The following is a 54000-nucleotide window of genomic DNA, read 5'->3' on the forward strand; positions in this document are numbered from 1 at the left end:
AACTTCGCCCCGGCGAAGCCGTCCAGCAACAGATCCGGGACGCGGTGGGGCGGCCCGGCGCGGACGGGCCCGAGCTGGTGCGCCCGATGCTCGACGCGTTCATGCGCGCGCTGCCCCACACGCTGCGAGACGTGGTTCGCCCGGAGGGCACCGTGGTGCGGGTCGTCCTCCACGACGGCGGGACGTGGCACGCCCGGTCGGACGGGCAGCGCTGGCGGATGGCCACCAGGGGCGAACCAGCCGCCAGTGTCACCATGCGGCCTGGCGACTTCTGGCGCCTGGCCACGCGGGGCATCTCCGTCGACGAGGCACGCCGTCGCGCGGACCTCGACGGCGACCGCGAACTCGCCGAGGCGGTGACCACCCTGCTGGCCGTGGTCGCCTGACCTCAGCGCAGCACGAGGCAGTCGTCGAGGTCGTCGAGCCAGTCCGGGGTCTCCAGCCACCGGTTCCAGCGCAGGTCGAGCTTCACCAGCGGCAACGCGGCGAGCCCGGCCGGCAGCGTGCGCAGCTCGTTCTCCCGCAGATCCAGGTACCGCAGGTCGTGCAGCTTGCCGATGGACGCGGGCAGCTCCGTGAGGTGGTTGCCGCGCAGGTGCAGCTCCCGCAGCTTGCTCAGCTCGCCGATGCTGTCCGGCAGCTCGTGCAGGTCGTTGCGGTACAGGCGCAGTTCGCGCAGCTCACGCAGGCCCGACAGGTCCGAGGGCAGCGACTTCAGCCCGTTGTCCGTCGCGCTCAGGTAGCGCAGCCGGCCGAGCCTGGTCATCGAGTCCGGCAGGGTCGTCAGGCGGTTGTCCGAGAGGTACAGGTACTCGGTCAGGTTCGGCAGGTCGCCCAGCTCGGCGGGCAGTTCGGTGAGCTGGTTGTGGCCGAGGTCGAGGGTGTGCAGCGAGGTCAGCCGCGCGATGCCGGCCGGGATCGAGGTCAACCGGTTCGCGGCCAGGTTCAGGACGGCCAGCCGGTCGAGGTCCCACAGCTCGTCCGGCAGCTCGGTCAGCTCGTTGTCGTAGGCGCTCAGGTACTTCAGACCGGCGGGCAGCTCGGGCAGCCGGGTGAGGCCCTGGTGGTCGAGGTCCATCGGGGGAACATACCGGCGCGATCACTCCGCGCACGTTCCGATACCCTCCGTCACCGTTCTCGAGAGAGGGAGGATCCCCGTGAAGAAGTCCCTGGTCATGCTGGCGGCGGCCGCGGCGGTGGTGGTGCTGCCCGGGACGGCCACGGCCGCGGAGGGCGAGCCGGCCCTGGTGCACGCCTCGCCGCAGAACGGCTGCAAGCTGAACGTCCGGGCGGCCGCGGACGTCGGATCGGCGCTGCTGCACACGCTGACCTGCACGAACTACACGACCTGCGTGCACGCGCCGGAGCGGGACCTGCCGTGCGGGCAGGTCGTCACGGGCGGGCAGTACACCTGCGTCGGAGCCGACGGCAAGCAGCTGACCGACAACCGGTGGGCCGAGGTGCTGTGGCGCTCGCCCCAGCAGTCGTTCGTGGCCGTCGGCTGCGCCGCGTTCCGGTCCTGAACGCGAACGTGCCCGGGAAGGCGGACCTTCCCGGGCACCACGTCCGGATGCGTTACCTGGTCAGTTTCCGTCGGCCGTACATCCCGCTGACCAGCGAGACCCCGATCGCCGCGATGACCACCTGCGTGATCAGCTCCAGCCAGTCGAAGCCCTCGGTGTCCGCGTAGCCGATGCCACGCGCGATCGCGGTGCCGATGAACGCCGCGACGATACCGACGATGATCGTGAGCCAGATCGGAATCCCCTGCTTGCCGGGTGCGATCAGCCGACCGAGCGCGCCGATGATCAAACCAACGACGATCGCGCTGATGATTCCACCGATTGTCATCGCAACTCCTTCAGCTTCGGTGTGCTTCCGGGGTACCTTCCCGCGCCGCGTTCAAACCCGCATATTTGCTAGCGCTTATATACGTCTTGTGTAATACTTCGCGGGTGGACGTCTTCGAAGCGGTGGCCGAGCCCAGCAGGCGCACCCTGCTGGACCTTCTGGCCCAGGGCGAGCTTCCCGCGGGTGATCTGGTCGCGGCGCTGCCCGGCCTCACCCAACCGGCGGTGTCCCGCCACCTGCGGATCCTGCGGGAGGTCGGGCTGGTCGAAGTTCGCCCGGACGGGCAACGCCGGATCTACGCGTTGCGCCCGGACGGCTTGGCCGAGATCGACAAGTGGCTCGGCCGGTACCGCCGCTACTGGGCGCGCCACCTCGATTCCCTCGAGCGCCACCTGGCGCGCAACCAGGAAGGACACCAGAAGTGAGCTCCGAGAACGGCACGATCGAAACCGACGGTGAGGCGGCGGTCATCCGCTTCGAGCGCCACCTGCCCTTCCCGATCGAGACGGTGTGGGCCGCGATCACCGATCCCGCGCAGCGGCGGGCGTGGTTCGGCGAAACGGTCCTGGACACCGAGACGGGCACCATCGAGATGCTGCCCGAGGACCCGCCCGCGCCCGACGACGCCAAGCGCATGACCGGGCGCATCCTCGTGTGGCAGCCGCCGCACGTGTTCGAGCACGAGTGGCGCCAGCGCATTGTCGAGGACGGAGTGGTCCGCTACGAGCTGAGCGAGACGCCCGACGGCACCCTGCTGAAGTTCACCCACCGGGGCCTGTCGGTGCGCAACGCCCGGGGCTTCATCCCGGGCACGCACGCCTTCTTCGACCGGCTGGCCGCCCACCTGGCCGGCGCCGAGCTGCCGGCCTGGGGGCAGCGCTACGCCGCCGTCGCCCCGGCCTACCCGTCCTGGACCTGACGCTCCGTCAGCGATCATTCGTGGCAGTGGGCCACGTCGGGCGGCGGGGCCAGGAAGGGGCGCAGCTCGAGCCATTCGTGGATCGGCTTCCCGCCCGCCCCGGGCGCGGCCGACAGTTCCCCGGCCAGCTCGACCGCACGCTCGTGGCTGTCCACGTCGATCACCATCCAGCCGGCGATCAGGTCCTTGGTCTCCGGGAACGGCCCATCGGTCACCGGCGGACGCCCCTCCCCGTCGTAGCGCACCCACGTCCCCTCCGGCGCCAGCGCCTGACCGTCGACGAACTCACCGGTCTCCTCCAACCGGGCCGCGAAATCCCGCATGTACTGCACGTGCGCGGTGACCTCCTCCGGCGTCCACTGATCCATCGGCACGTCGTTGACCGCCGCCGGAGCGCCCCGGTAGTGCTTGAGCAGCAGGTACTTGGCCATGATCTTCTCCTCGGTGTGGTGCGGCCCATTCTGGCCGCGTTCGCACCGGAGACGGAGCCGATCACGGGTTCTCGACACCGACGCGCGATTTTTTTTCCGGCGAACACGCGGAAGGCCCCCTCGCGCTGGCGAGAGGGCCTTCCGTGGGGGATCTACGGGGAGATCAGAACGCCGACTCGGGGACCTCCATGAGGTCGTTGTCGGCGGCCTCGACGACCGCGCGGCGCGCGGTCAGCTCGGGCAGCACCTGCTTGGCGAAGAACGACGCCACCGCGATCTTGCCCTGGTAGAACGCCTGGTCCTTGGCCGATGCGCCGTCCAGCTTGGTCAGCGCGATCTCGGCCTGGCGCAGCAGCTGCCAGCCCACCAGCAGGTCGCCCGCCGACATCAGGAACCGGACGGTGTGCTGGCCGACCTTGTACAGGTTCTTGACGTCCTCCTGCGACGAGGTCAGGTAGCCGATCATCGCGCCGAGCATGCCCTGCACGTCCTCCAGGGCGCGCTTGAGCAGCTCACGCTCGTTCTTCAGCCGGCCGTTGCCCGCCTCGGAGTCGATGAACTTGGTGATCTCGTTCGCGATGTAGCCCAGCGCCTGGCCCTTGTCGCGGACGATCTTCCGGAAGAAGAAGTCCTGCGACTGGATGGCCGTGGTGCCCTCGTACAGCGAGTCGATCTTCGCGTCGCGGATGTACTGCTCGATCGGGTAGTCCTGCAGGAAGCCGGAGCCGCCCAGGGTCTGCAGCGACTGCACGAGCTGCTCGGTGGCGCGCTCGGAGCCGACGCCCTTGACGATCGGCAGCAGCAGGTCGTTGACCCGCTCGGCCAGCTTCAGCGACTCCTCGTCACCCTCACCGGTCCACACCTGGTCCTGGAAGGACGCCGTATAGAGGTACACGGCGCGCAGGCCCTCGGCGTAGGCCTTCTGCAGCATCAGCGAGCGGCGCACGTCCGGGTGGTGCGTGATGGTGACCCGTGGCGCGGTCTTGTCGGTCATCTGGGTCAGGTCGGCGCCCTGCACGCGCTCCTTGGCGAACTCCAGCGCGTTGAGGTAGCCGGTGGACAGCGTGGCGATGGCCTTGGTGCCGACCATCATCCGGGCGTACTCGATGACCTGGAACATCTGCGCGATGCCGTCGTGCACCTCGCCGAGCAGCCAGCCCTTGGCCGGGATGCCGTGCTGGCCGAAGGTCAGCTCACAGGTGGTCGAGACCTTCAGGCCCATCTTGTGCTCGACGTTGGTGACGAACGCGCCGTTCCGCTCGCCCAGCTCACCGGTGTTGGTGTCGAAGTGGAACTTCGGCACGAGGAACAGCGACAGGCCCTTGGTGCCCGGCTTGGCCTCGATGCCCGGACCCTCGGGACGGGCCAGCACCAGGTGCATGATGTTCTCGGTCATGTCCTGGTCGGCGGAGGTGATGAACCGCTTCACGCCGTCCAGGTGCCAGCTGCCGTCCTCCTGCAGGACGGCCTTGGTACGGCCGGCGCCGACGTCCGAGCCCGCGTCCGGCTCGGTGAGGACCATCGTGGCGCCCCACGCGCGGTCGATCATGATCCGCGCCCAGCGCTTCTGCTCCTCGGTGCCGTTGCGGTCGAGGATCATCGCGAAGTTCGGGCCCGCCATGTACATGAACAGGGCCGGGTTGGCGCCGAGGATCAGCTCGGCCGCCGCCCACTGCACGGTCGGGGGCAGGCCGAGGCCGCCGAGGTCGTTGGTGAGGCCCAGCCGCCACCACTCGCCGTCCCAGAGCTGCTGGTAGCTCTTCTTGAACGACTCGGGCAGGGTGGCCGAGAACGTCTTCGGGTCGTACACCGGCGGGTTGCGGTCGGCGTCGGCGAAGGACTCGGCCAGCGGGCCTACCGCGAGGTTGTTGAGCTCCTGCAGCGCGCCGCGCGCGGTCTCCTCGTCGGAGTCCGCGAGGACTCCCTTGCCGAGGCGCTCCTGGACGTTCAGGACCTCGAACAGGTTGAACTCGAGGTCTCGCACGTTGGACTTGTAGTGGCCCATGTCGTCGCTCCGTTGTCGATCGGGTTTCCGGCTGGGCGCATGCTGGTCCCCTACTGGCCGGTAACATCAGGATATTACCTGTGGGTAACCGCGGCAAGCGAAACCAGCCTGTTGTGACGCACGGATCCGCTACCGGGAGCGGTACTCGACCACCCCGGGAGCCGTCGAACCGGGCGAAACCCGCTGTTCCGGGCCGTCGTCGGGCTGGGCCACCAGGATCCCGGCGCGGAAGGCGATCGTCACGGCGTGCGTCCGGTCACGGGCGGAGAGCTTGCGCAGGATGCTCTTCACATGCGTGCGCACGGTCTCCACGGAGAGGTAGAGGACCTTCGCGATACCCGCGTTCTCCAGTCCCTCGGCGACGAGCTGCAGCACCTGGTACTCGCGGCGGGACAACGGCATCTGGGCGCGGCGCACCGCGGCGGCGCTGGCGGACTGGCGCGCCGCGGACACGAGGTTGGCCAGGGACGGATCGACGTAGCGGCGGTCGAGGTAGGCGCGGCGGATGCCCTCGACCAGGCGGCGTGACTCGGCCGAGCGCGGGATGGCGGCGTGCACACCGGCCGCGATGGCGTCGTGCAGGAACGCGGGGGTGCGGTTGGCCTCCCGGACCAGCGCGATCACGATCAACGCCGGGTCGCCGGCGATCAGCAGCTTGCTGAGGTGCCCGTGGGGGTCGAGGCCGGAGTCCACGAGGATGACGTCGGGATGGATCTGCTCGGCGAGCTGCAGCGCGCCGTGCGGGTTGATGGCCTGGCCCGCCCAGTGCATCCCCTGCGTGCGCTGCACGAGCCCGGACAGGCCCTCGCGGTAGATGGGCACCGGGTCCACAGCGGCGACACCCACGCTGCGGCCGGCCGGCGGTCCCTGCGGCACCCTGCCGGGGTCGTTACTGCGCGTCATCACGAAAAGAACCTCGTCTCGGCAAGGCCGGCCGTGGGAGCAGCACCGCCCGGACGGTCCGCCCCCCTCGACGTCCGCCCGGGCTACCGTGGCGCCTTGACCCGATCCTCCCTGCTGGAACCGGCCACGACCGACACCCGTCAATTGTCTGACCCGTCAGGGCCGTCCGCGTGACGCGGGTTCACCCGCTTGTGTCGCGCACTACTCTGAGTAAACCGAGTTCCGCAGGTCGGCGAATGCTTCCGCGAGTGTTGTCGGAGTCCAGTGTGCGTTGAGTCCACTCGGATTGGGCAGTACCCACACGCGTGTTTCACCGAGCGGATCCGGCTGGCGCCCGACGGTCGCCTTCGGACGGTCGAACGCCGTCCGGAACGCGGTGATGCCGACGACCGCGAGCCAGCACGGCCGGTACTCCGCGACCTTCGCGGCGAGCCGGACGCCGCCGGCGCGGAGTTCGTCGTCGGTCAGCTCGTCGGCCCGCGCGGTGGCGCGGTTGACGACGTTGGTGATGCCGAGGCCGAGGTCGAGCAGTTCGTCCTGCTCACTGGGGTCGAACCGGCGCGGGGTGAAGCCGGACGCGTGCAGCGCGGGCCAGAAGCGGTTACCGGGGCGGGCGAAGTGGTAACCGGTGGCGCCGGAGTAGAGGCCGGGATTGATCCCGCAGAACAACACGTCCAGGCCGGGCCGGAGGACGTCCGGGATGGTCGTCCCCGCCGCTGCGGCGAGCTGTTCTCTGGTGGGTCGGGAGGAAGCCATGCGAAGCCGGATATTAGCCGTCGCCGTCGACTGCCACGACGCCGAAGCGCTCGCGCGGTTCTGGTCGCGCGCGCTCGGCTACCAGGAGATCCGGCGCTGGCGGGACGACAAGGGCGTCGAGTACGTCGACATCGGCTCCGACGACCAGGAGATGGTGGTGTTCCAGCCGGTCGGCGAGGACAAGGTCGTCAAGAACCGCCTGCACCTGGACCTGGTGCCGGAGGGAGGCAGCCAGGCCGACGAGGTCGCGCGGCTGGTCGAACTGGGCGCGCGGGTGCTGTCGGACGACGACGACCTGCCGTGGGTGGTGCTGGCGGACCCGGAGGGCAACGAATTCTGCGTGCTCCCGCCACGCCAGGCGGGCTAGGCTGTCCGGGTGTTCTGCGTGTGCGTGGCCTTGGACTGGTGGGCGCCGTCCGTGTGACGGCCGTTGTGACACCCACATCGAGCCGTCTTCGGACGGCCGTGCCCCCGAAGGCGGCTCCCTGCCCTGGAGCCTTCCGTGGAACCCCCGATCGAAGTCGGCGCCGACCTGCGCCCTGAAGTAGCCGTCCGGCTGGCGTCGCAAGGCGTCCGCCTGCTGTGGCGCGACGATTTCCCGGCCGCCCGCCGCCTGCTCGCCGCCATGGGCAAGCGCTTGCCCACGCGCTCGGCGGACTTCTACCGCTACCGCCAGTCCAGGCGGAACCGGGCCCGGGTGCTCGGCATGCTGCTGGTCGAACTCGGCCCCGACCTGCGGATCGACCTGCCGCGCGCACCGGACGTGCGCGACGCGGTCCAGGCGGCGGGTGGCGCGCCGGGACTGGTGCCGCTGACCGAGCTGCTGGGCATGCTGAGCGCGCACGAGTGGCGGGTGAAGGGTGTGCCCGTGGCGGCGCTGGGCGCGCGGATCCACCCGTACTACGGCGTGTTCTCGCCGACCCGCCAGGACTACGTCTCGCTGGTGGCCAGCGCGCCGCTGCCGGTGGTCCGGACCGCGTTCGACATCGGCACGGGCACCGGGGTGCTGGCGGCGGTCCTGGCGCGCCGCGGGGTGCCGGAGGTGGTGGCGACGGACATCTCGCCGGTCGCCGTGGCGTGCGCCAGAGAAAACGTGCGGCGGCTCGGGCTGCCCCAGGTCCGTGTGGCGGAGGCGGACCTGTTCCCGGCCGGCCGCGCGGACCTCGTCGTGTGCAACCCGCCCTGGCTGCCCGGCGCCGCGCACTCCCCGCTGGACGCCGCCGTGTTCGACCCCGGATCGCGGATGCTGACGGGTTTCCTCGGCGGCGTGGCCGCGCACTTGGCGCCCGGTGGCGAGGCCTGGCTGGTCCTGTCCGACCTGGCGGAGCTGGTCGGCCTGCGCACCCGCGCCGAGCTGCTGGCTGGGTTCGCAGCCGCGGGCCTCACCGTGGTGGACCGGCTGGACGCCCCGCGCCGGCGGTACCCCGGCCGGGACCCGCTCGCGGAGGCCCGATCGCGGGAGGTGGTGTCCCTCTGGCGCCTGCGGCCCTGACCAGCTGACACTGGCCGGATGGACGCCACCACCGCCGACGGCTGCCCGGTCGAGGTCTACCGCCTGCTGCCCCCGTCAGGCGAAGCGGAGATCGTGCACCGGGCGGCCCCATCGGGCGCCGCGGTGCTCGACCTGGGCTGCGGCACCGGCCGCATCGCGCACCGGCTGATCGAGCTGGGCCACCCGGTCACCGCGGTCGACGACTCGCCCGAGATGCTGGCGCACGTCCGCGGCGCCGAAGCGGTCCAGGCACGCATCGAGGGCCTCGACCTCGGGCGGCGCTTCCCGGTCGTCCTGCTGGCCAGCCACCTCGTGAACCAGCCGGACAGCGGCGCCCTGCTCGCCACGGTGGCGCGGCACCTCGCCGGCGACGGCGTCGCGCTCGTCGAGTGGCACCCGCCGTCCTGGTTCGACACGGTCACCGAGGGCGGCGGCCGGCTCGGCGAGGTACTGGTCAGTCTCTCCGGCATCAGCCGCGACGGGCCGCTCCTGAGCGCGACCGTCCGCTACCAGGCGCGCGGGCGGTCGTGGGAGCAGCCGTTCACCGCCCGCCGGCTGGCCGAGTCCGAGCTGCGGGTCCGCCTCGCCGAAGCCGGTCTCCGCTTCTCCCACTGGTGCAGCCCGGACCACCGCTGGTTCGCCGCGAAACGGACGGAGGTGGCGGATTCACCACGACGCGAGTACGGTATGTGATCTGCCACACAAGCACGACGCCAAAGGAGGCGGCGTGGAGTTCGCGATCGTCCTCGGGCTCGTAGTCCTGGTCTTCCTGGCGGCCGGCGTGGTCGTCACCTGGGAGGACAGGCGCGCGGCCAGGCGCAAGGCCCACCAGCGGGCCGCGGCCCTAGCGCGCCTCGGTGAGGTGGACCCGCTCGCGCCGCGCAGGCTCGCGGACCGGTTGGACCGCTGACCGCAGCACCAGGAACAGCGTGGCGGCGATCCAGCCGAGCGCGGCGCCCGTGGTGTTGGTGATCAGGTCGTCGACGTCGAAGATCCGGTACTGGAAGGGCGCGGTCCCGAAGTTCGCGGTGAGCTGCGTGATCTCCACGGCCAGCGAGATCGCGAAGCCGAGCAGCATGCTCCCGGTGAACCCCCGCTTCCACAGCAGCCGCGCGAACAACCCCAGCGGCACGAACAGCAGCACGTTCAAGGTCATCTGCTCGAAGGCCGTCGTGGACAGCGCGTTGATCCCGTCCTCCACGGCCTCGCGCCGCGCGTCCGCGATCCACTGGAACGGCACCAGCTGGATGGTCTGGGCCAGCCGACGCCCGCCTGCGGTCGGCAGCGGCAGGAACGTCACGGCGAGCGCGAACGACGCGTAGGCGATCAGCGTGGCGGTCGTCACCACGCGCCCCGGCACGACCCGCCCGAACCGGACGTGCTGCAGCACCAGCTGCGGCACCAGCACGGTCCCCCAGATGGCGAGGAACCCGATCAGTCCGAAGTGGAGTGCGTTGACCTGCGCTGTCGTCATGCCTCGACGTTATGGCGACCACCAGGCCCGCCGGATCGGCCGAGAAGCCCGGCGACGATCACCGGCATCGGCCGAATGGCCGACAGTTAACCGGCCTTCCACCTTTCGGACCTGGTGATCGTTGCGCGGCGGAGGTTAGATCGCGCCGGTATGCCCCTGACCGGAGGAAAGATGTCCCCTTCACCTCGCGTGCTGCGACGTTGCGTAGCGGTCACCGCCGCGACGCTGGCCGCCGTCACGGTTTCGGCCGCGCCCGCCTCCGCGGCCCAGCCTGCCGGCACCACCGACGTCCGGCTGATCACCTTCAACGACTTCCACGGCAACCTCGAGCCGCCGTCCGGCTCCTCGGGTCGCGTCACCCTCCCCGACGGCTCGACGGTCAACGCGGGCGGCGCGGCCTACCTGGCCACGCACGTCAAGCAGCTGGAGAGCGAGGTCAAGAACTCGATCCTGCTGTCCGCGGGCGACAACGTCGGCGCCTCGCCGGTGGCCTCCGCGCTGTTCCACGACGAACCGACCATCGAGTTCCTCAACGAGATGGGCGTGCAGGCCTCCGTCGTCGGCAACCACGAGTTCGACGAGGGCTACCAGGAGCTGCAGCGCATGCAGCTCGGCGGCTGCCACCCGACCGACGGCTGCCAGTTCCGCGACAGCTACCCCGGCGCGGACTTCCCGTTCCTCGGCTCCAACGTGTACTTCGACAACGGAGCGCCCGCGCTGCTGCCGTTCACCGTCGAGTTCTCCGGCGGCCAGCCGATCGGCGTCATCGGCGCCACGCTGAAGGACCTGCCGACGGTCGTCTCGGCCGAGGCGATCAAGGGCCTGGAGTTCGGCGACGAGGTCGAGGCGATCAACCGGACCTCCGGCTGGCTCGACCGGCTCGGCATCAAGGCCCAGGTCGTGCTGCTGCACCAGGGCGACAACACGCAGGGCGGCGGCCCGGACTCCTGCACCGTGAGCCCCGGCCCGGCCAGCCAGATCGCGAAGGGCGTCTCGGCGAGCGTCGACGCGATCTTCACCGGCCACAGCCACCAGCAGTACAACTGCTCGATCGCGGATCCGGCGGGCAACCCGCGCCCGGTGATCCAGGGGCTGTCGTTCGGCCGCCTGCTGTCGGTTGTGGACCTCAAGATCGACGAGCGGACCCGGGACGTCGTGCGCGGCGCGACCGTGGCGCACAACGAGATCGTCACCCGCGACGTCAAGCCCGACCCGGCCGTGGCCAAGCTGGTCGACGAGGCCGTGACCAAGGCGGCGCCGATCGCCAACGAGCAGATCGGGAGCATCACCGGCGACCTGAAGGCGGCCGGCGCCCCGTCCGGCGAGTCGGCCCTCGGTGACGTGATCGCCGACGCGCAGCTCGAGGCCACCACGGCCAACGGCGCGCAGATCGCCATCACCAACCCGGGCGGCATCCGCGCCGACCTGAACTACGCGTCCTCGCCTGCAGGCGAGGGTGACGGCGTGGTGTCCTACGGCGAGGCGTTCACCGTGCAGCCGTTCGGGAACATCATGCAGACCATCACGCTGACCGGCGCGAACCTGAAGAACGTGCTCGAGCAGCAGTGGACCGCCACCACCACGCGGATCCTGCAGATCTCGTCGTCGCTGCACTACACCTACTCGGCGTCCGCGCCGGTCGGGTCGAAGGTGCGGGACATCACGGTGAACGGCACGCCGGTCGACCCGGCGGCGACCTACCGGGTGTCGGTGAACAACTTCCTCGCCGGCGGCGGGGACGGCTTCACCGAGTTCACCAAGGGCACCGACCTCGCCGGCGGCCCGGTGGACCTGGACGCGCTGATCGCGTACTTCGGCGCGCACTCGCCGGTCACGCCGCCCCCGGCGGACCGGATCACCGTCGTCGCGTAGTCCCGTTCCCGGTGTGCGGCTCGGGTTGTCCGGGCCGCACACCGGTTTTCGCCCGGTCGACGTCCGGGCTGCGGTACAGGATCTCCGGGATCTGGGCCAGTTCCGAGCGGCGTAGTTTGCCGCCCAGCCCGTAGAACTCCTGGAAGCTCATGATCAGCGGCCGCCATCGGTCCGGGTCGATCCGGTCCGTCGTGCCCGGCATGCGGATCTCGTCGTGCACGTGGACCTTCTGCACCCGTAGTTCGAAGCACAGGATGCCGCCGAGCTGCGCTTCGTCGTCCGCCGCGACCGGGTGGATCGCCTCCACGACAGCCTCCATGGCCACCGGGCACTCCGCGACGCGCGGCGGCGCGACCGTCGACGACGGCACCGCGGTCAGCCCGGCCACCCCGAACTTGTCCGCCTCGTAGCGGTATCCCCGGCGCAGCTTGGATTCCGGGACCTCGGCGGCCCCGGTGGTGCGGGCGAGCCGGTCGACCGCGTCGACCTCGCGGACGGACGGCAGGTTCAGCACGCATTCCCTGGTACGCCGCAGGTTCCGCGCGGTCTGCGAGCGGGCGCCGATGCCGATGATCGCGCGCCAGCCCAGCCAGAACGCCGACGAGATCGGGGCGAGGTTGGCGGTGTCGCCGACCGTGCTGACGAGCACCACCGGCGTGCCGAAGTACAGGATGTTCGGCTCGATCTCCACGTGTGTCACGGTTTCAGCTTCACGATCCGCCGATGGCGCCGCTGGCGGGAAACGGACGCGTCGTTCGGACCCCGGTCGCCACGGAGAGCGATCCCCGGTCGTCCCATTGAGCGATATTCGTGTTGGCCCGTATCGATTGCTCAAGACGCGCGTCTAACCAGACGACATGACTTGAATGACGGAGGTGGAAACGGTGACCTCGGAGCGGGCGCGGCCGGACGAGACCGACCTGCTGAGCCTGCACGAGGCTATCGCGGAACTGCACGCTTCGCAGGGCGACTTCCGCACGGCCTACGAGCACCTGAGGACCGCGCTGGGCATCGCGCGCACCGCCCGTCCGCAGATCCCGGAGCAGTTGCGCCGCGAGTTCGACCGCCTCCGCCGCGAGCGCGCCCAGGCCCGCGAGGAGAGCCTGCGGGACGCGCTGACCGCCGTGTACAACCGCCGTTATCTGGACAACCGGCTCGCCGACCTGCTCGGGGACGCGCGGACCCCGTTGGCGGTGGCGTTGATCGACATCGATCTGTTCAAAAGCGTCAATGACACGTTCGGTCACTTGATCGGTGACCAGGTGTTGCGGCGGGTGGCCGAGTTGTTGCGCGAAGGTGTGCCCGCGCCCGGGTTCTGCGCGCGTTACGGCGGCGAGGAATTCATGCTCGTGCTGCCGGAGGTCCAGCCGGGGACGGCGCTGCGGATAGCCGAGCACGCCCGGCGCCGGGTGGCGCAACACGCCTGGTCAGAGATTTGCCCCGGGCTTGGCGTGACGATCAGCGTCGGCGTTTCGCACGAGCCGGTGAGCGGCCCGGAACAGCTGCGGATGGCCGACGACCTCCTTTACGCCGCGAAGCACGCCGGGCGCAACCGGGTCGCGTACCGCGAACGCGGCGGAGTCCGTGTGCTTGAGCACTGTCAGTAATTGACGGCGGTCGTTTCCCCGTTTTGCCGGTGTGCGGCATCACCCCGTTTGTCGCACTCGGCCCGCTTTGGCGCACGCTATGTAAAAAAATCAGCAGGAGGGTGTCGTCAGGACCCGCGAGTATCTCTACGATAACGATGCTCGCCGTCCCGGCGATGATCACTGAGACGGTCCCCTCCCGGCGGGCCGGCGCGACCGAGGGAGAGGAGACCGGGTGCCAGACGACCACGCCGCAGGCCCCGGTCACAGAGCCGACGACGACGCCTCCAACGGCCGGCGACGCAGGCGTTCCCTGGACACGCACGGCGGCATCAACGTTTCGGATCTGGTAGCCCAGCACACCGGATACCGCCCGAGGTTTGATGGCGCCCGGTCGAACGCGCACACCGCGCCCGCGGACCAGGCGCCGGCGGTGGCGCGCCGGAGTGCGCCGCCGGCCCGCCCGGAGCCACGCGCCCCGGAGCCCCCACCGCAACGCCGCTCCCCGGCAACCGGCCGCTCGGCCGGCGTGCCGCTGCCACCCACGCAGCAGCCCCGCCGGGCAGTACCCCCACGCCGGGGCGCCCCGGCCGGTGAGGCCATACCGGAGACCCCGAACCACCCGAGCGGCTTCACCCCGAAGCCGCCGCCCGGTGCCGCGGAGGCGCCCGAGCCCTCGGGCAGGGCCGCTGCGCCGGGCCGCCACGCGGGTGGTTTCGCTGAGGGGCCGGAGCCGTCGAATGGTGCCGCGCACCCGAGCGGCTTCACGAAGTCCCCGCCTCGCGCCGATGCCCGGCCCGCGGGTGGTTTCGCCGAGGGGTCGGAGCCCTCGGGCAGGGCTGCCGCGCCAGGCCGCCACACCGGCGGTTTCGCTGAGGGGCCGGAGCCGTCGAATGGTGCCGCGCACCCGAGCGGCTTCACGAAGTCCCCGCCCCGCGCCGACGCCCGGCACGCGAGTGGTTTCGCGGACGCGCCCGAGCCGTCGGGCAGGGCTGCCGCGCCGGGCCGCCACGCGGGTGGTTTCGCGGAGGGGCCGGAGCCATCGAATGGTGCCGCGCACCCGAGCGGCTTCACGAAGTCCCCGCCCCGCGCCGACGCCCGGCACGCGAGTGGTTTCGCGGACGCGCCCGAGCCGTCGGGCAGGGCTGCCGCGCCAGGCCGCCACGCGAACGGTTTCGCCGAGGCGCAGCCCTCGAACCGCGCGGCGGCGCCGAGCCGTCCCGCGGAACCGGCCCACCGGAACGGCGCCGCAGGCGCCCCGCAGCCACCGAGCCGCGCCGAGGCCCGCCACCCGAGCAGCTTCCTGGAAGCACCCCAGACCCCCGCGGAAGCGCCACGCCACCCGAGCGGCTTCGCGGAGGCCGCGAAGCCAAACGGCGCGGTGGCTCCTGTCCGTCGCGCGCCCAACCCCGCCGAGGCGCAGCACCCGAGCGGTTTTGCCGAGGTGCAGCCGTCCGGTCGTGCCGATGCCCCGCGCCGCCCGAGCGCGCCGCAGCCCTCCGGTCGCGCCGACGCCCCGGCCCACCCGAGTGGCTTCGTGCAGGCCCCGAACGGCGCGGCGGCCCCTGCTCGCCGTGCGCCCCAACCCGACCGCGCCGACGCGCGGCACCCGATTGGTTTCGCCGAGGTGCAGCCCTCTGGCCGTGCGGACGCCCCCCGGCATCCGAGCGGTTTCGCGGAGGCGCCGCAGCCTTCCGGTCGTGCGGACGCCCCACGTCGCCCGAGCGCGCCGACGCCTTCCGGCGGTGCCGCTGCTCCGGTGCATCCGAGCGGCTTCGTGGAAGCGCCGAAGCCGAACGGCGCGGCGGTGCCTGCTCGCCGCACACCCCAACCCGAGCGCGCCGCCGCCCCGGCCCACCCGAGCGGCTTCGTGGAGGCCGCGAACGGCGCGGCCGCCCCTGCTCGCCGCACACCCCAGCCCGAGCGCGCCGACGCCCGGCACCCCAGCGGTTTCGCCGAAGCGCCGCAGCCCTCGGCGCGTGCCGACGCCCCGCCCCGGCCGAGCGCGCCGCAGCCCAGCAAAGCCGAGGCGCCCCGCCCCAGTCCCACGCCTCCCCCCGCCAATCGCCGGGAGACGCCGGCGGACGACGCGCAACCCGACGCCACCCAGCTCCGCGACCCGGTCGAGCGTCCCGGCGGTCCGCGTCGCCCTGGGCGGGGGCGTTCGGTGAGCCCCGCGGACCGGCTGACGATGACCGACGAGCTGGAGCCCGTCGGCGATCACACCAAGGTCCGCCGCAAGATCGACAACACCCTGGCCCGCTTCGCGGCCGCCCACGAGGAGCTCGCCGCCGAGGAGGCCAAGCGCCAGGAGCGCCGCGAGCGCTTCATCGCGCGCCCGGTCGCGCTCATCGAGCAGACCCGCACCCGGCTGCAGCGCGTCGTCGCGCCGGTGAAGTCCGACGGGGCCGACGAGAAGGCGGCGCCGCAGACCCGCCTGCAGGAAAAGAAACAACGCCGCAGCGACCGGTCGATCCGCATCACCCGCATCGCCTGCGCAGTGCTCGCCGGGCTGATCTTCCTCGCCACCGGCGCGCTGTGGGGCACCAAGACCTGGTTCAACAGCAAGTTCAACCAGATCGCCGCACTCGACGAGAACTCCTCGGACATCCAGAACGCGGCAGGCCAGACCGGTGACGAGAACTTCCTCATCGTCGGCTCCGACACCCGCGCCGGCGCCACCGCCGAGGAGAACGTCGGCGACGCCGACACCGTCGGCGGCGCCCGCTCGGACACCATCATGCTGGCGCACGTCCCGGCCGACCGGAAGCGCGCGGTGATCGTGTCCTTCCCCCGTGACCTGGAGATCTCCCGGCCCGCCTGCGAGCGCTACGACGCGGCCGCGGGCACCTACACCAGCGAGATCGTCTCCGCGGCCACCAAGGTCAAGCTGAACACCGCGTACGCGGTCGGCGGGCCCAAGTGCCTCACCAAGTGGGTCCAGCAACTCACCGGTCTGCGCGTCAACCACTTCGTCGGCATCGACTTCGGCGGGTTCAAGGAGATGGTCGACGCGGTGCACGGCGTGACCGTGCACGTCGACAGCCCGATCCGGGACACCACCCTCGGGATGGTGATCGCCGAGACCGGCGACGTGACGATCTCCGGCGACCAGGCGCTCAGCTTCGTCCGCGCCCGCCACGTGGTCGGCGACCCGACCTCGGACTACGGCCGCATCAAGCGGCAGCAGCAGTTCCTCACCGCGTTGCTGCAGAAGGCGATGTCGCAGGGCGTCATCACCGACCCGACGCAGCTCACGAACTTCGTGACCGCGTTCGCCCGCGCCACCTTCGGCGACAACATCGGCGTCGACCAGATGCTCACGCTGGCCCAGTCGATGAAGGGCCTGGACACCAGCAAGCTGAAGTTCCTCACCGTCCCGACCGTCGGCGAGCCGAACACCCGCGGCAACGAGGTGCTCCTGGAGACCAGGTCCAAGGAGCTGTTCCAGGCCCTGATCGACAACACCCCCCTGCCCGGCACCCCCGAATACGAGGCGGCGAAGGCGGCCGCGAGCGCGACCCAGACCCCGCCGACGAGCTCGTCGAAGCCGTCCAGTTCGACCTCTTCGGATTCGTGACAACTCGTTAGCGCCGGTTCATTCCCGGTTCACTTCGCGATGCGGCGATTGCCCCGAACGGGTCGTAGAGTGTGGCCCATGCGCGAGGCTTACCACGTCGAACTCGAAGACCTGGCCGCGAACCTGGCGGACATGTCGCTCCAGGCCGCGGCGGCCATGAAGAAGGCGACCCAGGCACTGCTCGAAGCGGACCTGTCCCTGGCCGAGCAGGTGATCGGCGACGACCAGAAGATCGACGACGCTCGTGCCGAGAACGAGGAGAAGGCGTACGCCCTGCTGGCGCTGCAGGCCCCGGTCGCGACCGACCTGCGGACAGTGCTGGCCGTGATCCACGCCGCGGAGAGCCTGGAGCGGATGGGCGACCTCGCCCTGCACGTCGCCAAGGCGGCGCGCCGCCGCCACCCGCAGGCCACGCTGCCCGAGCCGGTCCGGAAGTACTTCGCCGAGATGGGCGAGCTGGACGTCCGGCTGGCGGAGCAGGTCGCCGACGTCATCAAGAGCCGGGACGTCGAGGCGGCCCGCGCCCTCGAGGAAGAGGACGACCGCGTCGACGAGATCCACCGCCACCTGTTCACGGTGATCATGGACAAGGACTGGGAGCACGGGGTCGCGGCCGCCGTTGACATCACCCTGCTCGGCCGGTTCTACGAGCGGTTCGCCGACCACGCGGTGTCCGTTGGCAAGCGGATGGTGTTCGTGGCGACCGGCAAGATGCCCGGCTACGCCCACGACGAGGACATCTGACGGACTAGGACGGGCCGCCCTGCAGCCGCTGGTGCAGGGCGGTCATCCGCGCGTCCAGGTCGGCGGCGGTTTCCGCGGCGGCGCGCAGCTCGTCGGCGAAGTCGGCGGGCGCGGTGCCGGCGTACTTGTAGAACAGCTTGTGCTCGACGGCGGCCCAGAAGTCCATGCCGACCGTGCGCATCTGGATCTCCACCTTGACCCGCTCGACCCGGTCGGACAGGAACACCGGGATCCGCACGATCAGGTGCAGGCTGCGGTACCCGTTCGGCTTCGGCTCGGCGATGTAGTCCTTGGTCCGCACGACCTCGACGTCGTCCTGGCGGCCCAGCATGTCGGCGACGAGGTAGACGTCCGGCACGAACGGGCACACCACGCGGATCCCGGCGACGTCCTCGATGTGCTCGCGGATCGCCTCGATGCTGGGCTCCAGGCCCTTGCGGGCGAGCTTGTCGAGGATCGCTTCGGGCGCCTTGACGCGGCTCGCCAGGTGCTCGATCGGGTCGTGCTGGTTGGCGAAGTCGAACTCCTCGGACAGGATCCGCAGCTTGGTCATCAGCTCGTCGATGCCGAACTTGTAGACCATGAGTTCACGCTGGAGCGCTCGAAGCAGCGCAGCTGAGTGGCCGACTTCGTCGAGCACGGTCATGCGACCAGCCTACCGAGGTCGATCAGGGCGCATCCCGCACCGAGCGGGTCGCCCCGATCGAGGCCGCGACGACGCAGCAGATCGCCAGCCACTGCAGCGGGTGCAGCGCCTCCCCGAGCACCAGGAGCCCGGACAGCGCCGCGACGGCCGGTTCGAGGCTCATCAGGATGCCGAACACGCGCGGCGGGATCTTGCGCAGCGCCTCCAGCTCGAGCGAGTACGGGACGACCGACGACAGCAGCGCCACCGCGAGCCCGATCAGCAGCACCCACGGCGACAGCAGGCTCGTGCCGCTCTCGACCACACCGGCCGGCATCGCCGCGACGGCCGCGACGGCCATGCCCAGCGCGAGCCCCTTGCCCTCCTCGGTGCGCTTGCCGAGGGACGCGCTGAGCAGGATGTACAGCCCCCAGCACGCGCCGGCGACGAGCGCGAACACGATGCCGAGCATCGACAGGTCGCCCCGCGTCTCGGCGAGCAGCACGACGCCGCCCGCCGCCAGCAGCGCCCACAGCACGTCGAGCCAGCGCCGGGACCCGGCCAGCGCGACCGCGAGCGGCCCGAGGAACTCGATGGTGACCGCGATGCCCTGCGGGATGCGCGCCAGTGCCTGGTAGAAGGTCAGGTTCATGGTGCCGAGCACCAGGCCGTAGGCGAGGACCACCGGCAGCGCCCGCCGTCCCATGCGCAGCACCGGGCGCCACACGAGCAGCAGCACCACCGCGGCGAAGAACAACCGCAGCGCGACCGTCCCGGCCGGCCCGGCGACCGCGAAGAGCTGCTTGGCGAGCGACGCGCCCACCTGCACGCTGACGATCCCGATCAGCACCTGCAGCGGCGGCGGGATGGCGCCGAGCGCCCGCCCGGCCGCCGCGAGCGCCCGCGGTTTCGGCAACCGCCCGCCGACACCTTCCACGTAAACCTGAACCACGTCCCCGACGCTAGCGGCACCCACCGACAGTTCCCACCGGATTTGCCTCACTGCCCGCTGGGCCTCCACGAACGTGGAGATCACCAGTCGGTGAGTGAAGGGACCACCGGCTCCGGGAACGGGACAGGTCGTGGTCGAGGTGGCGGGCCTGACCGCGCGCGGAGACCCAGATCCGCCGCGGCACCGACAGCTGGCACGACCAGTCGCGTACATGCTCGACAGCCTGGTCGCCGGGCGGTTGGACGCGGTCGGCGAGCAGGTCGACCAGGCCTGGCCAGGCCGCTGCACCATGGCTGGCACGGGCGAGGCCGGCGGCTTCGCCGAGCGGGCTGTGGCCGCGGTGGTCGACCTGTTCCCGGTGCCCGACGACCCGGTACTGCCGGAGGCCACGGCATTCCACAGCGACGGCAGCACGGCGCTTGGCTTGGTCGAGAACGCCGGGACCGCCGCAGGCGAGTGGGTGCTGGTCGAAGCGGCGGCCGGTGGGGCGGGCAGCCTGCTGGTGCAACTCGCCCGAGCCGCGGCCGCAAGGGTCGTCGGCGCGGCCGGTGGATCGCGGAAGCTCGACCTGGCCAGGGAGCTGGGCGCCGAGGTCGTGGTCGGCTATACCCAACCGGGCTGGAACGAGGAGGTGCTCCACGCGACCGGCGGTTCCGGTGCGGAGGATGTTCGACCGGCCCAGCGGTGCGATCGAGCCCGCGTTCGAGGTGACGAACCGTGGCGGCCGGTCATCAGGCAGACGTTCCCGCGGTCGAGAACCGCACCGCCGTGGGCAGGACCCCGCTGCCCTGAAAGAAGAACGACCCCCTCGGCGCAGACCGAGGGGGTCGTCGGAGCACGACGATCAGCCGAACCGGCCCGAGATGTAGTCCTCGGTCGCCTTCTCGTTCGGGTTGGAGAAGATCTTCTCCGTGTCGTTGATCTCGACGAGCCGTCCGGGCTGGCCGACGCCGGCGAGGTTGAAGAAGGCCGTCTGGTCCGACACCCGCGCCGCCTGCTGCATGTTGTGCGTGACGATCACGATGGTGTAGTCCTTCTTCAGCTCGGCGATCAGGTCCTCGATCGCGAGCGTCGAGATCGGGTCCAGCGCCGAGCACGGCTCGTCCATCAGCAGGACGTCGGGGCGCACGGCGATGGCCCGCGCGATGCAGAGCCGCTGCTGCTGACCGCCGGAGAGGCTGCCGCCCGGCTTGTTGAGCCGATCCTTGACCTCGTTCCACAGGTTCGCGCCGCGCAGCGCCCGCTCGGCGATCTCGTCGAGCTTCTTCTTGTTCTTCGTGCCCGCCAGCCTCAGCCCGGCCACCACGTTGTCCCGGATGGACATCGTCGGGAACGGGTTGGGCCGCTGGAACACCATGCCGATCGTGCGGCGGACCTGCACCGGGTCGACCGAGGACGCGTAGATGTCCTCGCCGTCGAGCAGGACCTCACCCTCGACCCGCGCGCCCGGGATGACTTCGTGCATCCGGTTCAGCGTGCGCAGCACGGTCGACTTGCCGCAGCCCGACGGGCCGATGAAGGCCGTGACGTTCCGCGGCGGCACGGACAGCGTGACGCTGTCGACGGCGTGGAACTTGCCGTAGTAGATGTCGAGGTCCTTGACGTCGATTCGCTTGGCCATTGCGGAACGCTCACTTCTTCTTCGGGGCGACCAGGCGGGAGACCACCGTGGCGATCAGGTTGATGAGGGCGATGATGATGACGAGGGTCAGCGCGGCGCCCCAGATCCGGTCGAATCCGACGCTACCCGGTTCCATGGAGTTCGTGGCCCGCTCGGTGTTCATCAGCAGCGGCAACGACGCCTGGTTGTCACCGAACAGGTCCCAGTTGACGTACGCCGAGTAACCGACCAGCACCAGCAGCGGCGCGGTCTCGCCCATGACGCGGGCCAGCGCCATCATGACACCGCTGATGATGCCGGACAGGGCCGTCGGCAGGACGATCTTCATGATCGTCTTCCACTTCGGCACACCCAGCGCGTAGGACGCCTCGCGCAGGTCGTCCGGCACGATCCGCAGCATCTCCTCCGCGGAGCGCACGACGACCGGGATCATCAGCAGCACCAGGGCCAGCGATACGGCGAAGCCGCTGCGCGGCAGGCCGAACGTGGTGATCCACAGCGCGTAGATGAACAGCGCGGCCACGATCGAGGGGACACCGGAGAGGATGTCCACCATGAACGTGGTGACCTTGGCCAGCCGGGTGTCCCGCCCGTACTCCACCAGGTAGATGGCGACCAGCAGGCCGAGCGGCACCGAGATGATCGCGCACATCAGGCCCTGTTCGAGCGTGCCGATGATGGCGTGCAGGACACCACCGCCGACCTCGTCGGACAGGACCGAGCCGAAGTCCTGGCTCCACCAGTTGGTGTACGGGATGCGCTTGATGCCGTTCGCGATCACCGTGTAGAGCACCCACACCAGCGGGGCGACGGCGATCAGGAACGACAGCCACACCAGCACCGTGGCGAGCGCGTTCTTGGCCTTGCGGCCCGTGCTGACCTGCTGGAACGCCGGCGGCGACGCCAGCCGTTCGGTCTCGGACAGTGTCGAGGTCATCAGTCCGCCTTCCGCTCGCCGATGATCGTCCGGGCCGCGAAGTTCACCGCGAAGGTCAGGACGAACAGCACCAGACCGGCCGCGATGTAGGCGCCGGCCGACGTGGGGTTGTTGAACTCCGCGTAGTTCGCGGCGATCTGCGACGCGAACGTCGCGCCACCGTCGAACACGCTCCAGTCGAAGAAGTGCCCCCGGGGGATGTACAGGATGACGGCCAGCGCGATCGTCTCGCCGAGGGCGCGGCCGAGGCCGAGCATCGACGCGCCGACGTAACCGGCCTTCCCGAACGGCAGCACCGTCGTCCGGATGACCTCCCAGCGGGTGGCGCCGAGCGCGAGCGCGCCCTCGATGTGGGCGGTCGGCGTGCGCTCGAACACCTCGCGGGACAGCGACGTGATGATCGGCAGCAGCATCACCGCGAGCACCACGCCCGCCGTGAAGATCGTGCCCGAGTAGTTCGGGAACACGTTGCCGGTGCCGAAGATCGGGATGAAGCCGAGGGTCTCGTTCAGCCACTGCGACACCGGCGCCATCTTCGGCGCCAGCACGAGGATGCCCCACAGACCGAAGATGATCGAGGGCACCGCGGCCAGCAGGTCGACCACGTAGGCGAACGGCCGCGCCAGCCGGCGCGGGGCGTACTGGGTCAGGAACAACGCGATGCCCAGCGAGATCGGCATCGCGATGATCAGGGCCACCAGCGAGGTGTAGATCGTGACCAGCAGCAGGTCCAGGATGCCGAACCGCAGGTGGGTGGGGTCGCCGGTCTCCCAGATGCGGGAGGTGAGGAAGTTGACCTCGTTCGCGCCCAGTGCCGGAATCGCCTGCACCAGCAGGAAGATCCCGATCAGCGCGATGAGTGCGACGACGAAGATGCCCGCGCCGGTGCTCAGGTTCTTGAAGATGCGGTCACCCGGCCGCACCTTCGCGGTCTTGTTCGGTGAGGCCAGTGAGGGGGTTCGCTCAGTGGCCGGTGGTTGCGCCGTAATCGGGGGCCTCCGGGAGTGGTCTAGACGCAAGCGGACGCCCACCGGTGTCGCCGGTGGGCGTCCGCCTCGCGAGTGACTCGCTCATCAGTTACTCAGTGCAACCCGTTCTGGGGTGGCAGTCAATCAATCGTCAGGAGATCGCGTTGATCGAGGTCAGCACCTTGTCCTGCAGGGACTGCGGGAGCGGCACGAAACCCTTCTCGGCGATCGGCTGCTGAGCGGTGGTGGCAGCCACGGTCAGGAACGCCTTCATCGCCTTGGCGGTGTCGGCGTCGTAGCCCTTCGAGCAGACGATCTCGTAGGTGGTCAGCAGCAGCGGGTACGCGCCCGGGGTGTTGCTGGCGTAGATGGCCTTGAGGTCCATGGCCAGGTCGTTGCTGCCCGGGGTGCGGAAGGTCGCGGCGTCGAGCGCCTTGGCCACGTTCTCCGGGGTCAGCTCGACGGCGCCGGAGCCGCTGTCCAGCTTGGCGGCGCTCAGGCCGTCCTTGACGTAGGACGACTCGATGTAGCCGATGGCGCCGTCGGCGGCCCGGATGCCCGAGGCGACACCGTTGGAGCCCTGGGCGCCGTTGCCGACGCCGCCCTTGAAGGCCTTGCCGGTGCCCTGCGTCCAGGCGCCCTTCGAGGCGGCCTCGAGGTAGGTCTGGAAGTTGTCGGTGGTGCCCGACTCGTCCGACCGCGAGAACACCTGGATCGGCTTGTCCGGCAGGTTGACGCCCGCGTTGAGGGCGGCGATCGCCGGGTCGTTCCACTTGGTGATCTGGCCGTTGAAGATCTTGGCCGTGACCTCGCCGTTCAGCGTGAGCGAGGAGACGCCGTCCAGCTTGTAGGCGATGGCGACCGGGCCGACGACCAGCGGCAGGTTCCACGCCTCGCCACCGGCGCAGCGCTCGTTGGCCTTGGTCTGCTCGTCACCGGCCTTCAGCGGCGAGTCCGAGCCGCCGAAGTCGACCTGCTTCGCGGTGAACTGCTTGACGCCGGAGCCGGAGCCGGTCGCGTTGTAGTTCACGATCTGGCCGGGGCAAGCCTTGGTGTACTGCTGGGCGAAGATGTCCACCGCGGTCTTCTGGGCCGTCGAGCCCTCGCCGGTGAGCGGCGACTTGCCACCGCACTCGACGTTCGCGGTCGCGGTCGGCGCGGTCGCCGCACCCGAGAGCTGGGTGTTGCCCGTCGACGCCGGGTCGGTGCCACAGGCCGCGAGCACGAGGGCAGCGCTCGCCGCGATGCCGAGAGCACCCATCGGCCGCATGATCTTCACTTCATGTCCTCCAGCTAGTGATAACCATTCGTCGCAACCGGACATTAGGCAGCACGGGTGGACGCGCGCCTCTATACAGATGAACGCAAAGTGAACAAGGTCGCCAATGTGAGCGGGACAACGTCACCCGAACGGGCGTCGTGTCCGGCCCGTGACCTGCGGGTACATGTTCCGTGATGGAAGGTTGGCGGAGGGTTAACGTAACGGAACGCTGATCACCGTTCGTACTGGACGTCGACCTCGTGACGAGCGAAACCGAGTCGCGAATAAACGGCTATCGCGGGCGCGTTGTCGCCTTCCACGTACAAGATCACCTGGGGCAGGCCGCGGTCGCGGAGGTACCGCAGGCCGGCCAGCGTCAGCGCCTTGCCCAGCCCGCCGCCCTGCGCGCCCGGGTCGACGCCGACGACGTACACCTCGCCGGTCTCCCGGCCGCCGAACCGGCGCGGGTTGGCCGGGTGCACCTTCGTCCAGTGGAAGCCGAGCAGCTTGCCCGTGCTGTCCTCGGCGAGGAAGAACCCGTCCGCGTCGAACCAGTCCGCCGACTCCTCGGCGCGCAGGTCGTCGACCGTGAGCCTGCCCTGCTCGGGGTGCCAGTCGAAGGCGCGGGCGTTGACCTCGATGACCGCCTGCTCGTCCTGGCCGGCTACGAAGGTGCGCAGTGAGACGCCCTCGGGCAGCCGGGGCTCCGGCCAGTCCGGGTCGACCGGGGTGTGCATGACCAGCAGCTCGCGGGCGCGCGAAAAGCCCGCTCGTTCGGCGAGGGCGGCGGCGCCGGGGTGGTCGCCGTGCGCCCAGATGCGCAGCGGCGCGCCGTCGGCGCGGTCGACGAGGGCGGACAGCACCTCGGTGCCCACGCCGCGGCGCCGGTGGTCCGGGCGCACGATCAGCTCGGCAACCTGGCGGCCGAACGCGTCCCCGGAGGTGTCCAGGTGGGCGTACCCGGCGAGCACGCCGTCCGCGCGGGCCAGCAGGTGCGGACCGGACGCGAACTCGCCCGGCAACGGCTCGCCGGGGGAGATGTCCGGTCGCCCGTCCACCTCGCGGGCGGCGAGCAGCAGCTCACGCACCTCACGGGTGGTCGTCTCGTCCAGTTCGTCGACCCACACCACTGTCAGCACGGATTCACGCTATCCCTGATCAGGGGGTGGAGAACTCCGTGGACAGCTCGCTCGGGTCGAAGTTGAGCGAAGTCACGCCGGGCTTGGCGCCTGCCTTGGCCGGGCGCTCGAACTTGTAGCCGACGTTGCGCACGGTGCCGATCATCTGCTCGTGCTCGGGGCCGAGCTTGGCGCGCAGGCGCCGGACGTGCACGTCGACGGTGCGGGTGCCACCGAAGAAGTCGTAGCCCCAGACCTCCTGCAGCAGCTGGGCGCGGGTGAACACCCGGCCGGCGTGCTGCGCGAGGTACTTGAGCAGCTCGAACTCCTTGTAGGTGAGCTCGAGGGTGCGGCGGCGCAGCCGCGCGGTGTACGTCGCCTCGTCGATCACCAGGTCGCCGACCCGCAGCTCGGTGTCCACCTGGGTGGCGCCGCCGTCGCGGGTGGTCGCCAGCCGCAGCCGGGCGTCGACCTCGGCCGGGCCCGCAGTGGGGAGCAGGATGTCGTCGGTGCGCCACTCGGCGCTGACCGCGACCAGACCGCCCTCGCCGATGACGGCGATGATCGGCGTGCTGCCCTCGTCCTCGCCGGTGCCCTTCAGCAGCCGGCAGAGGCTCTTGGCGGACGCGAGATCGGTGCGCGCGTCCAGCAGGATGACGTCCCGGTGGCCCGCGTCGAGGAGCGCGGTGACCTCCGGCGCCCGGACGCGTACCGTGTGCGGCAGCAGGTCGAGAGCTGGCAGGACTGCGGTGGCTTCCGCCTCGGAAGTGAGTACGAGCAGGTCCAGGCTCATCGCCACACCGCCTTCTTGCTAGTCCGTAGCCTTTGAGCGCCCCTGGTCTTAGCGGACAAGACTAGCGGGTGAACTGGTGGAAACCACCTGCTCTGCAGCCACCGTCACACTGACGTCACACTGTTGACCCGTAGCCTCGGGCTGTCCAGGACCCGGACACGAGACAGATCGGACACGAAGAGTGAGCAGACCTGCGACCCAGGACCGAGCCGTGCCACCAGCGGGATCGCGCCGCCGTGGACGCCGCGCCCGCCGCATCGTCATCAGTCTCGTCGTGCTGCTCGCGCTCCTGGTCGGGGCCGATTTCGGGCTCGCCGCGTACGCCGAGCACACGGTGTCGCAGAAGGCCCGCGAGCAGCTGAAGCTGAGCGACGACCCGTCCGTGACGATCCACGGTTTCCCGTTCACCACGCAGGCGATCGGCGGCGACTACGGGCACATCTCACTGTCCGCGTCCGGCGTGCCGATCAAGGACCTGCAGGACGTCGGTGTGACGGCCGACCTCTACGACGTCACAGCGCCGCTGTCCGACCTGGTCAACGGCAACACCGACGCGATCGACATCGGCCGCCTGGAGGCCCAGGTCACGATCAAGGCCAGTGACATCAACAAGGTGGACCCGCTGACCAAGGTCGACGACCTGCGGATCGAGCCGTCCAGCATCGAATACGTGGAGACCGGCCAGGACGCCGACAGCGGCACCGACAGCGGCTCCGGCGACCAGCAGGGCCAGGACGGCACGACCGAGGACGAGCAGGACAAGTCCAGGGCGGGCATCCGCATCTCCGGGTACGTGCAGATCGCGGGCCAGCAGCTGGAGATCTTCTGCTTCGCCATGATCGAACTGCACGGCACGGCGATCGACATCGTGCCCAAGCGGCTGCAGTACGGGAATGACAAGGAGACGACCGTTGTTCCCGAAGCTGTGCAGCAAGCCCTGCTGCCGAACTTCAAGGCCACGATCGACACCGGCAACCTCCCGTTCGAGGTCACCCCGACGGCGGTACAGGTGAACAGCGGTTCGGTCACCATCAAGGGCGAGGCCAAGAACGTGACGTTCAGCGGGGCGACCAGCTCTACCGGAGGGTGAGGCGCGGATGACGGGCGTGTGGGTCGTGCTCGGCACGCTGGTGGTCGCGGCTGTCGCGGGCGGCCTGCTCAAGGCGCGCAACGGTCGCGTCCGGGCGGCTCGCCGGGCACCCGCGGCCGGGCTGCCCGAACCGGTCGCCGCGGCGCTCGACACCGGCGCCAGCGTCACCCTGGTGCAGATCTCCACCACGTTCTGCACCCCTTGCCGGCACACCCGCGCCCTGCTCGGCCCACTGGCCGAGCGCACCGACGGCCTGAACCACGTCGAGCTGGACGTGACGAACCAGCCGGAGGTCGCGCAGGCGCTGGGTGTGCTGCGCACGCCCACCACGATCGCCTACGGATCCGACGGGACCGAGCTGCTGCGCGTCGGCGGCGTGCCGAAGGCTCCCGCGCTGCTGGAGGCCCTCGCGCCGCACCTCCCGGCCCGGGTGACGGATTGACACGTCGCTGAGCTGGGCTGAGTGCGCCCTCGCGCCTTCCGGCGGGTGTGATCGGCTGACACGCCGCCGGCTGCGCTGAGAAAGCCCACGTGCCGCGCCTTCCGGCGCGGGCGGCGGAGTGATATGCCGCTGTGGGCGGCGCCTCGCACCGCATCTCCCGCCGCGCGTGGCGGAGTGACCTACCGCCGGTTGCGTTGAGGGTGCCCTCGTGCCGCGCCTTCGGGCGGGTGTGGCGGGGTTGGGTTGCCGCTGGCGGGGCTGCTGGTGGCCCTGGTGCTGCGCCTTCCGGCCCGCGTGGCGGAGTGACCTACCGCTGGCTGCGTTGAGGGTGCCCTCGTGCCGCGCCTTCGGGCGGGTGTGGCGGGGTTGGGTTGCCGCTGGCCGGGCTGCTGGTGGCCCTCGCGCCGCACTTCCGGCCCGCGCGACCGGGGTCAAGCCGCTGACCTTGGCCGTTGGTGGCACTGCCGTCGTGCCTTCCGACGGGCGTGACGGAGTGACTTGCCGCCGGCCGCGCTGCTCCCGCCCTTCGCGCCGCACCTCCCGGCCCTCACGCCGCACCTCCCGGCCCCATGTGGCGGAGCGACACACCGCTGACCTGGGTCGAATTTTTTTCTTGGATCGTGGGAATGCTCTCACTGGGTGGACGCCACTCCCACTTTCAGGGACGTCCGGGTAGCCTGACGCTCGTGTGCAGGCTGCCCCTCACTCTGCTGACGCAACGTCGCGCGGTCGACTTCTGCCGCGTGCGCAGCAGCCTGTGTCTGCCCTAGCGGGTCCGCCTCAGCCGTACCCGCTTCTCCCCCCGCCGGAAAAACCCATTCCGACGCGCGCTCACGCGCGCCCCGCCAGGGAGGTGACATGTCAGCAGGCCCAGCCGTAGACCCCCGTGGACCGCGCTTCGCGGCCGTCATCACGACCGTCGTGCTCGCGGTGGTCCTGATCACGGGGTGGTGGCCGCTGCTGGCCGTCCAGACGGTCGTGTTCGCGATCGGCGCGTTCATCGGCCTCAAGCCGGCCCCGTACTCGCTGCTCTACCGCTACCTCGTGGCGCCCCGGCTCGCGCCGACGTCCGAGCGGGAGGACGCGGCGCCGCTGCGGTTCGCCCAGGCGGTCGGGTTCGTGTTCGCGCTGGTCGGCACCGTCGGCTACGCCACCGGGGTCACCGCGCTCGGCATCGTCGCGACGGCGTTCGCGCTGTTCGCGGCGTTCCTCAACGCGGCCTTCAACTTCTGCCTCGGCTGCGAGATGTACCTCCTGATCCGGCGCGTCGCGCCGAGCCAGGCTTCCTGACAGTCCACCCACGAGAAGAAGAAAGCGAGTAGTGCTCTCATGAGCCGTGAAGACGTCCTGGTCACCACGCAGTGGGCCGAGGAGAACCTGAACACCCCCGGCGTGGTCTTCGCCGAGGTGGACGAGGACACCACCGCCTACGACGGCGGCCACATCCGCGGCGCGGTCAAGATCGACTGGAAGACCGAGCTGCAGGACCCGGTTCGCCGCGACTTCGTCGACAAGGCGGGCTTTGAGGCCCTCCTGTCGGAGAAGGGCATCTCCAACGACGACCTGGTCATCCTGTACGGCGGCAACAACAACTGGTTCGCCGCGTACGCGTACTGGTACTTCAAGCTGTACGGCCACGACAAGGTCAAGCTGCTCGACGGCGGCCGCAAGAAGTGGGAGCTGGACGGCCGCGAGCTGACCTCCGACGAGGTCAAGCGCGAGCGCACCAACTACGTCGCCAAGGAGCCGGACACCTCGATCCGCGCCTTCCGCGACGAGGTCGTCGACGCGATCGGCACCAAGAACCTGGTCGACGTCCGCTCGCCCGACGAGTTCTCCGGCAAGCTGCTGGCCCCGGCGCACCTGCCGCAGGAGTCGGCGCAGCGTGGCGGCCACATCCCGACGGCGCTGAACGTGCCGTGGGCCAAGACCGCGAACGAGGACGGCACCTTCAAGACCGCCGAGGAGCTCACCGAGCTCTACAACGAGGCGGGCCTGGACACGTCCAAGGCGACCATCGCCTACTGCCGCATCGGTGAGCGCTCCAGCCACACCTGGTTCGCGCTGCACGAGCTGATCGGGCTCGAGGACGTGAAGAACTACGACGGTTCGTGGACCGAGTACGGCTCGCTGGTCGGCGTGCCGATCGAAACCGGAACGGGGAAGTGACGATGAGTGCTGACGGTTGCGGCGCGCCGGTCCAGACGGCGACGCCCGCGGACATCGACACGAACGGGCAGGTCGTGGTTGCCGGCAAGGTCGTCGGCGGCGACGGCCCGGTCGGCGGCGCCTACGTGCGCCTGCTGAACGGTGACGGCGACTTCGCCGGCGAGGTCCAGGCCTCCCCAGACGGCGACTTCCGGTTCTACGCCGCGCCCGGCGCCTGGACGGTGCGCGCCCTGCACCGCTCCGGCAACGGCGAGGCCTCGGTGACCGCCGAGGGCCCCGGCCTGCACCAGGTCGCGATCTCGGTCGGCTGATTCCTGCCTCGACGGCCACCCCCGCGCACGCCGCGGGGGTGGCCGTCGTCGTACCCGGACGAACCCGGCGCCGGGCGTGGCGCTCACCACGCGGGTGCGGGGCGAGTGAACCCCCTGCCGGCGGCTATCCTGCTGGACGTGGAGATCCTGTTTACGACGCTGCTGGTGCTCGCCGGCATCGCGATCCTCTGGTTCACCGTGTACGTCGTCTACCGGCTGTACGCCGACCAGCGCTGACCGATGACATCCGGCGATGACGCCGTCGCAGCCGCCGCCGAGCGGGCCGAGTCGACGCGCGGGCGCAACCTGCCGCAGTTCGACGACCTGCCGATCCCGGTGGACACCGCGAACCTGCGCGAGGGCGCGAACCTGAACGACGCCTGCCTGGCGCTGCTGCCGCTCGTCGGCGTGTGGCGCGGGGAGGGTGAGGTCAACTACCCGACCATCGAGGGCCCCCGGCGGATCGCGCAGCAGCTCACCATCGCGCACGACGGCCGCCCGTTCCTCTACCACGAGGCCCGTTCCTGGCTGCTCGACGACGACGGCAACGTGATCCGCGCCGCCGCCCGCGAGGTCGGCTGGTGGCGCCCGCAGGCCGACGACACGCTCGAACTGCTGCTGGCCCACAACACCGGCATCATCGAGGTCTTCTACGGCAAGCCGCGCACCCAGACGTCCTGGGAGCTGGGCACCGACGCGGTCGTGCGCACCTCCACCGCCAAGGAGGTCACCGGCGCGCAGCGGCTCTACGGCCTGGTCAACAACGGCGACCTCGGCTACGTCGAGGAGCGCGCGATGGTCGGCCAGCCCATGCAGCCGCACGTCTCGCTGTACCTCAAGCGCGTAGTGGGCTAGCCCGCGTGCGCTGGCTGCGCTACGGCCCGGACGCCGCGCTCGTCGAGTGCGAGTCGCTGGCCGAGATGAGCGCCGTCCGTGCCGCCGTGGTCGCCGCAGGCCTGCCCGACCTGGTCGAGGTCGTGCCGGGCGCCCGCACCGTGCTGATCGCCGCGCGCCCGGGCTCCACGGGGCTCGCCGAAGCCCGCAGGTTCGTGGAATCAGCCGACCTGGACGGCGGGAACGGCGGCGAGCCGCGGGAGATCACCATCGACGTCCGCTACGACGGCGAGGACCTCGACCTGGTCGCGCGCACCGCGGGCATCACCGCCGCCGAGGTCGTCGAACTGCACACCGGCGCCACCTACACCGTCGCGTTCACCGGGTTCGCCCCTGGGTTCGGCTACCTCACCGGCCTGCCCGAACCCCTCCGTCAGTCGCGTTTGGACACTCCACGCACGCGCGTCCCGGCCGGGTCGGTCGCCATCGCGGGCGAGTTCACCGGCGTCTACCCGCGCTCGTCGCCCGGCGGGTGGCGCCTGCTCGGGCACACCGACGCCGTCCTGTTCGACAGCCGCGCCGAGCGGCCGGCCCTGCTCGCACCCGGTGACCGGGTGCGGTTCCGGAGGATCGGGTGAGCCGCGCACTGGAGGTCGTCGCGACCGGTCTGCTCGCGCTCGTGCAGGACCTCGGCCGCCCCGGGCACGCGCACCTCGGCGTGCCGCCGTCCGGCGCCCTCGACGTCCCGGCGCTGCGGCTCGCGAACCGGCTCGTCGGCAACCCGGAGGGCGCGGCCGGGATCGAGTCGCTGCTCGGCGGGCTCACCGTGACGGCCCGCGCGTCCTGCACGGTCGCGGTCACCGGCCCGCCGGTCGCGGTCGCCGTCGACGGCCGCCCGGCAGGCTCGCACGTGCCGGTCCACCTCGCCGCGGGGCAGACCCTGAGCATCGGGCGCCCGGACACCGGCCTGCGCTGTTACCTCGCCGTCTCCGGCGGGATCGACGTCGAACCCGAGCTGGGCAGCCGGTCGCGCGACGTGCTGTCCGAGATCGGCCCACCGCCACTGGAGCCGGGCGCCGTGCTGCCACTGGGTGCGCCGGCCGGGATCCCGGACGGCGCCGATACCGTCACCGCCCCGCCGAACCCGCCCGACCTGGTCGTCCCGGTCGTCCTTGGCCCGCGCGACGACTGGTTCGGCGACGCCGCCCACCAACTGTCCGCGCCGTGGACGGTGACCAGCGAGTCCAACCGCGTCGGCCTGCGCCTGGACGGTCCGGCGCTGCGGCGCACCGACGCGCGCGAGGGCGAGGAGCTGCCCAGCGAGGGCGTGATCACCGGCGCGATCCAGGTGCCGCCGAACGGGCTGCCGGTGGTGTTCCTCGCCGACCACCCGACCACCGGCGGCTACCCGGTGATCGCCGTCGTCGTGCCGCGGGCGCTGCCCGCGCTCGCGCAGGCCCGGCCGGGCACGACGATCCGCTTCCGCCCCTACGCGTAGAGGGCTTCGTAGGCCTGGGCCAGCTCGGCGTGGATCGCCGAGGAGTCCCGCAGCGGCTGGTGGTCCAGGGTGTGCACGCGGGTCAGCTTCCGCACCGAGGACGCGAGGAACACCCCGTCCGCGCTGTGCAGGTCGGGCGTGCGGATCATCTCGATCTTGGTCGACCAGCCCGCCCGCTCGGCGGCGCGGAACACCGCCGCCTGCGTGGTGCCGGGCAGGATGCCGATGCCGGCCGGCGGGGTGTAGAGCGTGCCGCCGCGCGCCACGATGACGTTCGACGTCGGGCCCTCCAGCACGGAGGTCAGGTCGCCGGCGGTGAAGATCACGTCGTCCGCGCCGCGGCGGGCGGCCTCCCGCACGGCGGCCATGTTGACCGCGTAGGACAGCGACTTCGCGCCCAGCAGCAGCCACGGCGCGCGCTCGGCCAGCCCCGGGTCGATGCCGCGTTCCAGGGTCACCACGGCGACCCCCTCGTCGCGGGCGCGCAACACCTTCGGGTCGATTTCGATCCCGAGCGCGAAGGCCGTCGGCTCGCCCTCGGGGTCGGTGCCGCGGGTGTACACGAGCTTCAGCGCGAACTCCCGGCCGCCGGACCAGTTGTCGATCACGGCCTGCGCGGCCCGCTGCCACGCCGCGTCGTCCGGCTCCGGCAGGTCCAGCATGGACGCCGACCGCGCCATCCGGTCCAGGTGCGGGCGCAACTCCCGGGCCTTCCCGTCGGCGACCAGGACCGTTTCGAAGACGCCGTCGCCACGCATCAGGCCGAGGTCTTCGACCCGGATGTGCGGTTCGTCCGGATCGGCCAGGTTCCCGTTCAGGAAAGCGAGTACGCGCATGCGGTCACCGTACTCACCTAACATCGGGGTATGCCGCTCGTTTCTCCGCTCCTCGCCGCGCCGGGCGCCATCGCGCCGCCGGACGACCACCCCGAGCAGGGCGTGCCCTGGCACTGGGGCGACCCGTTCGCCGAGCAGCGCACCGCCGCGCGCAGCGTCGCCGTCGTCGACCGCTCGCACCGCGAGGTGCTGGAGGTGACCGGCCCGGAGCGGTTGTCCTGGCTGCACCTGGTGATCTCGCAGCACGTCACCGAGCTGGCCGAGGGCACCGGCACCGAGGCGCTGGTGCTGGACAGCCAGGGGCACGTCGACACGCACATGGTCCTCGCGCACGTCGGGGAGGCCGTGTACCTGGACACCGACCCGGGGCCGGAGGCGACCAGCGCGCTGCCCAAGGGCGGCAAGCAGACCCTGCGCGAGTACCTCGAAGCGATGAAGTTCTGGTCCCAGGTGGAGATCAAGGACGTCAGCGACGAGCTGGCGATCCTCACCGTGCTCGGCCCGGAGGCCGGCCGGGTGCTGTCCGCTTTGGACATCGAACTGGGCGCCGAGCCGTACTCCGTCGTGCCGGTCGGCCGCGGCTTCGCCCGGCGCATGCCCTGGCCCGGACGGTCCAGCGTGGACCTCGCCGTGCCGCGCGGCGAGCTGGCCGACTGGTGGCGCCGCATCACCGACGCGGGCGCGCGCCCGGCAGGCACCTGGGCATTCGACGCGTTGCGGGTCGAGTCGCTGCGGCCGCGGCTGGGCGTGGACACCGACGGGAAGACGATCCCGCACGAGGTGAACTGGATCGGCAGCGCCGCGCACGTCGCCAAGGGCTGCTACCGCGGGCAGGAAACCGTGGCGAAGGTGTTCAACGTCGGCCGCCCGCCGCGGCGGATGGTACTGCTGCACCTGGACGGCTCACCGGAGATCTACCCGGAGACCGGGGACCCGGTGAAGCTCGGTGAGCGCGTCGTCGGGCGGGTCGGCAGCGTCGCCCAGCACCACGAGCTGGGGCCGATCGCGCTGGCCCTGGTCAAGCGGTCCGCGCCGGTGGACGCCGAGCTGCTCGCCGGGGACGAGGACCGGGTCGTGCAGGCCGCGGTCGACCCCGATTCGGTGCCCGCCGAAGGCGCCGCGCCCGGCCGGGAGGCCGCCGCTCGCCTGCGCGGGTGATAACGCACCCGCCCTGGCGCCTGGGCCCGGCATGGAGCACTATGTCCCGGTGATCGAAGTCCGGCCGGGCGGACGCCGTCGCATCGACCGTGTCCTGGACCCCGCCTACGTGCGGGGCCTCGCCGACCTGTCGCTCGGGCAGCTGCGTGAGCGCCGGGACGAGGCTGCCCAGGAGGAGACCGATCTCTCCTACCTGCGGCGGCTGCTGCACGCGCGGATCGACATCGTGCGGGCCGAGCAGGAGCGGCGGCGCTCCGGCGGCGAGAGCATCGTGGACCAGCTCGCCACGATCCTGTCCGACAACGCGCTGCGCCCGGCGCGCGGCTCGGGCCGGTACCAGCAGCTGGAGCCCTCCCGCGCCGGCGAGTACCGGCGCCAGGCCGAGGCGCTGGTGGGCAACGCCGACCTGACCGACGTGGGTGCGCTCTCCGACGAGAAGCTGGCCGCGACCCTCGACGACTATCGGGGCGAGGAGGCGTCGGTGTCGCAGCGCCGTCGCGAGGTGCAGGCCGTGGTCGACCAGCTGAACGCCGAGATCGCCGCCCGCTACGCGAAGGGCTCGGCCTCCGTGGACGACCTGCTGGCCGCGGAGCGGGCGGACGACGTCTGAACCGGCGTCAGTGGTCGTTGACGAACGGGCTCTCCGGCTTCTCGCTGGAGTTGAGGGTCGTGCCCCAGTACTGGACCCAGATCTCCTTGCCCTCGGGCAGGTTGTACTTGCCACCCTCGCTGGCCCGGTGGGACACGCAGCTGCCGCTGCCCGTGGAGACCTTCATCGAGTACCGCGGGTCGGTGCCGACCCAGACGTCGGCATAGGCCGGCTTCCCGTTCGCGGACGTGTCGCAGACGGAGATGATGTCGCCGTATTCCTCGACGTAGACGACGACCCCGGTGCCCCGGAAGGTGTGATCCCAGCTGCCGCCGGGCGGATCGACGGTCGCGGGGCGCTTCCGGTGGTGGCGAGGACTGCCGCCGTGGTGAACGCGACGGTGGCCGCGGTGAGCTGAGCGATTCGCATGGCGTCTCCTAGGTTTTGCAAGCGTTGCAAAAGCTAGCGCCCGGAGCTGACGCCTTCCGATCATCGAAGTCCTGGCGGTAACTGCTCGTCCGGGTGATCAGTACTGGTCAGGTACGGGGCGTCCTAGTTGAAGTGCTCGCGGGCCGCCAGCTCGGACCAGTAGTCACGCAGGTCGGTGAACAGCTCGGCGATCTGTTCGATGTCGCCGGAACGCAGGGCGTCCATGATGCTGTGCACCTCCTCCGCGCTGGTGTCCGACTCCAGCACCGGGTCGGCGATCAGCTGCACCAGCCCGCCGTAGTCCAGCTCGACCGCCGACGCCGGGTCGAAGTTCGTCAGCCACCGGGCGGTCTCCGCCAGGATCCGCGCCGGGCCGGAATCGCCGAGGGTCTCCTCCACCAGCTCCCGCGCCTCGGCCACCCGCTGGGTCGCGTCGCCCATCGCCACGCGCCAGGAGACCTCGCGTTCCGGGTCGTCCGGGCCCGAGCCCAGGTTCAGCCTGCGGTGCTTCGGGTCGACCAGCGCGAACCAGGGCAGCGGCACGGTCCAGGTGGTGGACAGGACGTGCACGGCGGCCTGCGGCAGATCACCGAGCGCCGAGCTGGCCCTGGCCTTCAGCTTCTCCTCGCTCACGCCGGCCGAGTCGATCACCGCGGCGTGCAGCGACGGGTGCGCGTCGCCGAGGAAGCTCACCAGCGCCGCGGCCGAGCGGGCCCGCACCTCCAGCGGGCACACGAGCGGGCCGGGCCCGACCTTCGCGCCCGTGTCGGTGGGGACCTCGGCCGGGTCGAGCACCAGCACGTCGGCGTTCGGCAGCGCCCGCCCGCCGGGCAGCTCGCCGGGCAGCAGCCGGACGGGAGTGGTGGTCTGTGACTTCAACCACATGAGCTGTTCCCGCTCGGCGGCGGCCGCGCGGCTCAGCTGGGCCTGTTCGACGGCTTTGCGCAGCCCCGCGGGGGGAGGGTCGCCGAACGCGGACAGGGGCTCGTACACCCGGAGGTAGGCCACGAACGGTCGGAGCACCGTTGAATCGTGGCACGTCGCCGCCCGGTCGCGACCACCGACCGGCGCAATCCCCGACACTGTCGTGACAAGCACACGAAGCCACGTCGCATTGGACCCCTCGGACAGGGTACGGTGTCACCAGGAACCAATTGTCGAGACGATGCGGGGCCGCCGATTCCCCCGGCCGCCCCGTTCCCTGTGCGAGGGGGTCGAGCCATGGGGCGCGGCCGGGCCAAGGCCAAGCAGACGAAGGTGGCGCGAGAGCTCAAGTACAGCACTCCCGACACAGATTTCGCTGCGCTTCAGCGCGAGCTGTCAGGACAGTCCTCCAATTCTCATCCTCGTGAAGAGGACGAGAAGTACGAGGACCCGTACGACCCGTACGCCGACGAGTACGACGACTACCGTCGTTGACGTCTGACCAGCACACGAGGGTGGGTCCGGTCGTGACCGGAACCCGCCCTCGTGTGTTGTGTCATGCGTCGTCGGGCGCCGGAACTGGAGAGGTGCGATGGCGGACATCCAGCGAGTAGGCGTGGTCGGAGCCGGTTTGATGGGCTCCGGGATCGCCGAGGTGCACGCGCGTGCGGGTGCGGACGTGACGATCACCGAGGTCAACCAGCCGGCGCTCGACGCCGGTCGCGCGCGCATCGAGAAGTCGCTGCAGCGCGCGGTCAAGGCGGGCAAGCTGAGCGCCGAGGACGCCGACGCGGCGCTCGGGCGGCTCACCTTCACCACCGACATCGCCGCCTTCGCCGACCGCGACCTCGTGATCGAGGCCGTGATCGAGCAGGAGCAGGCGAAGGTCGAGGTGTTCCGCTCGCTCGACAAGATCGTCGAGCGGCCGGACGCGGTGTTCGCCTCGAACACCTCATCCATCCCGATCATGAAGCTGGGCATGGCGACGAGCCGTCCGCAGCAGGTGATCGGCATCCACTTCTTCAACCCGGTCCCGGTGCTGCCGCTGGTCGAGCTGGTGCCGTCGCTGCTGACCGGTGAGGACACCGTGAAGCGCGCGGACGAGCACGTGACCGGCTCGCTCGGCAAGACGGTGATCCGGTCGCAGGACCGCGCCGGGTTCATCGTGAACGCGCTGCTCGTGCCGTACCTGCTGTCGGCGATCCGGATGATCGAGTCGGGCTTCGCCTCGGCCGAGGACATCGACCGCGGCATGGAGCTGGGCACCGCGCACCCGATGGGTCCGCTGCGCCTGTCCGACCTGATCGGGCTGGACACGATCAAGGCGATCGCGGAGTCGATGTACGAGGAGTTCAAGGAGCCCCTCTACTCGCCGCCGCCGCTGCTGCTGCGCATGGTCGACGCCGGGCTGCTGGGCAAGAAGAGCGGCCGCGGCTTCTACTCCTACTCCTGATCGTGGACGAACCGCTGCGCGTCGGGCTGGTCGGCGCGGGTCCGTGGGCCCGCACCGTGCACGCGCCCGGCCTGGCCGACCACCCGTCGACGCGGTTGAGCGCGGTGTTCACGCGCCGCGAGGAGGCCGCGCGGGAGCTGGCGCAGCCGTACGACGCCGAGGTGTGCACCAGCCTGGACGACCTGCTCGGCCAGGTCGACGCCGTCGCCTTCGCGGTGCCGCCGTCGACGCAGGCCGAGCTGGCGGTCGAGGCGGCCAAGGCGGGCAAGCACGTCATCCTGGAGAAGCCGATCGCCGCGGACGTCGCGGGCGCCGAGCGGCTGGCCGACGCCGTGGCCGGCGCGGGCGTGGCGAGCCTGGTGATGCTGACCCTGCGCTACGCCACCGCGACGCGGGACTGGCTGGCCGGTCTCGCCGCGGCGGGCGGCTGGAGCGGCGGTGGCGTGCGGTGGCTGTCCGGCGGTCTGCTCGGCGGCGCGTACGCGGCTTCGCCGTGGCGGCAGGCGGACGGCGGCACGCTGGCCGACGTCGGGCCGCACGCCTTCGACCTGCTCGACGCCGCGCTCGGCACGATCGAGCGGGTGCGCTCGGCGCACCGCGGGCCCAACGACCTGTGGCACGTCGTCTTCGAGCACGCGGGTGGCGCGCTCAGTTCGGCCACGTTGTCGTTGCGGCTGCCGATGCGGCCGACGGTCGTCGAGTTCGCCGTCTACGGCGAGCACGGCTACCGCACGCTGGGCCGCAAGGAGGGCGGCGCCGCCCAGTCCTACACCGCGATGCTCGACGACTTCGCCGCGATGGTCGACACCGGCACCACGTCCCACCCGTGCGACGTGCACCGCGGCCTGCACCTCCAGCGGCTGCTGGAAAACGCCCTGTCACTCGCGCGTTAACACAAGATCCCGGCAAGGTCCGGGAGGGTGATCGGCGCGTCGAGAAGATCACCGCAAAGAGCACCCCTTCGGACCTGCCGTTTTCCCGGCCCGCTGCGAAGATCGTTTGCAGGCGGGGAAGGGGATTCGCGTGGGGATTCTGGTCTCGAGCTTCGGGGTGCTGGCCCCGGTCACGATCATCGCCAGTCCGTTCGCCCTGTTCGCGTGGCGGTTCCTGGCCCGTCGGCGGAGCCGGACCAGGCCGATGTGGGTCGCCGCGTCGACCGCCGGGATCGACGTCGGCGCCGTCCTGCTCGCCGCGCTGGTGCTGGCGCTCACCATGATCCCGGTCGGCGCGACCCGGACCAGCTCGCTGCACCTGGTGCCGGGCTCGGACATCCTGACCGAGTTCACCGACGACGGCTCGCTGTGGCAGATCGCCGGAAACCTGCTGCTGCTGGCCCCGCTCGGCGCGCTGCTGCCGCTGCGGCTGGCCCGCCTGCACTCCGTCGCGCGGGTGGCGTGGGCCGCGCTTGCCGCGTCCGCGGCGATCGAGCTGACCCAGTTCGCCCTGCACCTCGGCCGCGTCACCTCCACCGACGACGTCCTGCTGAACACCCTGGGCGCGGCGGCCGGAGCCACCCTGAGCTGCGGCTGGATGCGGGATCGCGCGGTGCTCGGGATTCCCGCGCCGCGTCAGTCCGCGCCCGGCAAGCGCCCGGTGGGGGTCTGAGTGTCCCCGGCCATCGCGGCGACGCGTTCGGCGAGCCGGGCCGCGGCCTCGCGCAGCTCCGGCGGTTCGAGGATCTCCGCCTCGTAGCCCAGCCGGGCGACGTGCACGGCCAGCCAGTCCAGCTGGTCGCCGCCCGCGACGAGCAGGCACCACCCGTCCCGGTCCTCCTCGACGCGCCCGACCTGCGGCGGCACCAGGTCCCGCACCTCCTCGGCGCCGGCCCGCAGCCGCACCTTGGCGAGGTAGCGGTACGGCGCGGCGCTGACCGAACGCTGCACGTACGCCACCGGGTCGGGGTGCTCGCGCGGCCGGAAGCGCCAGGTCGTGGCCGTCACCTCGCGCATCCGGTCCAGCCGGAAGGTGCGCCAGTCGTCGCGGTCGACGTCCCAGGCCATCAGGTACCAGCGGCGGTTGGTGGCGACCATGCGCACCGGCTCGACCGTGCGCTCGCGGTCCTCGCTGCCCCGGCTGGAGTACCGGAACCGCACCCGCACCGCGTCCCGGCACGCGCGGGCGAGCGTGACCAGCAATTCCGCGTCGATCTCGATGCCCGCGACGAGCGTCTCGGTGGCTCCGTGCACCGCCCGCACCTCGGCGCGCAGCCGCGGCGGCATGACCTGGTCGAGCTTCGCGAGCGCCCGCAGCGCCGCGTCGCCGGCCCCGGCGACCGTGCCGCCGGACGCCAGCCGGAGCGACACCGCGGTCGCGATGGCCTCTTCGTCGTCGAGGAGCAGCGGCGGCAGCCGGGTGCCCGCGCCGAGCTGGTAGCCGCCGCCGACGCCCGCCGTGGCGTGCACCGGGTAGCCGACCGCGCGCAGACGCTCCACGTCGCGGCGCACCGAGCGGTCGGTGACGCCCAGCTCCGCGGCGAGTTCGGCGGCGGTCCAGGACGGCCGCCGCTGCAGCAGCGCCAGCAGCCGCAAGACCCGCTCGACGGTGGCTTCCACGCTCATGCCGGAATGGTTCCAGAGATCGCGGAACGATCCTGTCCGCTATTGGTTGCATGCTTGCCCCCATGAACCTGAACCGACTGCTCCGCGACCAGATCGACTGGCACTGGACCAACCAGTTGCGCGACCGCCTCGCCGGGCTCACCGACGACGAGTACTTCTGGGAACCCGCGCCGGGCAGCTGGAACGTGCGCCCGCGTGGCACCGGCACCGCGCCGGTGCAGGCCGGGGCCGGGTCGGTGACCATCGACTTCGCGTTCCCGGAACCCGACCCGGCCCCGATCACGACGATCGCCTGGCGCCTCGGGCACGTGATCGTCGGCGTGCTCGCGGTGCGCAACGCCGCCCACTTCGGCCGCACCCCCACCGACTACCAGTCGTTCGAGTACGCGCCGACCGCCGACGAGGCGCTGTCCCAGCTCGACGCCGAGTACGCGATGTGGATGAAGGGTGTGGAGTCGCTCGGCGAAGAGGCGCTCGCGCGCCCGTGCGGCGAGGCCGAGGGGCCGTACGCTGAATGGCCGATGGCCGCGCTGGTCCTGCACATCAACCGCGAGCTGATCCACCACCTGTCCGAAGTGTCCCTGCTCCGCGACCTGTACCTGCACACCCGGATCCACCAGGAGGCGAACTGACATGGCCCGCGAAATCCAGGTCACTTTCGACTGCGCCGACCCGGCCGCGGTCTCCGCGTTCTGGGCCGAGGCCCTCGGTTACGAGCTGCAGGCCCCGCCCGCCGGGTTCGACTCGTGGGACCAGGCGCTGGAGGCGATGGGCGTGCCGCCGGAGCGGCGCAACGACGCCTCCGCGGTGGTCGACCCCGACGGCAAGGGCCCACGGCTGTTCTTCCAGAAGGTGCCCGAGGGCAAGACGGTGAAGAACCGGGTGCACCTCGACGTGCGCGCGGCCCCCGGCCTCCGGGGCGACGAGCGGATGGCAGCGCTGGAAGCGGAAGCCGAGCGACTGACCGCCCACGGCGCGAAGCGGATCCACCGCCGGGAGCCGGCGCCGCCGATGGCGTTCGGGCACATCGTCATGGCCGACATCGAGGGCAACGAGTTCTGCCTGGACTAGCTGTGGATCACCACGGCAGGGTGATCAACCGGGCGCACCAGCACGCCGCAGGCGCCCGCATCGACGGCGACCTGCAAAAGGAACCGCCAGGCGGTATCGACGGGCCCGAACCGGCCGACCACGCGCTGGGCCGGTCGCGGGGAGGCTGGACGACCAAGCTGCACCTGGCCACCGAGCAAGGCCAGAAACCGTTGTCGTTGCTGGTGACCGCCGGTCAACGTGGTGATTCACCGCAGTTTGAGGTGGTGCTGGCCAGGGTCCGGGTCGCCCGGATTGGTGGTGGGCGAGCCCGGACCCGGCCGGATCGTGTCCTGGCGGACAAGGCCTACAGTTCCCGCGCCAACCGGGCCTATCTGCGGCGGCGCGGGATCGCGTGCACGATTCCCCAGCCCTCTGATCAGGTCCGGCATCGCCGCAACCGCGGCCGGGCCGGTGGGCGGTCACCGGCATTCGACCCAGAGATCTACAAGCAACGGCACGCGGTCGAGTGCGGCATCAACCGCCTCAAACGCAACCGAGGCGTCGCCACACGGTTCGACAAACTCGCGGTTCGCTACGAGGCGACCGTGCACATCGCGGCGATCAACGAGTGGCTACGCCATTGAAACAGACCTAGTCGTCGAACCTTCCGCGGCGGCCGCGCTTGACGTCGCCCCGGCGCTTCTTCTCCGCCAGCCGTCGCTCCTTCGCGCCGCGCGACGGTTTGGTGGGGCGGCGCGGCGGCGGGGGTGGCGCGGCCGCCGCGCGCAGAACCGCCACCAACCGCTCGCGCGCGGCCTCGCGGTTGGCCAGCTGTGCGCGGTGCTCGCTGGCCGCGATCGTCAGCACCCCGTCGACCAGGCGCGACCGCAACCGCTCCAGCAACCGCGGCCGCAGATCGTCCGGAATGGTCGGCGACCGGGCCACGTCGAAGGACAGCTCGACCCGCGAGTCCGTGGTGTTCACGCCCTGACCACCGGGCCCGGACGAGCGGGAGAACCGTTCGCGCAGCTCGGCGGCCGGGATCACCAGCCGCCGGGAAACCTGCAGGTCAGAACCGGGGGTGGTCACCGGTCAGCACCGCGCGCGGGGCCTCGGTGTCCTCGGTCGTGCGGATCTCGCCCAGCACCCACGCCGGCACGTGCCGCGCGGTCAGCACCGCCAGCGCCCGGTCGACGTCCTCGGACCCGACCACCGCGACCATGCCGACGCCCATGTTGAACGTCTTCTCCATCTCGGCCCGCTCGACCTTGCCGCGCTGCTGGATCAACGCGAACACCGGCGCCGGCGTCCACGTGCTGCGCTCCAGCTCGGCGCGCAGCCCGGCCGGGATGACCCGCGCCAGGTTGGCCTCCAGCCCGCCACCGGTGATGTGCGCGAACGTGCGAACGTCGGCCTCGGCGGCCAGCGCCAGGCAGTCCTTGGCGTAGATCCGGGTCGGCTCGAGCATCTCCTCGCCGAGGGTGCGGCCGAACTCCTCGACGTGCCCCTCCAGCGGCATCCGCGCGATCTCCAGCAGCACGTGCCTGGCCAGCGAGTAACCGTTGGAGTGCAGCCCGGACGCGCCCATGCCGATGACCACGTCACCGGGGCGCACCCGCTCCGGCCCGAGCACTTCGGACGCCTCGACCACGCCGACCCCGGTGGCCGAGATGTCGTAGTCGTGCTCACCCATCAGGCCGGGGTGCTCGGCGGTCTCACCGCCCAGCAACGCGCAGCCCGCCTGGACGCAGCCCTCGGCGATGCCCGCGACCAGCGCGGCGATCTTCTCCGGCACGACCCGGCCGACGGCGATGTAGTCCTGCAGGAACAGCGGCTCGGCGCCGGTGACGACCAGGTCGTCCACGACCATCGCGACGAGGTCGATGCCGACCGTGTCGTGCTTGTCGAGCGCCTGCGCGACCGCGATCTTCGTGCCGACACCGTCGGTGGACGACGCGAGCACCGGCTCCTTCCACCGGTCCAGCTTGAGGGAGAACAACCCGGCGAACCCGCCGACCCCGCCAAGCACCTCGGGCCTGCTCGCGCGCTCCGCGTGCGGTTTCAGCAGCTCGACCGCCTGGTCACCGGCTTCGATGTCGACGCCGGCTGCGGCATAGGTTGCGCTCGTGGACTCGCTCACGGCAAGCGGACTCCTGAACTCGACTGGACTCACGGACGCCGGACGGCATCCTCAGCACCGTACCCGGCCTGGGTGACGGTCCTGGCATCCGCCGGGTCGAGCCCTTCCAGCACGTACTTGCCGATCAGCGCGTCGTCCGGCAGCGGAATCGGGTACTGGCCGTCGAAGCAGGCCGTGCACAGCCGGGTCTTCGGCTGCTCGGACGCGGCGACCAGGCTGTCCAGCGAGACGTAGCCCAGCGAGTCGGCGCCGATCAGGCGGCGGATGCCCTCCAGGTCGGCGCCGTTGGCCACCAGCTCGGCCCGGGATGCGAAGTCGATGCCGTAGAAGCACGGCCAGCGCACCGGCGGCGACGCGATCCGGACGTGCACCTCGAGCGCGCCGGCCTCGCGCAGCATCCGCACCAGGGCGCGCTGGGTGTTGCCGCGGACGATCGAGTCGTCGACCACGACCAGCCGCTTGCCGCGGATCACGTCGCGCAGCGGGTTCAGCTTGAGGCGGATGCCCAGCTGGCGGATGGTCTGCGAGGGCTGGATGAAGGTGCGGCCGACGTAGCCGTTCTTGACCAGGCCCTGGCCGTACGGGATGCCGCTGGCCTGCGCGTACCCGATCGCCGCGGGGGTGCCGGACTCCGGCACCGGGATGACCAGGTCGGCCTCGACCGGGTTCTCCGCGGCCAGCCGCTTGCCGATGTCCACGCGGGTGGCGTGCACGCTGCGGCCGGCGATGGAGGTGTCCGGCCGGGCCAGGTAGACGTATTCGAAGACGCAGCCCTTGGGCTCCGGGCTGGCGAAGCGCGAGGACCGCAGGCCCTCGGCGTCGATGGCGATCAGCTCGCCCGGCTCGACCTCGCGGACGAACGACGCGCCGACGATGTCCAGCGCCGCGGTCTCGCTCGCGACGACCCAGCCGCGCTCCAGCCTGCCGAGCACCAGCGGGCGCACGCCGTGCGGGTCGCGGGCGGCGTACAGCGTCGACTCGTCGGCGAAGACCAGGCAGAACGCGCCGCGCAGGGTGGGCAGCAGGTCCAGCGCGGCGGCCTCGGTGCCCTTGTCCGCGGCGGCGTCCGCGAGCAGGCCGACGACCAGGTCGGAGTCGCTGGAGGAGCCGGTCAGCTCGCGGTGCGGCTTGAGGCCCGCGGCGCGGGTGCGGTCCCGCAGCTCGGCGGTGTTGACCAGGTTGCCGTTGTGGGCGAAGGAGATGCCGCTGCCGGTCGCCGTGTGGCGGAACATCGGCTGGGCGTTCTCCCAGGTCGAGGACCCGGTGGTGGAGTACCGGCAGTGCCCGACCGCGATGTGCCCCTGCAGCGAGGAGAGCACCTGCTCGTCGAACACCTGGCTGACCAGTCCGAGGTCCTTGAAGACCACGATCTGCTTGCCGTCCGAGACCGAGATGCCGGCGGCTTCTTGCCCACGGTGCTGGAGCGCGTACAGGCCGTAATAGGCCATCTTCGCGACTTCTTCACCGGGGGCCCAGACACCGAAGACACCGCACTCTTCTCGCGGTTCGCGCTCGGGCTGGTCGTCGATGTGGTGGGAAACCACGAAAGTGCTCCCTGGAGACGAGGGCAGGCCTACTCAAGTGTAGGTCGTGGACGATCGAAGTGACGCCCAGTGGTCAGTGGCGCTGGCCACTGACCACCGGGCGCCGACTCCCCCTCACGGGAGCGGCTTGCGGGTCAGCTCGCGGCGAGCCAGGTGGAGCGGCCGGTGCCGGTGGGCACCCAGCAGCCGCCGCGACCGGACGACTCGTCCGGCGGCGCCGCGGCGTCGTCCGGCAGGGCGAGCAGCTCGTCCAGCACCGGGGCGGCCTCGCCCGCGGTGCGCCACAGCACCGTCCGCGGGGCGAGGACGTCGTCCTCGTCGCCGGGGATGCGAGTGGCGACCACGTCGTCCTCGGCGTTGAGGCGGACCACGTCGATTACCGCGTCGTGCGCGCGGACGCCGACGACCGCGATCACGGCGCCCTTCGCGTCGCGCGGGTGCACGAACTGGTAACCGCGGGCGATGAGGTCCTGCAGCAGGTCGTCGACGGACTTGGCCGTGTCAGTTGAGGACATCGTCGAACTCGCCGTCCTTCGCCCCCGCGACGAACGCGGCCAGTTCGTCGCGGGTGTAGATGAGCGCGGGGCCTTCGGGGTAGCGGGAGTTTCTGACGGCGAACCGGTCCGTGGACAGCTGGGCGAACTCGACGCAGTTGCCGTTGGCTCCGCTGCGTGCGCTCTTGCGCCAGGACGCGCCGGTGAGGGCGCCGGCGGGCATGCCGTTCACGAACTGCTCAGCCATACTTCCCCAACCTTCCGGGTCAGTGCATCTGCGCGGTGCAAATGCACGTGCACTGGCCTTGTGGCGATCACGCTACCACTGGTGACTGCACGGGTAAATGCACGTGCACGGCCGAGACTAATCCCAGATCGGAGGGTGAGGAATGGGGCGGGGCATGTAATTCGATCGGGTGACAAAAACTGGCCTGGCTGGCCTCGTTCCGACTACTCGTCGTCACCCATTTCGTCTAAAGCTCTTCCCGCTTCTTCAACAGCATCTGCCGGGTCCGATCGGGTGTTTCCGCGTCGACGGCGAGCCGGTCGAACGCGCGGCCGTAGACCTCCAGGTCCTCCGGCTTCTCCAGGTACTGCGCGCCGTTGAGGTGCTCGACGTAGGCGATGTTCGGCAGGTCCGGCTCGGCGAACTGCAGCAGCGAGAAGGCGCTTTCCGCGGCGAACCCGCTCATGTCGAACGGGATGACCTGGATGGTGATGTTGGGCAGCTCGATGAGCTCCAGCAGGTGGCTGATCTGCTGCTTGAGGACGGCGGCGCCGCCGAACGGCCGCTCCAGCACGGCTTCGTCCAGGACCGCCCACAGCCGCGGCGGCTTCGGCCCGCTGAGCAGCTTCTGGCGGCGCATCCGCAGGCCCACCTTGCGCTCGACGCCCTCGTCCCGGCTGTCCGGGTCGCCGTGGCTGATCACCGCACGCGCGTAGCGCTCGGTCTGCAGCAGGCCGGGCACGAACATCAGCTCGTACGTGCGGATCCGGGAGGCAGCCTCCTCCAGGCCGATGTAGTTGTCGAACCAGCCGGGGACGAGGTCGTTGTAGGGGTGCCACCAGCCGGGCTGGTTGGACTCCTTGACCATCTTGACGGCCCATTCCCGCTCGGCCGGGTCGTGGACGCCGTACATGGTCAGCAGGTCGGTGACGTCGCGTTCCTTGAAGCCGACGCGACCCAGCTCCATCCGGCTGATCTTCGACTCGGACGCGCGGATCTCCCATGCCGCCTTGGCGCGCGTGATGCCCGCCTTCTCGCGCAGGCGGCGGAGCTGGGTGCCGAGGATCATCCGGCGAGCCGTCGGGCCGGTGGCCTGTTCGGAGCCGGGGAGGTCGATGGGAGCCATCAAAGACCCTTCCTCGCAGAAATCACCAGTCATCCAACTTACAGCGCGGTGAGCCGCAGTCAAGCGCGGTGTGGATTTACCGGGCGCGGCACGCCCCTTACCCTACGTGGGTCCGACAATTCCATTCACATTCGATACGCCCGGGAGACCCGCGATGTCCGGTGCCACCGCTCCCTATCCGAGTGCAGTTCCCGTAGGTGTGGACCCGACGAGGGCGAGCATCGCGCGCGTGTACGACGCCGCGCTCAACGGCAAGGACAACTACGAGATCGACCGGCAGGTGCTGGCGCAGGTCCGCACCGTCGCCCCGCAGGTCAACGACCTGGCCTGGGCCAACCGGGACTTCCTGATCCGCTCCTGCCGGTTCCTGGCCATGCAGGCCGGGATCGACCAGTTCCTCGACCTCGGCTCCGGGCTGCCGACTGCCGAGAACACCCACCAGGTCGTGCAGCGGGTGCACCCCGAGGCGAAGGTCCTCTACGTCGACAACGACCCGGTGGTGCTCGCGCACGGCCGCGCGCTGCTCGAGGAGAACGACCGCACCCACTTCGTCGCCGCGGACATCTTCCAGCCGGAGCAGATCCTGGAGCACCCGGAGATCCGCGAGTTCCTGGACTTCTCCCGGCCGATCGCGTTGCTGCAGATCGGCACCTGGCACCACTACCTCGGCGACGACGGCGGCGAGAAGATGGCCACCTACATCGACGCGCTGGCCCCCGGTTCGTACGTCTCCATCGCCCACTTCTACAACCCGGGCACACCGGAGCACGCCGAGCTGGCCGCGAAGATGGAGGAGAAGTTCGTCCACAGCCCGATGGGCAGCGGCCGGTTCCGGACCAGGGAGGAGATCCAGGCCCTGTTCCCCGGCCTGGAGATGGTCGAGCCCGGCCTCGTCCTGTGCGACGACTGGTGGCCGGACGGCCCGCGGCTGCAGCCCCTGAACCTCGTCCGCCAGTGCATCGCCGGCGGTGTCGGCCGTAAACCGTAACCAAGAGTGGCGGCTTGCTAGGCGGTGCGAGCTGCGTGGGTGGTCCTAGAGGCGCACGATCGGCAGCCAGTGCGAGAGGTCGGCCCGGGTCCCGGACGCCGTGACCCGGCCCTCCCGCACCGCGTCCGTCCATTCGAGACGGCCCGTGGCCAGTTCCAGCCACGTCCGCGGGTCCGTCTCGACCACGTTCGGCGGCGTGCCGCGGGTGTGCCGCAGCCCCTCGACGCACTGCACCGCCGCGAACGGCGGCACCCGCACCTCGACACTCCTGCCGGGGGCGTCCTGGGCGAGCGTGCGCAGGCTCAGCCGGACGGCCGCGGCGAGCTCCGGGCGGGCAGGCCGGTCGGCTTCTCCGCTCAACCAAGCCGAAACGACCTGCAGCGCGGCTCTCAACTCAGCGGGGTCAACCGGACGCGGTGCGGGCATGGTCAAACAGTAGAGTGCACAGCAGCAGACGTGAGCAAGGTGACGCGGAAACACGGGGTTCGCACATGGCGCAGCGGGACGAGGCGGATCGGCTTCTACCCAATCCTCAGCCCGAGCACAAGACGGGCAAGCCCAAGATCACCGAGGAGATGCGCGCCAACGCCAGGGCGAACCCGAACAGCTGGCTCTACGTGATCGACGAGGCGTTCGACCCCAACGGGCCGGTGCCGTCGTGGGCCGTCGTGGGCGCGTACCCGGTCAACGGCAGCGGCAACATCGTGGAGGACTTCCACCCCAACGACCGCTACCGGCCGTCGCCGAAGGCGCTCGGGTTCCCGGAGCCGCGCAACGACCTGGAGCGGCTGCTGCAGCTGGTCCGGACCAACCACCGGCCGGCGAGCGACCTGCCGCCGGTGATCCTCGACTCGACGCTGTTCGTCTATGCGCTCGCGCCCATGCAGCGCACCGTCATCGGGTTCCACAACACCGACGGCCGCGTCCTGGTGCCCGCGTACACGTCGAAGTCGCTGGTGCCGCCGGAGTGGCCGCACGCGAGGGCGGTCCTCGGCCGCGACATGGTGCCGCTGCTCGCGGGTCACGCGGTGGCGATCAACCCGCACGACGTGGTGACCGCGGTGGTGCCTGCCGAGCACCTGGTGGCCGCGCTCGAGCAGGAGCAAAAAGACTAAACATTCCGCACGGTTAAGCCAGTCGCATCACGCTTTCGAGCTAAGCCGACTCGCAAAAAGCGCTCCATCGAGGCATCGTGACGACCATCGGAGGATGGGAGTCGCCGTGCAATTCTGGAGTTCGAAACTGCGCCTGGGCACGCTGCTCGTGTCCGTGGCGCTGGGGACGACCGCCGTGTGCGGAGCGGGGTCGTCCGCCGCGTCCACACCGGACTACTCGAAGGCGGAAAGCACTTTCGCCGGTTCGCAGATCGCCGCTGTCGAGGGCAAGGGCGATCCGCCCCGGTACAACGCGGATTCCGGCGCGCTGGGGCACGACGTCAGCGGGCACCAGGGTGACGTGAACTGGCCGAGCGCCTGGGGGGCGGGCGGCCGGTTCGTCTACGTCAAGGCTACCGAGGGCACCGGGTTCATCAACAAGCGTTTCACCCAGCAGTACAACGGTTCCTACAACATCGGGATGATCCGCGGCGCCTACCACTTCGCGCGCCCGGACGTCTCCGGCGGCCGCGAGCAGGCTGAGTACTTCCTCGCCCACGGCGGCGGCTGGACGCCGGACGGGCGGACGCTGCCCGGGGCGCTCGACGTGGAGTACAACCCGTACGGCGAGGCGTGCTACGGCCTCGACCCGACGCGCATGGGCGAGTGGATCCGCGACTTCTCGGACACCTACCACGCCCGCACCGGCCGCTTCCCGGTCGTCTACACCTCGACGAACTGGTGGAACAAGTGCACCGGGAACAACGCGGGCTTCGGGCAGAACAATCCGCTGTGGATAGCCCGCTACCAGCCGACCGTCGGCCCGCTGCCCGCCGGGTAGTCGCGCCAGTTCATCTGGCAGTTCGCCGATTCCGGAGTGCTGCCGGGCGACCAGAACCTGTTCAACGGGCCGCTGGAGCAGGTCAAGGGTTTCGCCACCAACAACTGACGTCGTAATCCGGTCGAGTTACTACGAAAGTCGGGCCGTCGTCGGCGACATGCGGGAATCACCCACTCGCCATCTGAAATTCACGGGATTCGGTGACAAAGCGGCAAGTCGTCATCAAGAATCACGGCCTGGACGGTCTCCCTGCAACCAAGACCGTCCTCAGCGAGGGCAATGGAAAGGACTCGGGTATGTCTGCTCCACGGAAGAGATGGTGGCGGTTCGCCACGTCCGCCACCGCCGCGTCGGTCGCCGTGCTCGTGCTCGGCGCCCTGGCCCCGGCCGGCGCGGCTCCGGCCACTGTCGACGGGATGCCGGTCGACGACTACGTCGCTCGTTACGATCACCCGATGGGTTCGCAGATCGCGCGCGTCGAGGGCGATCACTCGACCGCGGAGACGCAGGCCGCCGCCGCCGGCGACACCGCGGCGGCCGCGACGGTGGAGGGCATCGACGTCAGCGGCCACCAGGGCAACGTCGACTGGGCGAACTACTGGGGCCAGGGCAAGCGGTTCGCCTACGTCAAGGCGACCGAAGGCACGTACTACACCAACCCGTACTTCGCGCAGCAGTACAACGGTTCCTACAACATCGGCATGATCCGCGGCGCCTACCACTTCGCCACCCCGGACACGGCGTCCGGCGCCGCGCAGGCGAACTATTTCGTCGACCACGGCGGGGGCTGGTCGGCGGACGGCAAGACGCTGCCGGGCGCGCTGGACATGGAGTACAACCCGTACGGCCCGACCTGTTACGGCTTGTCCAAGAGCGGGATGACCGCGTGGATCAAGGACTTCAGTGACACCTACCACGCCCGCACCGGGCGGTACCCGGTGATCTACACCAGCACGAGCTGGTGGAACCAGTGCGTCGACGGGGCGTTCGCGGCGACGAACCCGCTGTGGATCGCGCGCTACGCCTCGACGGTGGGCACCTTGCCCTACAACTGGGGTTTCCACACGTTCTGGCAGTACTCGTCGAGCCCGATCGACCAGAACACCTTCAACGGCGCGTACGACCGGCTGCAGGTGCTCGCCACCTCGAAGGGCTGACCGCGAGGGGGCTCCCGCCCGTCCGTGGTGGGAGTCTCCTTCGCTTTTGTCGGGGTCGCCAGGCACAATGCCCGTGATCAGTGCGATGTCCGGGCGTGGGGGAACCAGGTTCGGCGCCGATACGTCCGAGCAGGGCGTAGCGATCCAGGAAGGGCGACGTCGATGACCTACCCACCGCAGCCGGGACAGCCGGATTACGGTCAGCAACCAGATCCGTACGGCCAGCAGCAGGGCGGCTATCCCCAGTCCGGGGGCTTTCCGCAGCAGGGTGGGCAGTACGGCGGTCAGCAGTACCCGGGCCAGCAGCCCTACGGCCAGCCCGAGTACGGCCAGCAGCCCGGTTACGGGCAGCAGCCTGGCTACGGCCAGCAGTACCCGGGCTACGACCCGAACTACCCGCAGACCGCGCAGTTCGGCTACGGCGGACCGCCGCCCGGTGGCGGCAGCAAGAAGGGCCTGTGGATCGGCCTGTCGGTCGGTCTCGTCGTCGTGCTGGCGGCGCTGGGCATCACCGGGTTCTGGGTGCCGGGATTCTTCCTCGGCGACTCGAAGGACGACGGGCCCCAGGCGGTCGCGCAGCAGGTGATCGACGGGATCCGGAACCACGACAAGAACGCGCTCAACGCGTTGAAGTGCGCGGACGCGGACCGGTCGGTCACGTCGGCGATCGAGGACGTCAACGACGTCGACAGCATCACGATCGGCAAGATCACGGAGAACGGCGACACCGCGACGGTCGAGTTCACCGCCAGCGCGGGCGGCGAGGACGGCACCGGCACCGGCACGCTGGCGAAGGTCAACGGCAAGTGGTGCTGGAAGGACCTGGAGACCAGGGCGTCCGGCAGCGGCGGCTCGACCCGCACGTCCACCTCGCGCTCGTCGAGCAGCCGCACGCCGACGTCGTCCAGCAGCTCGTCGACCGGGGGCACCGGCGGCAGCGACGGCAAGGCGATGGTCGAGGACTTCCTGGCCAAGATGGCGGCCGGTGACGTCAACGGCGTGACCTCGCTGGTCTGCTCCGACGCGACGCAGGACAACAAGGACGACGCGCGGGAGGCCGCCGAGAAGCGCGCCAACGTGACGCCGACCTACGACAGCGCCACGGACACCATGGTGTCCGGCGACCTGACCGGCACGCAGCAGGGCGAGCAGGTCACCGGCCTGTTCTTCGCGGAGAACTTCGACGGCGAGGGCTTCTGCGTCTCGGTGTTCGGGGTGTTCTAGCCGGATCGGCGGCCGAGGCCGGGGCGCCTCGGCCGCATGATCAGCGCCGCGACGTAGTACGTGCAGGGCGTCGCGGCGCGGTTGGCGTAGGAGAGGGTGACGTCTGCCGGGAGGTAGAGGCTGTCACCCTCTTCCAGTTCCAGGGTGTCCTCGTCGATCGTCAGCGTGAGGACGCCGGACTGCACGTAGATGAACTCGTGGGAGCCCGCCGCGTAGGGCGGGTACGTGCCGGCCTCGCAGCCCGCGGGCAGCGTCGAGCGGATCCACTCGAAGTTCACCCCCGGCACGACGGGGGTGAGGATCGTCCGCTGCCACCCGCCCGGCTCGTCGACCACGTCCTGGTCCGCGGCCCGGCGCACGACCATCCGCGGCGGCTCGGTGAGCAGGTCCGTCAGTGGTAGCCCGAGCCCCTTCGCGATCCGGTCCAGCACCACGACGGTCGGCGCCTTCGAGCCCCGTTCGACGGCGGACAACATGCTGACGCTGACCCCCGACCGGTCGGCGAGCCCCTGCAGCGTCATGCCGCGCCCGGTGCGGGCGGTCTGGATGCGCCTGCCCAGCGCGTCGAGATCCATGTATCCTATAGTAGTGGTTGCTTCTCCTATAGTGAAATCGGCTGGAGTGGCCGACCTGCCGGCCATCGCGGGGATCTACGAGGGTTACGTGCGGACCAGCACGGCGACGTTCGAGCTGGAACCGCCGGACCTGACCGAATGGACTCGCCGTTTCACCGCGATCACCGACGCCGGCCTCCCGTTCCTGGTGGCCGAAGTGGACGGCCGCGTCGCCGGCTACGCGTACTGCTCGCCGTGGAAGACGCGCCCGGCCTACCGCCGCACGGCGGAGAACTCGATCTACCTCGCCCCGTGGTCGACGGGCCGCGGCGTGGGCGGCGCGCTGCTGGACGCGCTCCTGTCCCGATGCCAGGAGAACGGAATCCGCGAGGTGATCGCGGTGATCGCCGACCCGGAACGCAACCCGGCCTCACCGGCGCTGCACCGCCGCCGCGGCTTCGCCGACGTCGGGGTGCTGCGCAACGTCGGCTACAAGCACGACCGCTGGCTCGACACGCTCCTGCTGCAGAAGAGCCTGATCTAGGGTTCCGGCATGCCACAGTGATCGCGCGGTGGCCCAACGACCGGTGCCGCGCGGCGAGGACGATCGGTGCTCCGAGCACGGGCGGCATCAGCTGAAGCTGCTCCGTGCCGGACGCGTCACGGATCGACGCTTCGGCCAAGCCGGTGGAACTCCCGACCGCCGACCACGTCGAGTTCCGCGGCCGCGTCCACTCACTGCCCTGGAACCCACGGCCCGGTCATCTTCGACGGTGCCGAGTTCGCGGGCGCCACCGCACTGCGGCAGTAGCGTCCGCGACTCCTCAGTCGAACAGCTTCGGGAGCGTGCTCTCGAACGCGTCGCGCAGTTCTTCCATCCCGAAGGTCGCCACGCCCTGGATCTCCAGGCCGCCCGCCTCCGGGTCCACGACGCCGGCCTTGCGCCAGGGGAGGCCGCGGGCCGTGCACATCTCCGTGAACCGCAGCTCCTCGGTCCGCGGCACCGCCACCAGGACCCGCCCGGTGGACTCCGAGAACAGCTGCACGAACGGGTCGGCGTCCTCGTCGAGCAGGGCCCGCGCCCCGCACTGGCCGATCAGCACCATCTCTACCAGGGCCTGCGCCAGGCCGCCGTCGGACAGGTCGTGCGCGGCCGAGATCATCCCGTCGCGCGAACCGGCGACCAGGATCTCCGCCAGCAGCCGCTCGCGCTCCAGGTCCACCTTCGGCGGCAGCCCGCCCAGGTGCCCGTGGATCACGTGCGCCCACGCCGAACCGCCGAACTCGTCGTGCGTCTCGCCGAGCAGCAGGAGCGTCTCGCCCGCCTCGGCGCCGATCCCGGTCGGGATGCGCCGCCGCACGTCGTCGATCACGCCGAGCACGCCGACCACCGGCGTCGGC

The 54000-nt window shown here is 70.8% G+C and carries 62 protein-coding genes and 2 pseudogenes (2 of these 64 cut by a window edge); 35 read left to right on the forward strand and 29 right to left on the reverse strand.

From position 1 onward, the window contains the following. Positions 1–386 carry the 3' portion of a hypothetical protein gene (locus ACCP09_RS10780; protein WP_433745452.1) on the forward strand. 97 nt of this gene lie to the left of the window's left edge, so 386 of the gene's 483 nt are visible here — the last part of the coding sequence; its start codon lies beyond the left edge, outside the window; it ends in the stop codon at positions 384–386. A gap of 2 nt (positions 387–388) precedes the next feature. Here ACCP09_RS10780 and ACCP09_RS10785 read toward each other — a convergent pair whose 3' ends face one another. Continuing rightward, the gene (locus tag ACCP09_RS10785) at positions 389–1078 is read right to left on the reverse strand and encodes a leucine-rich repeat domain-containing protein (RefSeq protein WP_433745455.1); all 690 of its coding nucleotides are present in this window, start codon (positions 1076–1078) and stop codon (positions 389–391) included. A gap of 79 nt (positions 1079–1157) precedes the next feature. Between ACCP09_RS10785 and ACCP09_RS10790 the strand changes: the two genes are divergently transcribed. After that, the gene (locus tag ACCP09_RS10790) at positions 1158–1523 is read left to right on the forward strand and encodes a hypothetical protein (RefSeq protein ID WP_433745458.1); all 366 of its coding nucleotides are present in this window, start codon (positions 1158–1160) and stop codon (positions 1521–1523) included. 52 nt (positions 1524–1575) lie between these two features. On the opposite strand, the gene ACCP09_RS10795 is transcribed toward ACCP09_RS10790, so the two are convergent. After that, the gene (locus tag ACCP09_RS10795) at positions 1576–1851 is read right to left on the reverse strand and encodes a GlsB/YeaQ/YmgE family stress response membrane protein (RefSeq protein WP_027933289.1); all 276 of its coding nucleotides are present in this window, start codon (positions 1849–1851) and stop codon (positions 1576–1578) included. A 104-nt stretch (positions 1852–1955) separates the two neighbouring features. On the opposite strand from ACCP09_RS10795, the gene ACCP09_RS10800 reads away from it, so the two are divergent. Both ACCP09_RS10800 and ACCP09_RS10805 read left to right on the forward strand, forming a co-directional pair. Then, on the forward strand, positions 1956–2276 hold the full coding sequence (locus ACCP09_RS10800; RefSeq protein ID WP_027933290.1) for an ArsR/SmtB family transcription factor: 321 nt from the start codon (positions 1956–1958) through the stop codon (positions 2274–2276). Then, complete coding sequence (locus tag ACCP09_RS10805; protein ID WP_433745461.1) at positions 2273–2770, forward strand: SRPBCC family protein; 498 nt, start codon at positions 2273–2275, stop codon at positions 2768–2770. Before ACCP09_RS10800 ends, ACCP09_RS10805 begins: the two co-directional genes overlap by 4 nt. Before the next feature lie 14 nt (positions 2771–2784). Here the strand turns inward: ACCP09_RS10805 and ACCP09_RS10810 are convergent, their stop codons facing one another. From ACCP09_RS10810 to mug, 4 genes are all read right to left on the reverse strand, one after another. Next, complete coding sequence (locus ACCP09_RS10810; RefSeq protein WP_123684428.1) at positions 2785–3201, reverse strand: YciI family protein; 417 nt, start codon at positions 3199–3201, stop codon at positions 2785–2787. A 163-nt stretch (positions 3202–3364) separates the two neighbouring features. Continuing rightward, the gene (locus ACCP09_RS10815) at positions 3365–5206 is read right to left on the reverse strand and encodes an acyl-CoA dehydrogenase (RefSeq protein WP_027933293.1); all 1842 of its coding nucleotides are present in this window, start codon (positions 5204–5206) and stop codon (positions 3365–3367) included. 129 nt (positions 5207–5335) lie between these two features. After that, a complete protein-coding gene (locus ACCP09_RS10820; protein WP_123684430.1) occupies positions 5336–6109 on the reverse strand; it encodes a response regulator transcription factor in 774 nt (257 codons plus the stop codon). A gap of 201 nt (positions 6110–6310) precedes the next feature. Beyond that, positions 6311–6865, reverse strand: a complete 555-nt coding sequence (gene mug, locus ACCP09_RS10825; protein WP_433745466.1) for a G/U mismatch-specific DNA glycosylase — start codon at positions 6863–6865, stop codon at positions 6311–6313. Between mug and ACCP09_RS10830 the strand changes: the two genes are divergently transcribed. The 3 genes from ACCP09_RS10830 (at position 6864) to ACCP09_RS10840 (ending at position 9050) form a co-directional block, all read left to right on the forward strand. Next, positions 6864–7232: a VOC family protein gene (locus tag ACCP09_RS10830; protein ID WP_027933296.1), complete on the forward strand. Its 369-nt coding sequence runs from the start codon at positions 6864–6866 to the stop codon at positions 7230–7232. The genes mug and ACCP09_RS10830 overlap by 2 nt on opposite strands. A gap of 135 nt (positions 7233–7367) precedes the next feature. After that, positions 7368–8357, forward strand: coding sequence for a methyltransferase (locus tag ACCP09_RS10835; protein ID WP_433745469.1), 990 nt, complete (start codon positions 7368–7370; stop codon positions 8355–8357). An 18-nt stretch (positions 8358–8375) separates the two neighbouring features. Further along, positions 8376–9050 carry a class I SAM-dependent methyltransferase gene (locus ACCP09_RS10840; protein WP_433745472.1) on the forward strand — a complete coding sequence of 225 codons (675 nt, stop codon included), beginning with the start codon at positions 8376–8378 and terminating at the stop codon, positions 9048–9050. Positions 9051–9201: 151 nt separating this feature from the next. On the opposite strand, the gene ACCP09_RS10845 is transcribed toward ACCP09_RS10840, so the two are convergent. Then, complete coding sequence (locus tag ACCP09_RS10845; protein WP_433745475.1) at positions 9202–9831, reverse strand: VanZ family protein; 630 nt, start codon at positions 9829–9831, stop codon at positions 9202–9204. A gap of 171 nt (positions 9832–10002) precedes the next feature. Here ACCP09_RS10845 and ACCP09_RS10850 point away from each other — a divergent pair, with 171 nt between their 5' ends. Further along, positions 10003–11703 carry a bifunctional metallophosphatase/5'-nucleotidase gene (locus tag ACCP09_RS10850; RefSeq protein ID WP_433745478.1) on the forward strand — a complete coding sequence of 567 codons (1701 nt, stop codon included), beginning with the start codon at positions 10003–10005 and terminating at the stop codon, positions 11701–11703. On the opposite strand, the gene ACCP09_RS10855 is transcribed toward ACCP09_RS10850, so the two are convergent. Then, complete coding sequence (locus ACCP09_RS10855) at positions 11687–12403, reverse strand: flavin reductase family protein (RefSeq protein ID WP_433745481.1); 717 nt, start codon at positions 12401–12403, stop codon at positions 11687–11689. The two genes, ACCP09_RS10850 and ACCP09_RS10855, sit on opposite strands and share 17 nt — an antisense overlap. Before the next feature lie 166 nt (positions 12404–12569). Here ACCP09_RS10855 and ACCP09_RS10860 point away from each other — a divergent pair, with 166 nt between their 5' ends. From ACCP09_RS10860 to phoU, 3 genes are all read left to right on the forward strand, one after another. Further along, the gene (locus ACCP09_RS10860) at positions 12570–13310 is read left to right on the forward strand and encodes a GGDEF domain-containing protein (RefSeq protein ID WP_027933301.1); all 741 of its coding nucleotides are present in this window, start codon (positions 12570–12572) and stop codon (positions 13308–13310) included. 2170 nt (positions 13311–15480) lie between these two features. Continuing rightward, positions 15481–16869, forward strand: coding sequence for an LCP family protein (locus ACCP09_RS10865; RefSeq protein WP_433745572.1), 1389 nt, complete (start codon positions 15481–15483; stop codon positions 16867–16869). 78 nt (positions 16870–16947) lie between these two features. Next, positions 16948–17613 (forward strand): phosphate signaling complex protein PhoU, encoded by a 666-nt coding sequence (gene phoU, locus ACCP09_RS10870; protein ID WP_027933303.1) that lies wholly within the window; start codon positions 16948–16950, stop codon positions 17611–17613. A 4-nt stretch (positions 17614–17617) separates the two neighbouring features. Here phoU and ACCP09_RS10875 read toward each other — a convergent pair whose 3' ends face one another. Continuing rightward, complete coding sequence (locus ACCP09_RS10875; protein WP_027933304.1) at positions 17618–18259, reverse strand: GTP pyrophosphokinase; 642 nt, start codon at positions 18257–18259, stop codon at positions 17618–17620. Positions 18260–18281: 22 nt separating this feature from the next. Then, a complete protein-coding gene (locus ACCP09_RS10880; protein ID WP_017985794.1) occupies positions 18282–19175 on the reverse strand; it encodes an EamA family transporter in 894 nt (297 codons plus the stop codon). Positions 19176–19479: 304 nt separating this feature from the next. Here ACCP09_RS10880 and ACCP09_RS10885 point away from each other — a divergent pair. Next, positions 19480–19794 (forward strand): annotated as a pseudogene (locus ACCP09_RS10885) (NADPH:quinone reductase); the annotation flags it as partial. Positions 19795–20034: 240 nt separating this feature from the next. Here the strand turns inward: ACCP09_RS10885 and pstB are convergent. The 6 genes from pstB to ACCP09_RS10915 all read right to left on the reverse strand — a co-directional run bounded on the left by pstB (position 20035) and on the right by ACCP09_RS10915 (position 25888). Then, positions 20035–20811 carry a phosphate ABC transporter ATP-binding protein PstB gene (pstB, locus tag ACCP09_RS10890; RefSeq protein ID WP_027933305.1) on the reverse strand — a complete coding sequence of 259 codons (777 nt, stop codon included), beginning with the start codon at positions 20809–20811 and terminating at the stop codon, positions 20035–20037. Between the two features lie 10 nt (positions 20812–20821). Further along, the gene (gene pstA / locus ACCP09_RS10895; RefSeq protein ID WP_027933306.1) at positions 20822–21748 is read right to left on the reverse strand and encodes a phosphate ABC transporter permease PstA; all 927 of its coding nucleotides are present in this window, start codon (positions 21746–21748) and stop codon (positions 20822–20824) included. Continuing rightward, complete coding sequence (gene pstC / locus ACCP09_RS10900; RefSeq protein ID WP_017985791.1) at positions 21748–22671, reverse strand: phosphate ABC transporter permease subunit PstC; 924 nt, start codon at positions 22669–22671, stop codon at positions 21748–21750. Before pstC ends, pstA begins: the two co-directional genes overlap by 1 nt. A 196-nt stretch (positions 22672–22867) precedes the next feature. Continuing rightward, on the reverse strand, positions 22868–23995 hold the full coding sequence (gene pstS / locus ACCP09_RS10905) for a phosphate ABC transporter substrate-binding protein PstS (protein WP_027933307.1): 1128 nt from the start codon (positions 23993–23995) through the stop codon (positions 22868–22870). A 215-nt stretch (positions 23996–24210) separates the two neighbouring features. Beyond that, the gene (gene mshD / locus ACCP09_RS10910) at positions 24211–25116 is read right to left on the reverse strand and encodes a mycothiol synthase (protein ID WP_433745489.1); all 906 of its coding nucleotides are present in this window, start codon (positions 25114–25116) and stop codon (positions 24211–24213) included. Positions 25117–25135: 19 nt separating this feature from the next. Further along, positions 25136–25888 (reverse strand): winged helix-turn-helix transcriptional regulator, encoded by a 753-nt coding sequence (locus ACCP09_RS10915; protein WP_017985788.1) that lies wholly within the window; start codon positions 25886–25888, stop codon positions 25136–25138. Between the two features lie 211 nt (positions 25889–26099). On the opposite strand from ACCP09_RS10915, the gene ACCP09_RS10920 reads away from it, so the two are divergent. The 8 genes from ACCP09_RS10920 (at position 26100) to ACCP09_RS10955 (ending at position 32232) form a co-directional block, all read left to right on the forward strand. Continuing rightward, the gene (locus ACCP09_RS10920; RefSeq protein WP_433745492.1) at positions 26100–26978 is read left to right on the forward strand and encodes an LmeA family phospholipid-binding protein; all 879 of its coding nucleotides are present in this window, start codon (positions 26100–26102) and stop codon (positions 26976–26978) included. Between the two features lie 7 nt (positions 26979–26985). Continuing rightward, complete coding sequence (locus ACCP09_RS10925) at positions 26986–27420, forward strand: TlpA family protein disulfide reductase (RefSeq protein WP_027933310.1); 435 nt, start codon at positions 26986–26988, stop codon at positions 27418–27420. 858 nt (positions 27421–28278) lie between these two features. Then, positions 28279–28710, forward strand: coding sequence for a DUF4395 domain-containing protein (locus tag ACCP09_RS10930; protein WP_026153632.1), 432 nt, complete (start codon positions 28279–28281; stop codon positions 28708–28710). A 39-nt stretch (positions 28711–28749) separates the two neighbouring features. Beyond that, on the forward strand, positions 28750–29589 hold the full coding sequence (locus ACCP09_RS10935) for a sulfurtransferase (protein WP_027933311.1): 840 nt from the start codon (positions 28750–28752) through the stop codon (positions 29587–29589). Positions 29590–29591: 2 nt separating this feature from the next. Next, a complete protein-coding gene (locus ACCP09_RS10940) occupies positions 29592–29900 on the forward strand; it encodes a DUF1416 domain-containing protein (protein ID WP_400982433.1) in 309 nt (102 codons plus the stop codon). Between the two features lie 240 nt (positions 29901–30140). Next, positions 30141–30755: an FABP family protein gene (locus ACCP09_RS10945; protein WP_027933312.1), complete on the forward strand. Its 615-nt coding sequence runs from the start codon at positions 30141–30143 to the stop codon at positions 30753–30755. Between the two features lie 5 nt (positions 30756–30760). After that, positions 30761–31372, forward strand: coding sequence for a 5-oxoprolinase subunit B family protein (locus ACCP09_RS10950; RefSeq protein ID WP_017985780.1), 612 nt, complete (start codon positions 30761–30763; stop codon positions 31370–31372). Beyond that, entirely contained in the window at positions 31369–32232 is an 864-nt protein-coding gene (locus ACCP09_RS10955) for a biotin-dependent carboxyltransferase family protein (protein WP_433745499.1), read from the forward strand. The genes ACCP09_RS10950 and ACCP09_RS10955 overlap by 4 nt, the downstream gene beginning before the upstream one ends. Here the strand turns inward: ACCP09_RS10955 and ACCP09_RS10960 are convergent. Beyond that, positions 32223–33068, reverse strand: coding sequence for an aminodeoxychorismate lyase (locus ACCP09_RS10960; RefSeq protein WP_400982423.1), 846 nt, complete (start codon positions 33066–33068; stop codon positions 32223–32225). The genes ACCP09_RS10955 and ACCP09_RS10960 overlap by 10 nt on opposite strands. Before the next feature lie 30 nt (positions 33069–33098). Between ACCP09_RS10960 and ACCP09_RS10965 the strand changes: the two genes are divergently transcribed. Further along, the gene (locus ACCP09_RS10965; protein ID WP_378332872.1) at positions 33099–34226 is read left to right on the forward strand and encodes a YgfZ/GcvT domain-containing protein; all 1128 of its coding nucleotides are present in this window, start codon (positions 33099–33101) and stop codon (positions 34224–34226) included. 49 nt (positions 34227–34275) lie between these two features. Further along, positions 34276–34836, forward strand: coding sequence for an RsiG family protein (locus tag ACCP09_RS10970; protein WP_027933317.1), 561 nt, complete (start codon positions 34276–34278; stop codon positions 34834–34836). Between the two features lie 7 nt (positions 34837–34843). Here ACCP09_RS10970 and ACCP09_RS10975 read toward each other — a convergent pair whose 3' ends face one another. Together ACCP09_RS10975 and ACCP09_RS10980 are read right to left on the reverse strand one after the other, a co-directional pair. Beyond that, positions 34844–35002, reverse strand: a complete 159-nt coding sequence (locus ACCP09_RS10975) for a hypothetical protein (RefSeq protein WP_400982417.1) — start codon at positions 35000–35002, stop codon at positions 34844–34846. A gap of 365 nt (positions 35003–35367) precedes the next feature. Beyond that, positions 35368–36267 carry a hypothetical protein gene (locus tag ACCP09_RS10980; protein ID WP_027933318.1) on the reverse strand — a complete coding sequence of 300 codons (900 nt, stop codon included), beginning with the start codon at positions 36265–36267 and terminating at the stop codon, positions 35368–35370. A gap of 198 nt (positions 36268–36465) precedes the next feature. Here ACCP09_RS10980 and ACCP09_RS10985 point away from each other — a divergent pair, with 198 nt between their 5' ends. The 4 genes from ACCP09_RS10985 (at position 36466) to ACCP09_RS11000 (ending at position 39226) form a co-directional block, all read left to right on the forward strand. Beyond that, positions 36466–36663 (forward strand): DUF3073 domain-containing protein, encoded by a 198-nt coding sequence (locus tag ACCP09_RS10985; RefSeq protein ID WP_017985773.1) that lies wholly within the window; start codon positions 36466–36468, stop codon positions 36661–36663. Positions 36664–36760: 97 nt separating this feature from the next. Further along, positions 36761–37621 (forward strand): 3-hydroxybutyryl-CoA dehydrogenase, encoded by an 861-nt coding sequence (locus ACCP09_RS10990; RefSeq protein WP_123684442.1) that lies wholly within the window; start codon positions 36761–36763, stop codon positions 37619–37621. Positions 37622–37623: 2 nt separating this feature from the next. Further along, positions 37624–38514 carry a Gfo/Idh/MocA family protein gene (locus ACCP09_RS10995; RefSeq protein WP_433745505.1) on the forward strand — a complete coding sequence of 297 codons (891 nt, stop codon included), beginning with the start codon at positions 37624–37626 and terminating at the stop codon, positions 38512–38514. Between the two features lie 130 nt (positions 38515–38644). Then, the gene (locus ACCP09_RS11000; protein WP_433745508.1) at positions 38645–39226 is read left to right on the forward strand and encodes a VanZ family protein; all 582 of its coding nucleotides are present in this window, start codon (positions 38645–38647) and stop codon (positions 39224–39226) included. On the opposite strand, the gene ACCP09_RS11005 is transcribed toward ACCP09_RS11000, so the two are convergent. Beyond that, positions 39190–40179, reverse strand: a complete 990-nt coding sequence (locus tag ACCP09_RS11005; RefSeq protein WP_027933320.1) for a helix-turn-helix transcriptional regulator — start codon at positions 40177–40179, stop codon at positions 39190–39192. The genes ACCP09_RS11000 and ACCP09_RS11005 overlap by 37 nt on opposite strands. Before the next feature lie 62 nt (positions 40180–40241). On the opposite strand from ACCP09_RS11005, the gene ACCP09_RS11010 reads away from it, so the two are divergent. From ACCP09_RS11010 to ACCP09_RS11020, 3 genes are read left to right on the forward strand one after another with little or no spacing between them, the layout of a single operon-like run. Continuing rightward, entirely contained in the window at positions 40242–40811 is a 570-nt protein-coding gene (locus ACCP09_RS11010) for a DinB family protein (protein WP_400982403.1), read from the forward strand. 1 nt (position 40812) lies between these two features. Beyond that, the gene (locus ACCP09_RS11015; RefSeq protein ID WP_027933322.1) at positions 40813–41250 is read left to right on the forward strand and encodes a VOC family protein; all 438 of its coding nucleotides are present in this window, start codon (positions 40813–40815) and stop codon (positions 41248–41250) included. A 20-nt stretch (positions 41251–41270) separates the two neighbouring features. Beyond that, positions 41271–41855, forward strand: a complete 585-nt coding sequence (locus ACCP09_RS11020) for an IS5 family transposase (protein WP_433745513.1) — start codon at positions 41271–41273, stop codon at positions 41853–41855. 7 nt (positions 41856–41862) lie between these two features. On the opposite strand, the gene arfB is transcribed toward ACCP09_RS11020, so the two are convergent. The 6 genes from arfB to ACCP09_RS11050 all read right to left on the reverse strand — a co-directional run bounded on the left by arfB (position 41863) and on the right by ACCP09_RS11050 (position 46741). Next, positions 41863–42300: an alternative ribosome rescue aminoacyl-tRNA hydrolase ArfB gene (arfB, locus tag ACCP09_RS11025; protein ID WP_433745516.1), complete on the reverse strand. Its 438-nt coding sequence runs from the start codon at positions 42298–42300 to the stop codon at positions 41863–41865. Beyond that, positions 42281–43351 carry a phosphoribosylformylglycinamidine cyclo-ligase gene (gene purM / locus ACCP09_RS11030; protein ID WP_017985765.1) on the reverse strand — a complete coding sequence of 357 codons (1071 nt, stop codon included), beginning with the start codon at positions 43349–43351 and terminating at the stop codon, positions 42281–42283. Before purM ends, arfB begins: the two co-directional genes overlap by 20 nt. 29 nt (positions 43352–43380) lie before the next feature. After that, positions 43381–44895: an amidophosphoribosyltransferase gene (purF, locus tag ACCP09_RS11035; RefSeq protein WP_020421419.1), complete on the reverse strand. Its 1515-nt coding sequence runs from the start codon at positions 44893–44895 to the stop codon at positions 43381–43383. A 134-nt stretch (positions 44896–45029) separates the two neighbouring features. Beyond that, on the reverse strand, positions 45030–45410 hold the full coding sequence (locus ACCP09_RS11040; protein WP_433745519.1) for a hypothetical protein: 381 nt from the start codon (positions 45408–45410) through the stop codon (positions 45030–45032). Then, positions 45397–45636: a DUF397 domain-containing protein gene (locus tag ACCP09_RS11045; RefSeq protein ID WP_017985762.1), complete on the reverse strand. Its 240-nt coding sequence runs from the start codon at positions 45634–45636 to the stop codon at positions 45397–45399. The genes ACCP09_RS11040 and ACCP09_RS11045 overlap by 14 nt, the downstream gene beginning before the upstream one ends. Before the next feature lie 226 nt (positions 45637–45862). Continuing rightward, the gene (locus ACCP09_RS11050; protein WP_123684449.1) at positions 45863–46741 is read right to left on the reverse strand and encodes a helix-turn-helix domain-containing protein; all 879 of its coding nucleotides are present in this window, start codon (positions 46739–46741) and stop codon (positions 45863–45865) included. Positions 46742–46895: 154 nt separating this feature from the next. Here ACCP09_RS11050 and ACCP09_RS11055 point away from each other — a divergent pair, with 154 nt between their 5' ends. Next, positions 46896–47729, forward strand: coding sequence for an SAM-dependent methyltransferase (locus tag ACCP09_RS11055; protein ID WP_027936356.1), 834 nt, complete (start codon positions 46896–46898; stop codon positions 47727–47729). Positions 47730–47774: 45 nt separating this feature from the next. Here the strand turns inward: ACCP09_RS11055 and ACCP09_RS11060 are convergent, their stop codons facing one another. Next, positions 47775–48155 (reverse strand): sterol carrier family protein, encoded by a 381-nt coding sequence (locus ACCP09_RS11060; RefSeq protein ID WP_037322773.1) that lies wholly within the window; start codon positions 48153–48155, stop codon positions 47775–47777. A gap of 65 nt (positions 48156–48220) precedes the next feature. Between ACCP09_RS11060 and ACCP09_RS11065 the strand changes: the two genes are divergently transcribed. The 4 genes and pseudogenes from ACCP09_RS11065 (at position 48221) to ACCP09_RS11080 (ending at position 52045) form a co-directional block, all read left to right on the forward strand. Further along, the gene (locus tag ACCP09_RS11065; protein ID WP_020421413.1) at positions 48221–48844 is read left to right on the forward strand and encodes a type VII secretion system-associated protein; all 624 of its coding nucleotides are present in this window, start codon (positions 48221–48223) and stop codon (positions 48842–48844) included. 94 nt (positions 48845–48938) lie between these two features. Next, positions 48939–49772 (forward strand): annotated as a pseudogene (locus ACCP09_RS11070) (lysozyme). A gap of 188 nt (positions 49773–49960) precedes the next feature. Then, positions 49961–50821: a lysozyme gene (locus tag ACCP09_RS11075; protein ID WP_378332864.1), complete on the forward strand. Its 861-nt coding sequence runs from the start codon at positions 49961–49963 to the stop codon at positions 50819–50821. A 162-nt stretch (positions 50822–50983) separates the two neighbouring features. Beyond that, a complete protein-coding gene (locus ACCP09_RS11080; protein WP_123684452.1) occupies positions 50984–52045 on the forward strand; it encodes a hypothetical protein in 1062 nt (353 codons plus the stop codon). Here ACCP09_RS11080 and ACCP09_RS11085 read toward each other — a convergent pair. Next, on the reverse strand, positions 52042–52620 hold the full coding sequence (locus ACCP09_RS11085) for a helix-turn-helix domain-containing protein (RefSeq protein ID WP_433745526.1): 579 nt from the start codon (positions 52618–52620) through the stop codon (positions 52042–52044). The genes ACCP09_RS11080 and ACCP09_RS11085 overlap by 4 nt on opposite strands. A 46-nt stretch (positions 52621–52666) precedes the next feature. Here ACCP09_RS11085 and ACCP09_RS11090 point away from each other — a divergent pair, with 46 nt between their 5' ends. Then, positions 52667–53143, forward strand: coding sequence for an N-acetyltransferase family protein (locus tag ACCP09_RS11090; protein ID WP_433745529.1), 477 nt, complete (start codon positions 52667–52669; stop codon positions 53141–53143). Positions 53144–53423: 280 nt separating this feature from the next. Here the strand turns inward: ACCP09_RS11090 and purL are convergent, their stop codons facing one another. Further along, positions 53424–54000 carry the end of a phosphoribosylformylglycinamidine synthase subunit PurL gene (purL, locus tag ACCP09_RS11095; protein WP_020421406.1) on the reverse strand. Its footprint extends 1712 nt past the window's final position, so the window shows 577 of its 2289 coding nt (coding positions 1713–2289); its start codon lies beyond the right edge, outside the window; the stop codon is at positions 53424–53426.

It is taken from the genome of Amycolatopsis sp. 3B14, from assembly GCF_050958625.1.
In the GTDB taxonomy this organism is placed as follows: Bacteria; Actinomycetota; Actinomycetes; order Mycobacteriales; family Pseudonocardiaceae; genus Amycolatopsis_E; species Amycolatopsis_E thermoflava.

What these genes read in the sequence shown, in the direction of transcription:
- ACCP09_RS10785 (WP_433745455.1), bottom strand. Translation starts at nt 1,078, where the DNA reads ATGGACCTCGACCACCAGGGCCTCACCCGGCTGCCCGAGCTGCCCGCC.
- ACCP09_RS10795 (WP_027933289.1), bottom strand. Translation starts at nt 1,851, where the DNA reads ATGACAATCGGTGGAATCATCAGCGCGATCGTCGTTGGTTTGATCATC.
- ACCP09_RS10810 (WP_123684428.1), bottom strand. Translation starts at nt 3,201, where the DNA reads ATGGCCAAGTACCTGCTGCTCAAGCACTACCGGGGCGCTCCGGCGGCG.
- ACCP09_RS10815 (WP_027933293.1), bottom strand. Translation starts at nt 5,206, where the DNA reads ATGGGCCACTACAAGTCCAACGTGCGAGACCTCGAGTTCAACCTGTTC.
- ACCP09_RS10820 (WP_123684430.1), bottom strand. Translation starts at nt 6,109, where the DNA reads ATGACGCGCAGTAACGACCCCGGCAGGGTGCCGCAGGGACCGCCGGCC.
- ACCP09_RS10830 (WP_027933296.1), top strand. Translation starts at nt 6,864, where the DNA reads ATGCGAAGCCGGATATTAGCCGTCGCCGTCGACTGCCACGACGCCGAA.
- mug (WP_433745466.1), bottom strand. Translation starts at nt 6,865, where the DNA reads ATGGCTTCCTCCCGACCCACCAGAGAACAGCTCGCCGCAGCGGCGGGG.
- ACCP09_RS10840 (WP_433745472.1), top strand. Translation starts at nt 8,376, where the DNA reads ATGGACGCCACCACCGCCGACGGCTGCCCGGTCGAGGTCTACCGCCTG.
- ACCP09_RS10845 (WP_433745475.1), bottom strand. Translation starts at nt 9,831, where the DNA reads ATGACGACAGCGCAGGTCAACGCACTCCACTTCGGACTGATCGGGTTC.
- ACCP09_RS10850 (WP_433745478.1), top strand. Translation starts at nt 10,003, where the DNA reads ATGTCCCCTTCACCTCGCGTGCTGCGACGTTGCGTAGCGGTCACCGCC.
- ACCP09_RS10860 (WP_027933301.1), top strand. Translation starts at nt 12,570, where the DNA reads ATGACGGAGGTGGAAACGGTGACCTCGGAGCGGGCGCGGCCGGACGAG.
- ACCP09_RS10865 (WP_433745572.1), top strand. Translation starts at nt 15,481, where the DNA reads ATGACCGACGAGCTGGAGCCCGTCGGCGATCACACCAAGGTCCGCCGC.
- phoU (WP_027933303.1), top strand. Translation starts at nt 16,948, where the DNA reads ATGCGCGAGGCTTACCACGTCGAACTCGAAGACCTGGCCGCGAACCTG.
- ACCP09_RS10875 (WP_027933304.1), bottom strand. Translation starts at nt 18,259, where the DNA reads ATGACCGTGCTCGACGAAGTCGGCCACTCAGCTGCGCTGCTTCGAGCG.
- pstB (WP_027933305.1), bottom strand. Translation starts at nt 20,811, where the DNA reads ATGGCCAAGCGAATCGACGTCAAGGACCTCGACATCTACTACGGCAAG.
- pstA (WP_027933306.1), bottom strand. Translation starts at nt 21,748, where the DNA reads ATGACCTCGACACTGTCCGAGACCGAACGGCTGGCGTCGCCGCCGGCG.
- ACCP09_RS10915 (WP_017985788.1), bottom strand. Translation starts at nt 25,888, where the DNA reads ATGAGCCTGGACCTGCTCGTACTCACTTCCGAGGCGGAAGCCACCGCA.
- ACCP09_RS10925 (WP_027933310.1), top strand. Translation starts at nt 26,986, where the DNA reads ATGACGGGCGTGTGGGTCGTGCTCGGCACGCTGGTGGTCGCGGCTGTC.
- ACCP09_RS10930 (WP_026153632.1), top strand. Translation starts at nt 28,279, where the DNA reads ATGTCAGCAGGCCCAGCCGTAGACCCCCGTGGACCGCGCTTCGCGGCC.
- ACCP09_RS10935 (WP_027933311.1), top strand. Translation starts at nt 28,750, where the DNA reads ATGAGCCGTGAAGACGTCCTGGTCACCACGCAGTGGGCCGAGGAGAAC.
- ACCP09_RS10940 (WP_400982433.1), top strand. Translation starts at nt 29,592, where the DNA reads ATGAGTGCTGACGGTTGCGGCGCGCCGGTCCAGACGGCGACGCCCGCG.
- ACCP09_RS10945 (WP_027933312.1), top strand. Translation starts at nt 30,141, where the DNA reads ATGACATCCGGCGATGACGCCGTCGCAGCCGCCGCCGAGCGGGCCGAG.
- ACCP09_RS10960 (WP_400982423.1), bottom strand. Translation starts at nt 33,068, where the DNA reads ATGCGCGTACTCGCTTTCCTGAACGGGAACCTGGCCGATCCGGACGAA.
- ACCP09_RS10965 (WP_378332872.1), top strand. Translation starts at nt 33,099, where the DNA reads ATGCCGCTCGTTTCTCCGCTCCTCGCCGCGCCGGGCGCCATCGCGCCG.
- ACCP09_RS10975 (WP_400982417.1), bottom strand. Translation starts at nt 35,002, where the DNA reads ATGAAGGTCTCCACGGGCAGCGGCAGCTGCGTGTCCCACCGGGCCAGC.
- ACCP09_RS10985 (WP_017985773.1), top strand. Translation starts at nt 36,466, where the DNA reads ATGGGGCGCGGCCGGGCCAAGGCCAAGCAGACGAAGGTGGCGCGAGAG.
- ACCP09_RS10990 (WP_123684442.1), top strand. Translation starts at nt 36,761, where the DNA reads ATGGCGGACATCCAGCGAGTAGGCGTGGTCGGAGCCGGTTTGATGGGC.
- ACCP09_RS11005 (WP_027933320.1), bottom strand. Translation starts at nt 40,179, where the DNA reads ATGAGCGTGGAAGCCACCGTCGAGCGGGTCTTGCGGCTGCTGGCGCTG.
- ACCP09_RS11010 (WP_400982403.1), top strand. Translation starts at nt 40,242, where the DNA reads ATGAACCTGAACCGACTGCTCCGCGACCAGATCGACTGGCACTGGACC.
- ACCP09_RS11015 (WP_027933322.1), top strand. Translation starts at nt 40,813, where the DNA reads ATGGCCCGCGAAATCCAGGTCACTTTCGACTGCGCCGACCCGGCCGCG.
- ACCP09_RS11040 (WP_433745519.1), bottom strand. Translation starts at nt 45,410, where the DNA reads ATGTCCTCAACTGACACGGCCAAGTCCGTCGACGACCTGCTGCAGGAC.
- ACCP09_RS11045 (WP_017985762.1), bottom strand. Translation starts at nt 45,636, where the DNA reads ATGGCTGAGCAGTTCGTGAACGGCATGCCCGCCGGCGCCCTCACCGGC.
- ACCP09_RS11050 (WP_123684449.1), bottom strand. Translation starts at nt 46,741, where the DNA reads ATGGCTCCCATCGACCTCCCCGGCTCCGAACAGGCCACCGGCCCGACG.
- ACCP09_RS11055 (WP_027936356.1), top strand. Translation starts at nt 46,896, where the DNA reads ATGTCCGGTGCCACCGCTCCCTATCCGAGTGCAGTTCCCGTAGGTGTG.
- ACCP09_RS11060 (WP_037322773.1), bottom strand. Translation starts at nt 48,155, where the DNA reads ATGCCCGCACCGCGTCCGGTTGACCCCGCTGAGTTGAGAGCCGCGCTG.
- ACCP09_RS11065 (WP_020421413.1), top strand. Translation starts at nt 48,221, where the DNA reads ATGGCGCAGCGGGACGAGGCGGATCGGCTTCTACCCAATCCTCAGCCC.
- ACCP09_RS11075 (WP_378332864.1), top strand. Translation starts at nt 49,961, where the DNA reads ATGTCTGCTCCACGGAAGAGATGGTGGCGGTTCGCCACGTCCGCCACC.
- ACCP09_RS11080 (WP_123684452.1), top strand. Translation starts at nt 50,984, where the DNA reads ATGACCTACCCACCGCAGCCGGGACAGCCGGATTACGGTCAGCAACCA.
- ACCP09_RS11085 (WP_433745526.1), bottom strand. Translation starts at nt 52,620, where the DNA reads ATGGATCTCGACGCGCTGGGCAGGCGCATCCAGACCGCCCGCACCGGG.